Annotated in this window: 45 protein-coding genes (2 of these 45 only partly in view); 13 read left to right on the forward strand and 32 right to left on the reverse strand. The window is 60.6% G+C overall.

What is annotated here, in order from left to right; genetic code table 11:
- A protein-coding gene (locus tag ACM6I5_RS27240; protein WP_414885037.1) for an esterase/lipase family protein crosses the window boundary here: on the forward strand, nt 1-403 show its 3' portion. Its footprint begins 488 nt before the window's first position; 403 of the gene's 891 nt are visible here — the last part of the coding sequence; the start codon falls outside the window, past its left edge; it ends in the stop codon at nt 401-403.
- A gap of 103 nt (nt 404-506) precedes the next feature.
- Here ACM6I5_RS27240 and ACM6I5_RS27245 read toward each other — a convergent pair whose 3' ends face one another.
- Nucleotides 507-1394 carry a DMT family transporter gene (locus ACM6I5_RS27245; protein WP_414885038.1) on the reverse strand — a complete coding sequence of 296 codons (888 nt, stop codon included), beginning with the start codon at nt 1392-1394 and terminating at the stop codon, nt 507-509.
- A gap of 96 nt (nt 1395-1490) precedes the next feature.
- Here ACM6I5_RS27245 and ACM6I5_RS27250 point away from each other — a divergent pair, with 96 nt between their 5' ends.
- From ACM6I5_RS27250 to ACM6I5_RS27260, 3 genes are all read left to right on the forward strand, one after another.
- Nucleotides 1491-2285, forward strand: coding sequence for an AraC family transcriptional regulator (locus tag ACM6I5_RS27250; protein WP_414885039.1), 795 nt, complete (start codon nt 1491-1493; stop codon nt 2283-2285).
- Between the two features lie 64 nt (nt 2286-2349).
- A complete protein-coding gene (locus ACM6I5_RS27255; RefSeq protein ID WP_414885040.1) occupies nt 2350-2655 on the forward strand; it encodes a PsiF family protein in 306 nt (101 codons plus the stop codon).
- Nucleotides 2656-2876: 221 nt separating this feature from the next.
- A complete protein-coding gene (locus ACM6I5_RS27260) occupies nt 2877-3890 on the forward strand; it encodes an AI-2E family transporter (RefSeq protein ID WP_017336301.1) in 1014 nt (337 codons plus the stop codon).
- Between the two features lie 126 nt (nt 3891-4016).
- Here the strand turns inward: ACM6I5_RS27260 and ACM6I5_RS27265 are convergent, their stop codons facing one another.
- On the reverse strand, nt 4017-5291 hold the full coding sequence (locus ACM6I5_RS27265) for an Hsp70 family protein (protein ID WP_150654544.1): 1275 nt from the start codon (nt 5289-5291) through the stop codon (nt 4017-4019).
- A gap of 297 nt (nt 5292-5588) precedes the next feature.
- On the opposite strand from ACM6I5_RS27265, the gene ACM6I5_RS27270 reads away from it, so the two are divergent.
- The gene (locus ACM6I5_RS27270; RefSeq protein WP_017336303.1) at nt 5589-6536 is read left to right on the forward strand and encodes a DnaJ C-terminal domain-containing protein; all 948 of its coding nucleotides are present in this window, start codon (nt 5589-5591) and stop codon (nt 6534-6536) included.
- A 23-nt stretch (nt 6537-6559) separates the two neighbouring features.
- A complete protein-coding gene (locus ACM6I5_RS27275) occupies nt 6560-6865 on the forward strand; it encodes a chaperone modulator CbpM (RefSeq protein ID WP_414878189.1) in 306 nt (101 codons plus the stop codon).
- A 109-nt stretch (nt 6866-6974) separates the two neighbouring features.
- Here the strand turns inward: ACM6I5_RS27275 and ACM6I5_RS27280 are convergent, their stop codons facing one another.
- Nucleotides 6975-8102: a sensor histidine kinase gene (locus tag ACM6I5_RS27280; RefSeq protein ID WP_414885041.1), complete on the reverse strand. Its 1128-nt coding sequence runs from the start codon at nt 8100-8102 to the stop codon at nt 6975-6977.
- A gap of 236 nt (nt 8103-8338) precedes the next feature.
- Between ACM6I5_RS27280 and ACM6I5_RS27285 the strand changes: the two genes are divergently transcribed.
- Entirely contained in the window at nt 8339-13621 is a 5283-nt protein-coding gene (locus tag ACM6I5_RS27285) for a dermonecrotic toxin domain-containing protein (RefSeq protein ID WP_414885042.1), read from the forward strand.
- A 54-nt stretch (nt 13622-13675) separates the two neighbouring features.
- Here the strand turns inward: ACM6I5_RS27285 and ureC are convergent, their stop codons facing one another.
- The 11 genes from ureC to urtA all read right to left on the reverse strand — a co-directional run bounded on the left by ureC (nt 13676) and on the right by urtA (nt 23978).
- Nucleotides 13676-15376: an urease subunit alpha gene (gene ureC, locus ACM6I5_RS27290; protein WP_414885043.1), complete on the reverse strand. Its 1701-nt coding sequence runs from the start codon at nt 15374-15376 to the stop codon at nt 13676-13678.
- Between the two features lie 180 nt (nt 15377-15556).
- Entirely contained in the window at nt 15557-15865 is a 309-nt protein-coding gene (locus ACM6I5_RS27295; protein ID WP_017336308.1) for an urease subunit beta, read from the reverse strand.
- Entirely contained in the window at nt 15865-16398 is a 534-nt protein-coding gene (locus ACM6I5_RS27300) for a GNAT family N-acetyltransferase (protein ID WP_017336309.1), read from the reverse strand. The genes ACM6I5_RS27295 and ACM6I5_RS27300 overlap by 1 nt, the downstream gene beginning before the upstream one ends.
- Before the next feature lie 6 nt (nt 16399-16404).
- Nucleotides 16405-16938, reverse strand: coding sequence for a GNAT family N-acetyltransferase (locus ACM6I5_RS27305; RefSeq protein ID WP_017336310.1), 534 nt, complete (start codon nt 16936-16938; stop codon nt 16405-16407).
- 9 nt (nt 16939-16947) lie between these two features.
- A complete protein-coding gene (gene ureA, locus ACM6I5_RS27310) occupies nt 16948-17250 on the reverse strand; it encodes an urease subunit gamma (RefSeq protein WP_007907366.1) in 303 nt (100 codons plus the stop codon).
- A gap of 93 nt (nt 17251-17343) precedes the next feature.
- Nucleotides 17344-18183 carry an urease accessory protein UreD gene (locus tag ACM6I5_RS27315; protein ID WP_414885044.1) on the reverse strand — a complete coding sequence of 280 codons (840 nt, stop codon included), beginning with the start codon at nt 18181-18183 and terminating at the stop codon, nt 17344-17346.
- 30 nt (nt 18184-18213) lie between these two features.
- Entirely contained in the window at nt 18214-18912 is a 699-nt protein-coding gene (gene urtE, locus ACM6I5_RS27320; protein WP_008031204.1) for an urea ABC transporter ATP-binding subunit UrtE, read from the reverse strand.
- A 140-nt stretch (nt 18913-19052) separates the two neighbouring features.
- Nucleotides 19053-19922, reverse strand: a complete 870-nt coding sequence (gene urtD / locus ACM6I5_RS27325) for an urea ABC transporter ATP-binding protein UrtD (RefSeq protein WP_414878195.1) — start codon at nt 19920-19922, stop codon at nt 19053-19055.
- Nucleotides 19919-20998 carry an urea ABC transporter permease subunit UrtC gene (urtC, locus tag ACM6I5_RS27330; protein ID WP_414885045.1) on the reverse strand — a complete coding sequence of 360 codons (1080 nt, stop codon included), beginning with the start codon at nt 20996-20998 and terminating at the stop codon, nt 19919-19921. Before urtC ends, urtD begins: the two co-directional genes overlap by 4 nt.
- A complete protein-coding gene (gene urtB / locus ACM6I5_RS27335) occupies nt 20998-22500 on the reverse strand; it encodes an urea ABC transporter permease subunit UrtB (RefSeq protein ID WP_414885046.1) in 1503 nt (500 codons plus the stop codon). Before urtB ends, urtC begins: the two co-directional genes overlap by 1 nt.
- 212 nt (nt 22501-22712) lie before the next feature.
- Nucleotides 22713-23978, reverse strand: coding sequence for an urea ABC transporter substrate-binding protein (gene urtA, locus ACM6I5_RS27340; protein ID WP_017336315.1), 1266 nt, complete (start codon nt 23976-23978; stop codon nt 22713-22715).
- Nucleotides 23979-24269: 291 nt separating this feature from the next.
- Here urtA and ACM6I5_RS27345 point away from each other — a divergent pair, with 291 nt between their 5' ends.
- Together ACM6I5_RS27345 and ACM6I5_RS27350 are read left to right on the forward strand one after the other, a co-directional pair.
- Nucleotides 24270-28796, forward strand: a complete 4527-nt coding sequence (locus ACM6I5_RS27345; protein ID WP_414885047.1) for a hypothetical protein — start codon at nt 24270-24272, stop codon at nt 28794-28796.
- 133 nt (nt 28797-28929) lie between these two features.
- Nucleotides 28930-32268 carry a hypothetical protein gene (locus tag ACM6I5_RS27350; RefSeq protein WP_414885048.1) on the forward strand — a complete coding sequence of 1113 codons (3339 nt, stop codon included), beginning with the start codon at nt 28930-28932 and terminating at the stop codon, nt 32266-32268.
- Between the two features lie 32 nt (nt 32269-32300).
- Here ACM6I5_RS27350 and ACM6I5_RS27355 read toward each other — a convergent pair whose 3' ends face one another.
- From ACM6I5_RS27355 to cbiE, 11 genes are all read right to left on the reverse strand, one after another.
- Nucleotides 32301-33311: a FecCD family ABC transporter permease gene (locus tag ACM6I5_RS27355; RefSeq protein WP_414885049.1), complete on the reverse strand. Its 1011-nt coding sequence runs from the start codon at nt 33309-33311 to the stop codon at nt 32301-32303.
- On the reverse strand, nt 33308-34255 hold the full coding sequence (locus ACM6I5_RS27360; RefSeq protein ID WP_017336320.1) for an ABC transporter substrate-binding protein: 948 nt from the start codon (nt 34253-34255) through the stop codon (nt 33308-33310). The genes ACM6I5_RS27355 and ACM6I5_RS27360 overlap by 4 nt, the downstream gene beginning before the upstream one ends.
- Nucleotides 34252-35040, reverse strand: a complete 789-nt coding sequence (locus tag ACM6I5_RS27365; protein ID WP_017336321.1) for an ABC transporter ATP-binding protein — start codon at nt 35038-35040, stop codon at nt 34252-34254. The genes ACM6I5_RS27360 and ACM6I5_RS27365 overlap by 4 nt, the downstream gene beginning before the upstream one ends.
- A 284-nt stretch (nt 35041-35324) precedes the next feature.
- Nucleotides 35325-36704 carry a PepSY-associated TM helix domain-containing protein gene (locus ACM6I5_RS27370; protein WP_414878200.1) on the reverse strand — a complete coding sequence of 460 codons (1380 nt, stop codon included), beginning with the start codon at nt 36702-36704 and terminating at the stop codon, nt 35325-35327.
- A gap of 127 nt (nt 36705-36831) precedes the next feature.
- Nucleotides 36832-38949, reverse strand: a complete 2118-nt coding sequence (locus ACM6I5_RS27375) for a TonB-dependent copper receptor (protein WP_414885050.1) — start codon at nt 38947-38949, stop codon at nt 36832-36834.
- Between the two features lie 221 nt (nt 38950-39170).
- Nucleotides 39171-39629 carry a DUF2946 domain-containing protein gene (locus ACM6I5_RS27380; protein ID WP_031318334.1) on the reverse strand — a complete coding sequence of 153 codons (459 nt, stop codon included), beginning with the start codon at nt 39627-39629 and terminating at the stop codon, nt 39171-39173.
- Nucleotides 39630-39650: 21 nt separating this feature from the next.
- Complete coding sequence (locus tag ACM6I5_RS27385) at nt 39651-40130, reverse strand: copper chaperone PCu(A)C (protein ID WP_414878201.1); 480 nt, start codon at nt 40128-40130, stop codon at nt 39651-39653.
- Nucleotides 40131-40178: 48 nt separating this feature from the next.
- A complete protein-coding gene (locus tag ACM6I5_RS27390) occupies nt 40179-40577 on the reverse strand; it encodes a DUF2946 domain-containing protein (RefSeq protein ID WP_017336326.1) in 399 nt (132 codons plus the stop codon).
- Between the two features lie 161 nt (nt 40578-40738).
- Nucleotides 40739-41458 (reverse strand): cobalt-precorrin-6A reductase, encoded by a 720-nt coding sequence (locus tag ACM6I5_RS27395; RefSeq protein WP_414885051.1) that lies wholly within the window; start codon nt 41456-41458, stop codon nt 40739-40741.
- The gene (locus ACM6I5_RS27400) at nt 41455-42552 is read right to left on the reverse strand and encodes a cobalt-precorrin-5B (C(1))-methyltransferase (RefSeq protein ID WP_414885052.1); all 1098 of its coding nucleotides are present in this window, start codon (nt 42550-42552) and stop codon (nt 41455-41457) included. The genes ACM6I5_RS27395 and ACM6I5_RS27400 overlap by 4 nt, the downstream gene beginning before the upstream one ends.
- Nucleotides 42545-43756 carry a precorrin-6y C5,15-methyltransferase (decarboxylating) subunit CbiE gene (gene cbiE, locus ACM6I5_RS27405; protein ID WP_414885053.1) on the reverse strand — a complete coding sequence of 404 codons (1212 nt, stop codon included), beginning with the start codon at nt 43754-43756 and terminating at the stop codon, nt 42545-42547. Before cbiE ends, ACM6I5_RS27400 begins: the two co-directional genes overlap by 8 nt.
- A gap of 782 nt (nt 43757-44538) precedes the next feature.
- Here cbiE and cobG point away from each other — a divergent pair.
- The 4 genes from cobG to cobJ are packed head-to-tail and all read left to right on the forward strand — an operon-like array spanning nt 44539 to nt 48914.
- A complete protein-coding gene (gene cobG, locus ACM6I5_RS27410; RefSeq protein ID WP_414885054.1) occupies nt 44539-45861 on the forward strand; it encodes a precorrin-3B synthase in 1323 nt (440 codons plus the stop codon).
- Nucleotides 45854-46480: a precorrin-8X methylmutase gene (locus ACM6I5_RS27415; RefSeq protein ID WP_017336331.1), complete on the forward strand. Its 627-nt coding sequence runs from the start codon at nt 45854-45856 to the stop codon at nt 46478-46480. The genes cobG and ACM6I5_RS27415 overlap by 8 nt, the downstream gene beginning before the upstream one ends.
- The gene (locus ACM6I5_RS27420; RefSeq protein ID WP_017336332.1) at nt 46480-47211 is read left to right on the forward strand and encodes a precorrin-2 C(20)-methyltransferase; all 732 of its coding nucleotides are present in this window, start codon (nt 46480-46482) and stop codon (nt 47209-47211) included. Before ACM6I5_RS27415 ends, ACM6I5_RS27420 begins: the two co-directional genes overlap by 1 nt.
- Nucleotides 47211-48914 carry a precorrin-3B C(17)-methyltransferase gene (cobJ, locus tag ACM6I5_RS27425; protein ID WP_017336333.1) on the forward strand — a complete coding sequence of 568 codons (1704 nt, stop codon included), beginning with the start codon at nt 47211-47213 and terminating at the stop codon, nt 48912-48914. Before ACM6I5_RS27420 ends, cobJ begins: the two co-directional genes overlap by 1 nt.
- A gap of 163 nt (nt 48915-49077) precedes the next feature.
- On the opposite strand, the gene ACM6I5_RS27430 is transcribed toward cobJ, so the two are convergent.
- The 7 genes from ACM6I5_RS27430 to ACM6I5_RS27460 form a co-directional block, all read right to left on the reverse strand.
- Nucleotides 49078-49674: a MarC family protein gene (locus ACM6I5_RS27430; RefSeq protein ID WP_017336334.1), complete on the reverse strand. Its 597-nt coding sequence runs from the start codon at nt 49672-49674 to the stop codon at nt 49078-49080.
- A 64-nt stretch (nt 49675-49738) separates the two neighbouring features.
- Nucleotides 49739-52516: a response regulator gene (locus ACM6I5_RS27435; RefSeq protein WP_414885055.1), complete on the reverse strand. Its 2778-nt coding sequence runs from the start codon at nt 52514-52516 to the stop codon at nt 49739-49741.
- Between the two features lie 99 nt (nt 52517-52615).
- Nucleotides 52616-53911 (reverse strand): phosphoribosylamine--glycine ligase, encoded by a 1296-nt coding sequence (gene purD, locus ACM6I5_RS27440; protein ID WP_017336336.1) that lies wholly within the window; start codon nt 53909-53911, stop codon nt 52616-52618.
- A gap of 154 nt (nt 53912-54065) precedes the next feature.
- Complete coding sequence (gene purH, locus ACM6I5_RS27445) at nt 54066-55673, reverse strand: bifunctional phosphoribosylaminoimidazolecarboxamide formyltransferase/IMP cyclohydrolase (RefSeq protein ID WP_017336337.1); 1608 nt, start codon at nt 55671-55673, stop codon at nt 54066-54068.
- An 81-nt stretch (nt 55674-55754) separates the two neighbouring features.
- Nucleotides 55755-56075 (reverse strand): DNA-binding transcriptional regulator Fis, encoded by a 321-nt coding sequence (gene fis / locus ACM6I5_RS27450; protein WP_007907419.1) that lies wholly within the window; start codon nt 56073-56075, stop codon nt 55755-55757.
- Entirely contained in the window at nt 56072-57082 is a 1011-nt protein-coding gene (gene dusB / locus ACM6I5_RS27455) for a tRNA dihydrouridine synthase DusB (RefSeq protein WP_017336338.1), read from the reverse strand. Before dusB ends, fis begins: the two co-directional genes overlap by 4 nt.
- A gap of 185 nt (nt 57083-57267) precedes the next feature.
- A protein-coding gene (locus ACM6I5_RS27460) for a DUF3426 domain-containing protein (RefSeq protein WP_414885056.1) crosses the window boundary here: on the reverse strand, nt 57268-57671 show its 3' portion. 829 nt of this gene lie beyond the right edge of the window; 404 of the gene's 1233 nt are visible here — the last part of the coding sequence; its start codon lies off the right edge, out of view; its stop codon occupies nt 57268-57270.

The following is a 57671-nucleotide window of genomic DNA, read 5'->3' on the forward strand; positions in this document are numbered from 1 at the left end:
CCATGAGTCCCTGACGACGGCCGGGGTGACGCTGTTCAATCAACGTTATCCACAGGGCTTGCCTGACACGTGGGGCGGGCACGGGCCGGAAGAGGTCAACGGCGTGCGCTATTACTCGTGGTCCGGCACCTTGCAGCCGGGCAAGACCGATCGCGGGCGCAATCTGTTCGACGGGACCAACCGCAGTTGTCGGCTGTTTGCCAAAACCTTCGTGCGTGAAGTCGGGCATTGTGACGGGATGGTCGGGCGCTACAGCTCGCATCTGGGGACGGTGATTGGCGATGAGTATCCGCTGGATCACTTTGACATCGTCAACCAGTCGCTAGGGCTGGTGGGAAAGGGGGCCGAGCCGATCCGGTTGTTTGTCGAGCATGCGGCGCGGTTGAAAGCGGCGGGGGTTTAACCCGCGTTGTGGCGAGGGGATTTATCCCCGTTGGACTGCGTAGCAGTCCCTTTATTTTGGGGCCGCTTCGCAGCCCAACGGGGATAAATCCCCTCGCCACAGATCAGGCGATGCTAATCTTGCGGCCCAACACCGTGGTCCAGCGCTCCGAAAAAATCACCCCGCCCAACGTCAACACCCCGCCCACCAGGTGATACATCGCCAACTGCTCATGCAGCACCAGTGCGGCGATCAGCGCCGTCAACAACGGCAGCAGATTGAAAAACTGCGTAGTCCGGCTCGGCCCCAGGCGCACCACGGCCTGCATCCACGCCAGTGGCGCAACCATCGACGCCAGCAGGCAGGCATACAGCACCAGCGGAATGTTCTGCAGCGTCGGGCCGATTTTCGGCGACACCGCGAACAGCGGAAACAGCACCACCACCGCCACCCACACCTGCAGATACAACAACACCAGCGGTGGCAAACGCAGCTGCCACTTTTTCAACAGGGTGCTGTAGATCGCGTAGGCCAGCGTGGCGATCAGCATAATCGCATCGCCCAGATTTACCCCGTGCTCCAGCAAAGCACCGAGGCTGCCGGACGAGACCACCACCAACACCCCGGCAAACGACAGCACGGCACCGGCCAGCGCGCCCGCCGTCAGACGCTGACCGAGACTGATGATCGCCATGGCCAGCGACATCAACGGCATCAGCGACAGGATGATGCCCATGTTGGTGGCCGACGTCAGCGACGCCGCGAAATACGCCAGGCTCTGATAAACCGCCATGCCGAGCACGCCGAGGACGAAAATCTTCCCCAGGTTCGGGCGAATGGCCGACCAATGGGCAAAGACGGGTTTGAGCATGAATGGCGTGAACAACAAGCCGGCCAGCAGCCAGCGGTAAAAACCGATTTCGGCGGGGAAAATCGCGCCGGCCGACATTTTGGTAATCACGGTGTTGCCGGCCCAAATGAAAATGGCCAGCAGGGGATAAGCGTATTGCATCGGAAAAACCAGAAACGTTAATGAGGAGTGATTATCGCCTGTCTGGATGAAAGCCTATACTTCGATCCAGACAACCCGCCCCGGATGACGGACAGGATGACCAGTAAACACATCGACCTGCTGGACTTCAGCGAATTGCCTTCGCCGGTCTACTTCCGTTATGCCGACTTCGACACCCACGAGTATGCCTCGGCCCACCGTCACTCCTGGGGCACGCTGGAATATTCGGCCAACGGTGTCCTGCACATGGAAATCGGCAGCAGCCGGTTCATGTCACCACCGCAATATGCCGTGTGGGTGCCACCGCAGATCGAGCACAGTTTTTACAGCAATCAACCGATTAACTACCGCGCGGTCTGCCTCGCGCCGGCGCTCTGCCAGGAACTGCCACAGCAGGCTTGCACCCTGGCGATCAGCGACATTCTCAAAGCGATCCTCAAGGACTTCGCCGCCCGAGATGTGAAAATTCCCGAACAGGCTGCGGACCAGCGCCTGGCGCAGGTGCTGGTGGACCAGCTGCAGCAGGCGCCCGTTCACGAGTGCTACTTGCCCTACGCCAGCAACCCCGGGCTGCTCGGGATACTGGAAGCCTTGCAGGCGGAACCCGGGGATAACCGACCGTTGTCGGCGTGGGCTGCACAGATTCACGTCAGTGAGCGCACGCTGGCGCGGCAGTTTGTGCGCGAACTGGGCATGAGTTTCGGCGAGTGGCGACAGCGCGTGCGCTTTCTGGCAGCGATCGAGGCACTGGATAGTCACCGCAGCATTCAGGAAATCGCTTTCGACATGGGTTACAGCACCGGTTCGGCGTTTATCGCGATGTTTCAACGTCAGGCCGGGTGCACGCCGGAGCAGTATCGCCGTAGCCATCTTGAGAACAGGAAGGTGTAACAGGCTTTGTCTACACTCCAGAATGAGGCCGCACCCCTCGGTGCGGCAACAAGGAGAAAACTCCATGAAGATGTTGCGTGTCCCTTTGTTGATGATCGGTTTGCTGCTCTGTTCCCAAGGCTTCGCCGCCACAGCCCAACAGAACAAGATGACCACCTGCAATGCCGACGCTACCGCGAAAAGCCTCAAGGGCGACGAGCGCAAAGCTTTCATGAGCACTTGCCTTAAAGCGGCGCCAGCCGCCAGTGACGCGAAAGCCTTGACCCCTCAGCAAGAGAAGATGAAAACCTGTAATGCCGATGCGGCGACCAAAGCCCTCAAGGGGGATGAGCGCAAGGCGTTCATGAGTGATTGCCTGAAGAAAAAGTAAACACTGGACTGGGGGGCTGTGAGGATCTCATCGCCAGCAGGCTGGCTCCCACACTTGGAATGCATTCCCCTGTGGGAGCTAGCCTGCTAGCGATGGGGCCGGCAAGGTCACTACAAAAAACACCCGAGCCCCCGACCAAGGTCGCCCTACACAATCCCTAGTGCTGACACCCGAACGCTGGCAGACTGCCAATCCTTTTAGGCCGTTCGTTTTGAGGCTGTATGCCAACGTTTTCTCAACGCCAAGTCTTGCTGCTGATCAGTTGGGTCATCATCTTTGGTGGTTTGCTGCTGGTGATTCCGCTGCGCTTGCTGCCAAGCCTGCTCGCCGGTTTGCTGGTGTTCGAACTGGTCAACATGCTCACCCCGCAATTGCAGCGGCTGATCGAAGGACGGCGTGCACGCTGGCTGGCGGTGGCATTGCTGGGGACGCTGGTGGTCAGTGTGCTGGCGCTGATCTTTGCCGGGGCCATCAGTTTTCTGCTGCACGAGGCGGAAAACCCCGGGGCTTCCCTCGATAAATTCATGGGCGTGGTCGACCGTGCGCGCGGGCAATTGCCGCCGTTCATCGACGCCTACCTGCCCGCCAGCGCCGCCGAGTTCCGCGTGGCCATCGGCGAGTGGATGAGCAAACACCTTAGCGACTTGCAGCTGGTCGGCAAAGACGCGGCGCACATGTTCGTGACGCTGCTGATCGGTATGGTGCTGGGGGCGATCATTGCCTTGCAGCGTGTGCCGGACGTGACCAAGCGCAAGCCGCTGGCCGCCGCCCTGTTCGATCGTTTGCACCTGCTGGTGCAGGCCTTTCGCAACATCGTGTTCGCCCAGATCAAGATTTCCCTGCTCAACACCTTCTTCACCGGGATTTTCCTGGCGGTGGTCCTGCCGATGTTCGGCATCAAGCTGCCGCTGACCAAGACCCTGATCGTGCTGACTTTCCTGCTCGGCCTCCTGCCGGTGATCGGCAACCTGATGTCGAACACGCTGATCACCATCGTCGGTTTGTCGCTGTCGATCTGGGTGGCGGTGGCGGCGTTGGGTTACCTGATTGTTATCCACAAGCTCGAATACTTCCTCAACGCGCGCATTGTCGGCGGGCAGATCAGTGCCAAGTCGTGGGAGTTGCTGCTGGCAATGCTGGTGTTCGAGGCCGCGTTCGGCCTGCCGGGGGTGGTGGCGGGGCCGATTTATTACGCGTACCTGAAGAGTGAGTTGAAGCAGGTGGGGATGGTTTGATCCCGCGTCGATCTCTGTGGCGAGGGGATTTATCCCCGTAGGGCTGCGAAGCAGCCCCATAGCTAAATGCGGGGACTGCTGCGCAGTCCAGCGGGGATAAATCCCCTCACCACAGGGTTTTTCGGATCAGTCCATCGGGCCGTAACGCTTGGCCGCTTCAATCGCCAACCCGCTGCCGATGCTGCCAAAGATGTTCCCTTCCACATGCCGCGCATTCGGCAACATTGCCGACACACTGTTGCGCAACGCCGGAATCCCGCTCGAGCCGCCGGTGAAGAACACCGTATCCACCTGATCGACCCGCACATTGGCGTCGTTCAGCAGTTGGGTCACGCTGTTGCGCACACGCTCCAGCAGGTTGTCGATGGCCGATTCGAACAGCGCCCGGCTCAGCTCCACGCTCAGTCCCGGTTCGATGCGGTCCAGCGGCACATGGCGGCTGTCGGCGTGGGTCAGCTGGATCTTGGTTTCTTCCACTTCCATCGCCAGCCAGTGCCCGGCGCGTTGCTCGATCAGCTTGAACAGACGGTCGATGCCGCCGGTGTCTTCGATGTCGTAACGCATGCTGCCCAGGGCCAGGGTCGACTTCTGCGAGTACACCGAGTTGATGGTGTGCCAGGTCGCCAGGTTCATGTGGTGGCTGGTGGGCATGTAGGCGCCGCTCTTCATGCGGCTGCCATAGCCGAACAGCGGCATCAGGCCTTGCAGGCTCAGCTGCTTGTCGAAATCGGTCCCGCCGATGTGCACGCCGCCGGTGGCGAGGATGTCATCGTGACGGTTGTCGTGGTTGCGGCGCTCGGGCGACAGGCGCACCAGCGAGAAGTCGGACGTACCACCGCCGATGTCGACGATCAGGACCAGCTCTTCCTTTTCGATGGTCGACTCATAATCGAACGCCGCCGCAATCGGCTCGTACTGAAAGGACACGTCCTTGAAGCCGATGGCGCGGGCGACGTCCACCAGGGTGTTCTCCGCTTCCTGGTCGGCCATTTCATCGTCATCGACGAAAAACACCGGACGGCCCAGCACCACTTCTTCGAACTCCCGACCAGCGGCGGTTTCGGCGCGCTTCTTCAGCTGGCCGATGAACAGCCCGAGCAGGTCCTTGAACGGCATCGCCGTACCGAGGACGCTGGTGTCGTGCTTGATCAGCTTGGAGCCCAGCAGGCTCTTGAGCGAGCGCATCAACCGGCCTTCGTAGCCTTCCAGGTACTCGTGCAGCGCCAACCGGCCGTACACCGGGCGGCGTTCTTCCATGTTGAAGAACACCACCGACGGCAGGGTGATCTTGTCGTCCTCCAGCGCGATCAGCGTTTCCATGCCGGGGCGCAGCCAGCCGACGGTGGAGTTGGACGTGCCGAAGTCGATACCACAGGCACGGGCTGGAGATGCGTTTTTCATGTCTTTCAGGTTCCGGTTAAAAAACGGCCGCGCAGTGTATGCCAGTGCGGCGCAGATTCGAAGGCCGACTATCCGCTAAATCTCAGCCAATAGCGCCTTGATAAGCTGGCGGAATGCCCCAAACTTGTCTGCATTGAGCCTGGCAGCCATCGGACGGTCGCAAGAACCGCCCACTGCTGCCGATAAACTTCTGATGCGCCCTCCGGTCACAACCTTGAGATCGGTCAACCCGGCAGCTGCCAATGAGCGCATGCTGCGAGTGACGGCGCGATTTTGATAAGGGATGGTGATTCCACGATGGACTTCAAAGACTATTACAAGATTCTCGGTGTGGAACCGACCGCGGACGATAAGACGATCAAAGCGGCTTATCGCAAGCTGGCGCGCAAATACCACCCCGACGTCAGCAAGGAAAAGGACGCCGAGGCCAAGTTCAAGGACGCCTCGGAAGCCTATGAAGCGCTGAAAAGCGCCGACAAGCGCGCCGAATACGACGACTTGCGCAAGTATGGCCAGCATGGCCAACCGTTCCAGGGCCCGCCGGGCTGGCAGGGGCGTGGTGGCGGTGGTTTCGGTGGCGGCCAGGACACGGGCGATTTTTCGGACTTCTTCAGTTCGATCTTCGGCAACCGTGGTCCGGGTTTTGGTGGTGGACAGTCAGGCCGCAGCGCCGGACGTCGAGGGCAAGACGTGGAAATGGAACTTGGGATCTTTCTGGAAGAAACCCTCTCGAACGAATCGAAGAAGGTCACCTTCCAGGTGCCGCAGTACAACGCGGCCGGTCAGCACGTCAGCAACACCAGCAAGAGCCTGAACGTGAAAATCCCGGCCGGCGTGACCGACGGCGAACGCATCCGCCTCAAAGGGCAGGGTGCACCGGGCATCGGTGGTGGCGCCAACGGCGATTTGTTCCTGATCATTCGCTTCGCGCCGCATCCGAAGTTCGACGTCGAAGGCGAGAACCTGATCATTACGCTGCCGCTGGCTCCGTGGGAGTTGGCACTGGGCACCGAAGTGGCTGTGCCGACACTGACAGGCAAGATCAACCTCAAGGTGCCGGCCGGCAGTCAGAACGGCCAGCGCATGCGCGCCAAGGGACATGGCTTGCTGAACAAGGCTGGTCAACGAGGTTACCTGTTCGTGCAATTGAAAGCGGTCATGCCTAAAACCTCGAACGATGAGGTCAAGGCGTTGTGGCAGGAACTGGCGAAAAAAGCTGCATTCGACCCGCGAGAAAATTTCTGATCCAAGAGACGGAGTAGCCCATCATGAGCAGCCCCCTGATCGTTCAACTGGACATGGCAGAATTCTGTGAGGCGTCCGATTTGTCGGACGTCTACGTGATCGAAATCGTCGAGCACGGCATCCTCGAACCTCAGGGCAAGCAGCCCAAGGATTGGCGTTTCAACGATTATGAGCTGGCCCTGGCCAAGCGTGCCGCCAAGCTGCGGCACGACCTGGAGCTGGAGTGGGAAGGCGTCGCCCTGGCGCTCGACCTGCTTGAAGAGGTGCAGCAACTGCGGGCCGAGAACCGCATGCTCAAGCAGCGGTTGGGGCGGTTGGTGGCTGAATAGCGCTGAGCACTGAAGCTGTGGCAAGGGCTTGTCGGGACGCCGCACCGTACTGCTCGGCAGCCCAGCCGGAGCAAGCGTCCTCGCCACAAAGCCTTTTCCCGCAACACCCCTAGATGTTTCTCGGCAACACCACGGTGAACAGCGTTCCGTCCACTTCGTTCGAGCTGACTTCAATCGTCCCGGAATGCGCATCGACCACTTCCTTGACGATGAACAAGCCAAGGCCAAGGCTAGTGGACGGCTGGCCGAGTTCTTCATCGGCGCTGCGTACCAGCGGATCGAAGATCGTACCGATGGCCTCTTCGGGAATCGGCGCTCCGAAGTTATGCACCGTCAGGCGAACGGTATCCGGTTCGCCGGTGAGGGTCACCGTCACATCCCGCTTGTTCGACCCATGCTGCAACGCATTGCCGATCAGGTTTTGCAGCAGTTGAGCCAGGCGTCCGGCATCCCAGACGCCTGTGGTGTCCCCCTCTGCATGAACCATAGGGTCGCACTCCGGATTACCGGCACAGGCTTCGGCCACTGCTGCGTGGACGGCATCGGCCAGGTCCATCGGCTTCGGTTCAATCGGCAGGCTCTTGCCCAGGCGACTGCGCACCAGCTCCAGCAAATCGCTGACCATCACCGCCATGTGTCGCGCACCGCGCTTGATGTTGATCGCGCAAGCCAAGGCATCGCCCTCAAGCGTGGCTTTGCGCATCAGCATTTCAGTGGACATGCTCACGGCTTGCAAGGGGGCGCGCAGATCATGCCCGAGTATCGCCAGAAACAGGTCCCGCGAATGGTTGACCTGTTCGGCATAGGCCGCCGTGGATTCGGCAAGGGCTTCATCGATGGCTTCGTTGAAACGGATCATGTCCTGGAAGTGGGCAAGTTCCGGCGATTTCAGGCTGTCGACCCACAGACGAATCACACAGGCGCGCAAATGGCGGAACTCACTGGTCATCTGCACCAGGTCGAACCCCACGGTATGCCGCAGTTCACCATGACTGGCGCCAGCTTCGTCCAGACTCGGGGTTTTCTCCGGACCTTCGCCCTTCGCTTTGGCGAGTTGCTCGCGGGCGGTTTGCGCGGTGGTCATGTCCCGCGCTGCCGCCAACAGAATTGCCTTGGCATGATCGCGCAAGGCCAATCGATCCATGTGATCGGCTGCCGGGGTAATCGTTCTGGCGAACTGCTCCCATTCATCGACGATACGGTCTACGTGCTGCCTGATGAATTCGGATAAGCGCATGGTCGGTTTCCTGATGGCAATCCGGGGCATATTAGCCCCTTTGACGTCCCCTAAAAACTACCATTACGCCGGCGACCATTCTTTGACGGCTTCAGGGTACTAATTATTTATTTTTTAGATCTTGAAATTAATTGCATTGTTCGACTTTTGCGGTTTTCCAAGTGGTTTTTTAATCTTTTGTTTTTAACCGCATTCAATAGTCTGGTGGTTCTTTTCATCGCATAAGGATTTGCGAAATGACCCAACTATCGGACGTTCCGGCGTTGCAAGTTAATTCCGGACAGAGACAAGGCCAGGATAATGTCCATCATGATTATCTTCTGAGCAAACTGCCTTCGCCGCTAAAAGACGCACCGGTTTCGCGTCTGCTGTCGATGGCCGATTCGGCAGCGGGTTTTCCGGAGTGGTATTTGAATGCACGCGCCATCGATCGTCAGTACCTCAAGCAACTGACAGATGAGCGCTGGCGCACTCAGGCCCCGCTGGACGAAGCGCTGGAGCATTTGCAGCAGGACATCCTCGCCTTTGCCGAACCCTTGCTCGTCAAAGCATTAAAGGAACAACTGAATCTCGATCTGGACGTCAATGCGACGCTCATTCGCCTGTATATCCCGGCAAAGCTGGGTTTTGGCATCGATACCAATGCCAGTCGACTCAGGCAATCGACTTTGCTGGAAGCGGCGCTTCACAATTTCGAGGAGCCTGAAACGCAGGCCGACGCATTTCGCGATGGCTCTGGCATCTTCACCCTGGACGACGAAAACCAGTTACAGCGGCATGCGCTGACCGTCGAACGGTTTGCTGCCCTGTGCCGGACGCTTGATATCGGTACGCACTATCAGCAGCACATAAAGGGCCTGCTGAGTCCGCAAGAAGACACGGCCAAAGCGTTGGTTGAACGGCGATGCCTGGCCAGCGAAAAAGCCGCTTTCGACGAAGCCGCGCTGATCGCTTACTTGAAAAGCGACATCAGTTCCTATGGCTACGGGAAACTCAAGCAAGTTCGTGGCAATGAAAAGGGCATCCTATGGAACAATCGCCCTTGGCAATGTCATCGACTTTCGCTAATGGGGTTCAGGTTATCCGGCATCCTGTTATTCAGCGCGGTGGCAGACCCCATTGAAGTGAAAAGAATCTACGACAGTCTGGTTCCCGCGCACCAGCGCACACTGCTGGAATGGTCCAGGCGTTTGACGCTGCTGCCAGGCCAGGAATTTGCCCAGTTCAAACTGCTCGAGGCGTTTTTCGCCAATGGCCCCGGCGGTCTCGTCGACGCCATGCTGCAAAGGGAAGATGATTTTCAACAAAGCCGTCTCGACGGGACGTTGATCGCCTATGTCCCGGATGATCCTGAGCACCCGCTCAAAGAGTATGCGTCCTTCACTGACTTCATGAAGGAACTGACGAGCCAGTTGCGCTCGCCGGACTATCAACAGTTTTTCAGCCGATTCGTCGCACAAAAAGACCATGGCAAATTCTTTGCCCGGGTTCGCGAGCGTTTCACCACGTTCACCTGGACGCAGCGTGAACCGCTGGACATGGGGCCGTGGTGGCGAGAGACCGCGGTTGAAAACGCCAACGCAGAGCCCATCACCCACATCGTCTCAGGCGATCTCTGGTCGCAAATCGGTCGCTGGCGCAGGGACAAAGCCATTGCCGATGCGCGGCACATCGCTGTGCCGACCGGGGACGAAGACGCGACCACCCGCTGGAATCGGTTGACCAGCTATCTGACCATCGGCTGGAACGTGTTCAACTTTGGCGCCATGCTGGTGCCGGGGCTCGGCGAAGCGATGCTGGCGGTCATGGTCGGGCAGATGCTGTTCGAAACCATGGAGGGCATTGAAGAGTGGAGCAAGGGCGACAGGGAGGAAGCGGCGGCCCATCTCACCGGCGTCATGATCAATTTCGCCCAACTGGCGATCATGGCGGCGGGAAACGTCTTGCCCGCCGGTGCGGCGGCGTCGGTCAAACCGTCGGCCTTTATCGATCAGTTGAAAAAGGTTGAGTTGCCTGACGGCCAGACGCGCCTGTGGAAGCCGGACCTGTCGCCCTACGCCCATGACCTGACGCTGCCCGAAGGGGGGACGCCAAGTGAGCAGGGGCTGTACCGCCACAGCGAAAAAGACTTTCTGAAGCATGAAGGCAAGCACTTCGAAGTCAGAAACGATCCGCGCACCGGTCAGCCATACCTGCAACATCCGGATCGGGCGCAGGCGTATCAGCCAACACTCGAACATGACGGTGCGGGAGTATGGAGGACCGAGCTCGACCGACCTCTCGAGTGGGACAAAACCACACTCATGCGGCGCATGGGGCCGGCGGTCGAGGGGTTCTCCGATGCCACGCTGGAGCAGATTCGGGTCGTCAGTGGTCTCGAAGAAAACCAGTTGCGCAGGTTGCACGTGGTCAACGAACCCGCGCCAGCATTGCTGACCGACACGATCGAGCGGTTCAAGACCTGGGCCGAGGTGCAAAAACTGCCTGAACAGATACTGCGCGATGAGGTGCCTGAAGCGTTCATCGAACAGGTGCCCCGTTTGCTGGTTGACCTGCCGAGATGGCCCGAGCAAAAAAACATCGAGCTTTTTGACGGCGCAGGTATTGCCGGGCGTTCGACAAAGTACGGCAATGTCGACGCGTCGCCGGCCAACACGCTGAAGATAAGCCGTGCCGAGGTCAGCGCAGGAAAACTTCCAGAGCTTGCCGTGAAGTTCATGAGCGAGGCCGACGTCCACGCAATGCTCGGACAGGGCATTTCGACAGACGAGCACATCCGGATCGATGCGTTGAAAAACAAGTTGGCCGAACGGGCGGGCAATCAGCGTGATTCGCTGTTCAACGCGCGGGATCGTCGTCTGCAACAGACCGACAATCGGCAAGTGCTGGCGCTTCAGGACGCGTTCAGCGGCCTGCCCACGGTGATCGCCCGGGAGTTGCTGGCCGACCTCGAACCGCAAGAACGGCTCAAAATCACCGACTCTTCGCGCATCCCCTTACCGCTGCAAGAGCGTACGCGGGGGACTTTGCAGGCGTTACGAGCGGCACGCGCCTACGAAGGGCTGTTTCTCGATGCCGCGTACAGTGTCGATACCGAGCGACTGGCGTTGCACTCGTTGCAAGCGTTGCCCGACTGGCCCGACAACGTGCAGATCGAAATCCGCGAGGATTCATTTGATGGACCGTTGCACGACAGTGTCGGCCCGGCCAATGCCTCCGTTCGCCGTATGTTGGTCAGCGAGGACGGTCAGTACCAGGCCCGCGATGACGATGATCTGCACCTGCATGGGCCCGATGATCTCTACGCGTCCGTACTGCACGCCCTGCCTGATGCCGAACGAAACGCGCTGGGGTATCACATCAATCAAGGCGCAACGCTCAAGCAGGCCGTTCAAAAAACGCCCTTGCCACGGGACAGGTTCAACGCGCTTCTGGCGCAGAACCCTGTCCGTAAACCCGCTTACGACCCGGCCACGATGCGGCTGCGTGGCGGTATGCGCGGAGTTTCCCAAGGGCTGCGGCGGGTCACCGGGAACATTACGCCACAGGAACGTGTGCGGGTTGTCCGTCCAGGCTGGACGGAGGCCGAGGCGCAGGCTTATCTGCAGGCGGGTGGCAGCGAGGTCAGTTTTGAGCAGAGGGCGAGTGCCCTGGAAGCGGAATTCGATCGGTTGAACACCAATTTCCAACGCTGGCTGAAATCGCCGACTGAGTCATACCGCTTCACGTCCGCCGGCATCGCTGAATGGCGATCCAGAAACGCGCTGTACAAAGCGATCAGAGAGTGTTGGCAGCACTCCGGATTGCGCCATGTGGATTCGTTTGGCGAGCTGCAAGGCGTTGTGCTCGACCTCGAGAACATGCCGCTGGGCCGTCATCTGCGCACCATGCCCATGCTGGAGGGCACCTTCGATCACGTCACCCGCCTCAATCTGACCCTGACCGAATTGACCGACGCGCATATTTCCCTGCTCTATCATTTCCCCCGATTGCGTTCGCTCAACGTCAACGGTAATTCGCTCACCCGGATTCCTCGTGCCGTCGGTCGCATGCGCGCACTGACGGAATTGAACATGCGAGGAAACCGCATTGTCCTGGATGCGCAAGGCGTCGCGGACCTGCGCAACCTGACACGGCTTCAGGTCCTGGACCTGTACGGCAACCCTCTGGGCCGGGAACCGGATATTGGCAGCATGCGCATGTTGCATACGCTGATCCTGGCCGACACTGGCATTCGGACCTGGCCGGACGGTTTGTTCGCGCAGCCACGCTTCCGGCATTTTTACCTGGACATGCAGTACAACGAAATCACCTACGTGCCCATGGTCGCGCGTGGCTCCGTTGAGGCGGAATTGCTGGCGCGCACGGTGTTGAGCCGGGACACGGATTATCTGCCGGCCTTCAATCTGCAGACGCTCAGGGAGTACATCGCGTCCGTCGGCATGGACCCCGATCGACCGTATCCGCCTCGTGGCGTGCGTGACAGCCTCGATTGGGAGGCCGGCATGACCCGACGGGAATGGGTGGCCAAACAGGCAGTGTGGAACAGCGTCGAGGATGAGATCGGCTCGCTCGGGTTTTTCAACGAGATTCGCAAACTCACGGAATCGGGGCACTTCAAGCACGATCCCGGGTTTCGGATCGACATGACTGCCAAGGTCTGGCGAATGCTCGAAGCGATGTCGAAAAATACCGAGCTGCGGCAAAAACTCTTCACTATGACCACCGTGCCCACGGCGTGTGTCGATGCCGGCGCGCAGCTGTTCAACGCCATGGGAATGGAAGTGCTGATTCATGAGGCGTATGAACTGGCCAATCCTGCGCTGGTGGAGGCTGAACTGGTGTCGCTGGCGCGGGGCAAGTCACGTCTGGATGAACTGAGCAGGATTGCCCGCAAAACGGTCTCCGAACGCGAGGCGGTTGGCGAGCAATTCAGGCGCATCAATGCAGCGGGCGAGGTCACTGGCACGATTGATGAGGTTGAAGTTCACCTGGCATTCATGACGGATCTTGCCGAGCGGCTGGACCTGCCCTGGCAGACGCGAAAAATGCAGTTCAGAAAAATCGCCGCGGTTACGCCAGAGATGATCGAGGATGCTTTGCGACGTGTACTGGACCTTGAGGAAGGAGAGCTTCTGGCTGATTTACTCGTCGATCAACCGTTCTGGGCATCCTATGTCGAGGGCGTCAATCGAGGGGTTGTCAAAGGTTTCAGTCGCCGGATCGAAGCCACGATCGAGTTCTACTCAGCATTGGAAAAACGTGCAACCGAGACAACACTGTCTCTGGAGCAAAAGGCTCAGTTGAAGGAAGAACTCAGGGTACTCGGTGCTGAATTGAACAAGCCGGAAAGCGCGTTTGCACCGGGACACGTCATGACCGAAGCGGAATATGCCGCCGAGCTGGAAGTCATCGACGAAGACAGGAAAGCCTTTATCAAAACCTTCACACGTCAGGCGATCGAACGGGCAAGACTGCAACGGGTGGAAATTCCTTTCACCGTACAGCCGAACAGCTGATCGTTATTGCTTTACGCCGGGGCCCGGCAAGGCCCCGGTGATCCAGTCAACCGATCAAAACAGGAAGTAACGCTGAGCCATCGGCAGCACATCCGCTGGCTCGCACCACAGCAGGACACCGTCGGCCTTGACCTGATACGTCTGCGGATCGACATCGATACTCGGCAGGTAGTCATTGTGGATCAGGTCGGTTTTCTGCACCTCACGGCAGCCTTTGACCACAGCGATTTTCTTCTTCAAGCCCAAGGCTTCGGGAAGACCGGCCTCGTGCGCCGCCTGGCTGATAAACGTCAGGCTGGTGGCATGCAGCGAGCCGCCGTAACTGGCGAACATCGGACGGTAATGCACTGGTTGCGGTGTCGGAATCGAGGCGTTGGCATCGCCCATCAGACTGGCGGCAATGGCGCCACCCTTGAGGATCAGCGTCGGTTTGACCCCGAAGAACGCCGGGCGCCACAGGACCAGATCTGCCCATTTACCCACTTCTACCGAGCCCACTTCATGACTGATACCGTGGGTGATTGCCGGGTTGATGGTGTATTTGGCGATGTAGCGTTTTGCGCGGAAGTTGTCGTTGCCTTCACCATCATCGGGCAACGGGCCGCGCTGTTTTTTCATCTTGTCGGCGGTCTGCCAGGTGCGCGTAATGACTTCACCGACACGGCCCATGGCCTGGCTGTCGGAGCTGATCATCGAGAACGCGCCGAGGTCGTGGAGGATGTCCTCGGCGGCAATCGTCTCGCGACGGATACGGCTTTCGGCGAAGGCCACGTCTTCGGCAATGCTTGGGTCCAGGTGGTGGCAGACCATCAGCATGTCGAGGTGTTCGTCGATGGTGTTGCGGGTGAACGGCCGGGTCGGGTTGGTCGAACTCGGCAGCACGTTGGCAAAGCCGCAGGCCTTGATGATGTCCGGTGCATGCCCGCCGCCCGCGCCTTCGGTGTGATAGGTGTGGATGGTGCGGCCCTTGAAGGCGGCGAGGGTGGTTTCGACGAAACCCGACTCGTTGAGCGTGTCGGTGTGGATCGCCACCTGCACGTCGTACTGATCGGCGACGCTGAGACAGTTGTCGATACTCGCGGGTGTGGTGCCCCAGTCTTCGTGCAATTTGAGACCGATGGCGCCGGCCTTGACCTGTTCGATCAACGGCTCCGGCAGGCTGGCGTTGCCCTTGCCGGTAAGGCCGATGTTCATCGGGAAGGCATCCGCCGCTTGAAGCATCCGCGCCAGGTGCCATGGGCCGGACGTACAAGTGGTCGCGTTGGTGCCGGTGGCCGGCCCGGTGCCGCCGCCGATCATGGTAGTGACGCCGCTCATCAAGGCTTCTTCGATCTGTTGCGGGCAGATGAAGTGGATGTGGGTGTCGATGCCGCCGGCGGTGAGGATCATGCCTTCACCGGCGATCACTTCGGTGCTGGCGCCGATGGCGAGGGTGACGTTGGGCTGCACGTCCGGGTTGCCGGCCTTGCCGATGCCGGCGATGCGCCCGTCCTTGAGACCGACGTCGGCCTTGACGATGCCCCAGTGGTCGATGATCAGCGCGTTGGTGATCACGGTATCGACGACTTCGGCGGCCAGTAGCTGGCTTTGGCCCTGGCCGTCGCGGATGACTTTGCCGCCGCCGAATTTCACTTCTTCGCCGTAGGTGGTGAAGTCCTTTTCCACTTCGATCCACAGCTCGGTGTCGGCCAGGCGGACCTTGTCACCGACGGTGGGGCCGAACATGTCGGCGTAGGCTTGTCTCGAAATTTTCATATGTTTGCCTTGGAAAGTGCGGCAGTTCGCTGCCCATTGTGGCGAGGGAGCTTGCTCCCGCTCGGCTGCGCAGCAGTCGTAAAAATCTACCGTCTGGGTGTATTCAGATAAATCGCATTAGCTGTCTTGCGTGCGCTTCGCACTCGAGCGGGAGCAAGCTCCCTCGCCACAAAGACGGTGTTAATCGAGGTCACCCATGATCCTGCCGGCAAACCCGAACACCCGGCGATGCCCGGCCAGGTCGACCAGCTCGACTTCGCGGCTCTGCCCCGGCTCGAAGCGCACGGCGGTGCCGGCGGGGATGTTCAGGCGCATGCCGCGGCTGGCGGCGCGGTCGAAAGTCAGGGCGTCGTTGGTTTCGAAAAAGTGGTAGTGCGAGCCGACCTGGATCGGCCGGTCACCGCTGTTGGCGACTTTCAGGCTGACGGTGCGGCGGCCGGCGTTGAGTTCGATGTCGCCGGGCTGGATCTGGAATTCACCGGGAATCATCAATGGGCTCCCTGGAGAATTTTGTAGTAAAGGGCGGTCGGCTTGTAGCGGCCGCTCGGGTCGCAGGCGTAGTCGGGGATTTCGCCGGCCCGGCTGTAACCCAGTGCCTTGTAGAAGTCCTCGGCAGGGGAGCCGGCTTCGGTGTCGAGGTAGAGCATGCCGCGCTTGTGCTGGAGCGCGGCCTGTTCCAAAGCGCTCATCAACTGTTGGCCCAGGCCACGGCGGCGCGCGTGTTCACGCACCAGCAGTTTCTGCACTTCGGCGCGGTTCAGACCATTGGCTTTCTGACACAGGGTCAGTTGCACACTGGCCTGCACCTGTTCGTCCTTGACCACCACCCACAGCAGCACGTTGCCCTTGTTGAGGTTGTCCTGAACTTCATCGAAATAGGCGCGTGCCTGAGTGGCATCCAGATCGGCCATGAAGCCGACACTGGCGCCATAACCCACGGCGTCGAGCAGCAGATCAATCAAACCCTGGCGATAGTGCGCGAAGCTTTCAACATTGACGCGGCGCAGTTGGGCGGCGTTCATCGGGCGTTACTCCTTGCTGGCGGGCGACGGTTCGGCGCCAGGGTTGAGGGTCAGTTGCATGAAGGTCAGGTCCAGCCAGCGACCGAACTTGGTGCCCACCTGAGGCATTTGCCCGGTGGTCACGAAACCGACGCGTTCATGCAGGCGGATGGAGGCGGCATTGCCGCTTTCGATGGCAGCGACCATCACATGTTTGTCGCAGCCTTTGGCGCGTTCGATCAGCACGTCCATCAATTGCGGACCGAGACCATTGCCGCGCTGGTCGCTGCGCACATAGACCGAATGCTCGACGGTGTGGCGGAAACCATCGAACGGTCGCCAGTCACCAAATGAAGCGTAGCCGAGTACGCTGTTATCGCCGTCGACGATCACCAGGATCGGATAGCCCTGGGCTTGCCGGGCGCTGAACCAGGCCTGGCGGTTGCCCAGGTCGACAGCCTGGTCGTTCCAGATCGCCGTGGTGTTGAGTACGGCGTCGTTGTAGATGTCGCGGATCGCCGGCAGGTCGGCGTGCACCGCATCGCGGATGTGGTAAGTCATGGCACGGCCTCAGGCGATGGGTTGGTGGACGGTGACCAGTTTGGTGCCGTCGGGGAAGGTGGCCTCGACCTGGATCTCCGGGATCATCTCCGGGATGCCTTCCATCACTTGTTCGCGGCTGAGCAGGGTGGTGCCGAAGTGCATCAGCTCGGCCACGGTCTGGCCGTCACGGGCGCCTTCGAGCAGCGCTGCGGAAATATAGGCCATGGCTTCCGGGTAGTTGAGTTTCACGCCGCGCGCCAAACGCCGCTCGGCCACGAGGCCGGCGGTGAAGATCAGCAGCTTGTCTTTTTCGCGTGGGGTCAGGTCCATCGTTTGGAATCCATCCGGGCAGATAAAAAAGAGTTGGATCTGCTGGCGCAGATCCCTGTGGGAGCGGGCAAGCCCGCTCCCCGGGATTGCATTTCAGGTGCTCCATATTCGGGGTGAGACGGCTTCTCGGTCGAGGAGTGCCGGCCTGAGCATCCGCCACAAATCAATCAGCCAGCCCCGCGCCAGCAATGCCTCACGGGCCAGGCATCGTGCAACCAACAGCCCCGGCAACTGCGTCAAATCCCCGCGTACTTCATGGTTCAGCGAACGGCATTTCTCCAGCAGCTCGCTATCAATCTCCCCCGTTACCAACAACGTCGCAAACACCGGTTGCCCATCCATCCCGATCGGCGAATCGAGCAAACCATCACCGCCGACAATGCGCTGGCGTTCATGCCAGAGCAACTGGCCGTCGCGACGGATGTCCAGCTGCGCCTGGAAATGCCCGAGGTCAAAACGCTCGCCACTGGCCGGGCGGCCCAGCGCCACGACGTCCCAGTAGAACAACCGCCCGTCGCCTTCCAGATCGATGGACGTGCTGAGCTCAGCCTGGGCGGCGCTGAAGATAATCGTCTCTTGCGGCAGCCACTCCAGTGTCGCGCCGCTGGCTACTTTCAGATCAAGTGTCTGATAAGCCGGCCCGGCCGCGCGATACCACTTGGCAGCGCCGGGGCTGGTAATTTGCGCCCACGCCCCGTGGCCGACACTGGCGCTGATGTCGAGCCGGTCGCCGCCGGCAATCCCTCCGGGCGGATGCACGATGATGTGCTGGCACACTTCGGGCCCTTCGGCATACAGATGTTTCTGCACCCGCAACGGACCTTTGTGCCGGCGCTGAACCGGGCGCGTGCTGTCGCCGAATCGGGCATAGCCCAGTTCCAGCTCGGCGTGCCAGCTAGGCGTGAACAGCGTGGTGTGGGCAGGTAAATTCATGGTTTTCAGTTATCGTCAGGATGCTGCAGATTAAATCGTAACCAGACCGCGTACACCCTCGGCTTCCATATTTTCTCCGCGACCCTGCTGCACGATCTCGCCGCGTGACATCACCAGGTATTGATCGGCCAGTTCGGCGGCGAAATCGTAGAACTGCTCCACCAGCAGAATCGCCATGTCGCCCCGTGCCGCGAGCTTCTTGATCACTGCGCCGATCTCCTTGATCACCGAAGGCTGGATGCCTTCGGTCGGCTCGTCGAGAATCAGCAACCGCGGTCGGCTGGCCAATGCCCTCCCGATGGCAAGCTGCTGTTGCTGACCACCGGACAAGTCACCGCCGCGCCGTTGCTTCATTTGCAGCAGCACCGGGAACAGCTCGTAGATGAACGCCGGGACTTCCTTCGCTTCACTGCCAGGAAACCGCGACAGGCCCATCAGCAGGTTTTCTTCCACGGTCAACCGGCCAAAAATCTCCCGGCCCTGAGGCACGTAAGCGATTCCGGCGTGAACCCGTTGGTGCGGCTTGAACGTGGTGATCGGCTTGCCTTCCCAGTTCACCGCGCCTTCTTTGGCCGGCAGCAATCCCATGAGGCATTTGAGCAGGGTGGTCTTGCCCACGCCATTGCGCCCGAGCAGGCAGGTGACTTCACCGACCTTCACGTCAAACGTCAGGCCCCGCAGGATGTGGCTACCGCCGTAGTACTGGTGCAGCTTGTCGACTTGCAGCATGTCCAGATTCCTTGAATTTCAAACAGACCCCCTGTGGGAGCTGGCCTGCCAGCGATGGGGGCGGTACATCCAGCATCGATGTTGTCTGACCCACTGCTATCGCTGGCAGGCCAGCTCCCACAGTGACCGTGTTGGCAGGTTCAGCGACCGAGGTACACCTCGATCACCCGCTCGTTTTCCTGCACCTGTTCCAGCGACCCTTCGGCCAGCACGCTGCCCTGGTGCAATACGGTGACGTGGTCGGCAATCGAGCCGACAAACCCCATGTCGTGTTCCACCACCATCAGCGAATGCTTGCCCGCCAGGCTTTTGAACAGCTCGGCGGTGAACTCGGTTTCGGCGTCGGTCATGCCCGCCACCGGTTCGTCGAGCAGCAGCAATTGCGGGTCTTGAACCAGCAACATGCCGATCTCCAGAAACTGCTTCTGACCGTGGGACAACAAGCCTGCCGGGCGATTGACCGAGGTGGTCAGGCGAATGGTCTCCAGCACTTCGCTGATGCGATCCTTCTGTTCTCCACTCAAGCGAGCCCGCAGGCTGGCCCACACGGACTTATCGGTTTTCTGCGCCAGCTCCAGGTTTTCGAATACGCTCAGGGCTTCGAACACTGTCGGCTTCTGGAACTTGCGGCCGATGCCGGCCTGGGCAATCTGTACTTCGCTCATCTGCGTCAGGTCGAGGGTTTCACCGAACCAGGCTTTGCCATGACTGGGGCGAGTCTTGCCGGTGATCACGTCCATCAGCGTGGTCTTTCCCGCGCCGTTGGGGCCGATGATGCAGCGCAATTCGCCGACGCCGATGTACAGGTTCAAATCGTTCAGAGCCTTGAAACCATCGAAGCTGACGCTGATGTCTTCCAGGGTCAGGATGGTGCCGTGGCGGGTATCCAGGCCGGGGCCGACGCGTTGGCCGAGGCCGATGGCGTCGCGGCTGCTGCCGGCGTCCTTGTTCGGGTTCGGTGGATAAAACGCCGGTTCGAGCATGAATTCAGCCGTCGCAGTCACTCTCATTGGTCACCCCTTTTCTTCAGCAGGCCGATCACGCCTTTGGGCAGGTACAAGGTCACGACGATGAACAACGCGCCGAGGAAGAACAGCCAGTATTCCGGGAATGCCACGGTGAACCAGCTCTTCATGCCGTTGACCACGCCAGCGCCAAGCAGCGGCCCGATCAGTGTGCCGCGACCGCCCAGCGCCACCCACACCGCGGCTTCGATGGAGTTGGTCGGCGACATTTCGCTCGGGTTGATGATGCCGACCTGCGGCACATACAGCGCACCGGCCAGACCGCATAACACCGCGCTCAATACCCAGACAAACAGCTTGAATCCGCGAGGGTCGTAACCGCAGAACATTAGGCGGTTTTCTGCATCGCGCAACGCGGTCAGCACCCGGCCGAACTTGCTTTGCGCCAGGCGCCAACCGATGAACAGACTCGCCACCAGCAACAGCACCGTTGCGAAAAACAGCACGGCGCGCGTCCCCGGTTCGGTGATGCCAAAACCGAGAATGGTGCGGAAATTGGTGAAGCCGTTGTTGCCGCCGAACCCGGTTTCGTTGCGGAAGAACAACAGCATTCCAGCGAAGGTCAGGGCCTGGGTCATGATCGAGAAATACACGCCTTTGATCCGCGAACGGAAGGCGAAGAACCCGAACACCAGCGCCAGCAACCCCGGCGCCAGTACCACCAGGCACATCGACCAGAGGAAACTGCTGGTGCCGGTCCAGTACCACGGCAGTTCGGTCCACGACAGAAACGTCATGAATGCCGGCAAGCCATCGCCCGAAGCCTGGCGCATCAGGTACATGCCCATCGCATAACCGCCGAGGGCGAAGAACAGACCATGGCCGAGGGACAGCAGGCCGGCGTAGCCCCAGACCAGATCCAGCGCCAGGGCGACAATGGCGTAGCAAAGAATCTTGCCCACCAGGGTCAGCGTATAAGCCGAGACATGAAACGCGCTGTCGGGCGACAACAGGGACAGCAATGGCAGCGCCAGCAGCAGAATGAGGATCACCGCGCCGACGGCAATCGTGACTTTGGGGCCGGCCTTTTGGCTGGCCGTGAGCATCAGGGGCTGGTTCATCAGTCGATCACCCGTCCTTTCAGTGCGAAGAGGCCTTGCGGACGTTTCTGGATAAACAGAATGATCAGCGCGAGGATCAGGATCTTGCCGAGCACGGCGCCGATCTGCGGTTCGAGAATCTTGTTGGCGATGCCCAGGCCAAACGCGGCGAACACGCTACCGGCCAACTGACCGACACCGCCGAGCACCACCACCAGGAACGAGTCGATGATGTAGCTCTGGCCGAGGTCCGGGCCGACGTTGCCGATCTGGCTCAGCGCGACGCCGCCAAGGCCGGCAATGCCCGAGCCTAGGCCAAAGGCGAGCATGTCGACGCGCCCGGTGGGCACGCCGCAGCAGGCCGCCATGTTGCGATTCTGAGTGACGGCGCGCACGTTCAGGCCCAGGCGCGTCCTGTTCAGCAGCAGCCAGGTCAGCACCACCACAAACAGCGCGAAGGCGATGATCACGATGCGGTTGTACGGCAGCACCAGATTGGGCAGCACCTGAATCCCGCCGGACAACCAGGCGGGGTTGGCCACTTCCACGTTCTGCGCGCCGAACAACAATCGGACCAGCTGAATCAGCATCAGGCTGATGCCCCACGTCGCAAGCAGGGTTTCCAGCGGGCGACCGTAGAGGTGACGAATCACCGTGCGTTCCAGCGCCATACCGATCGCGGCGGTGACGAAAAATGCCACCGGCAACGCGATCAATGGATAGAACTCGATGGCTTGCGGAGCGAATCGCTGGAACATCAGTTGCACCACGTACGTCGAGTAGGCGCCGAGCATCAGCATCTCGCCGTGGGCCATGTTGATCACGCCGAGCAGGCCGAAAGTGATCGCCAGACCGAGCGCCGCGAGCAGCAGGATCGAGCCCAGCGACATACCGCTGAAGGCTTGCCCGAGCATTTCGCCGATCAGCAGTTTGCGTTTGACTTGGGCCAGGCTGGTTTCGGCAGCCGTGCGCACATTGGCGTCAGCTTCGATACCCGGTTCCAGCAGACTCTCGAGACGAGTGCGGGCCAATGGATCGCCGGTTTCGCCGAGCAGACGCACAGCGGCGAGGCGCACGGCCGGGTCGGTGTCGACCAGTTGCAGATTGGCCAGGGCCAGGCTGAGGGCGGCGTGGACGTTTTCATCTTTTTCGCCAGCCAGTTGCTGGTCGAGAAATTTCAGCTGCGCGGGTTTGGCGCTTTTCTGCAATTGCTGCGCGGCAACCAAACGGGTTTTGGGGTCCGCGGCGAGCAATTGGTGGCTGGCCAGCGCGGTGTCGATCAGACCCCGCAGGCGATTGTTCAGGCGCAGGGTTTTCGGTTGACCGTCGACCGTCAACTCGCCTTGTTGCAGGGCGTTGATCAGTTCGACACGGGCCGGATCGGGCTGCGCGGCCCAGGTTTCCAGGAGTTTGGCTTGCTGCGCGGGATTGGCGGCGACGAAGTCTTCGGCGTCGCTGGCGTGTACGGCCATCGGCAGTAACAACGCGATGGCGAGGATGAAGCGGTAAAGGGCGGTGGGCATATGCATGGCCTTGCGCGGACTAAATGTGGAGACAGACTTACTGTGGCGAGGGAGCTTGCTCCCGCTGGACTGCGCAGCAGTCCCCTTCTTTCCAGGTCAGTAAGGGGGCCGCTTCGCGGCCCAGCGGGAGCAAGCTCCCTCGCCACAAAAGCCCGCTCTCACAGGAGTTTTGTCGGGCCCGGGGCTGTGTGCCAAGCCCGACATCCAATGGCTTAGTTGCTCTTCACCGCATAATCCGGCTTCTTGTCGTTGCCGGGAATGAACGGGCTCCACGGCTGGGCGCGGATCGGCCCTTCGGTCTGCCACACCACGTTGAACTGACCGTCCGCCTGGATCTCGCCGATCATCACCGGCTTGTGCAGGTGGTGGTTGGTCTTGTCCATGGTCAGGGTGTAACCCGACGGCGCGGCAAAGGTCTGGCCGGCGAGGGCTTCGCGGACTTTGTCGACGTCGGTGGACTTGGCTTTCTCCGCCGCTTGCGCCCACATGTGAATGCCAACGTAGGTGGCTTCCATCGGGTCGTTGGTCACCGCTTTGTCGGCGCCCGGCAGGTTGTGTTTCTTCGCGTAGGCTTTCCAGTCGGCGACGAATTTCTTGTTCGTCGGGTTCTCTACCGACTCGAAGTAATTCCACGCCGCGAGGTTGCCCACCAGCGGTTTGGTGTCGATGCCACGCAGTTCTTCTTCACCGACCGAGAACGCCACGACCGGAACGTCGGTGGCTTTCAGGCCCTGGTTGGCCAGCTCTTTATAGAACGGCACGTTGGAGTCGCCGTTGACGGTGGAGATGACAGCGGTTTTGCCGCCCGCCGAGAATTTTTTGATATTGGCCACGATGGTTTGATAGTCGCTATGGCCAAACGGGGTGTAGACCTCTTCGATGTCCTTGTCGGCCACGCCTTTGGAGTGCAGGAACGAACGCAGGATCTTGTTGGTGGTGCGCGGGTAGACGTAGTCGGTGCCGAGCAGGAAGTAACGCTTGGCGCTGCCGCCTTCTTCGCTCATCAGGTATTCCACTGCCGGGATCGCCTGCTGGTTCGGCGCGGCGCCGGTGTAGAACACGTTCGGCGACATTTCTTCGCCTTCGTATTGCACCGGGTAGAACAGCAGGCCGTTGAGCTCTTCGAACACCGGCAACACCGATTTACGCGACACCGACGTCCAGCAACCGAACACCACAGCGACCTTGTCCTGGGTCAGCAGTTGACGACCCTTTTCCGCGAACAGCGGCCAGTTCGACGCCGGGTCGACGACCACCGGTTCCAGCATCTTGCCGTTCACGCCGCCCTTGGCGTTGATCTCGTCGATGGTCATCAACGCCATGTCTTTCAGGGACGTTTCGGAGATCGCCATGGTGCCGGACAACGAATGCAGAATACCGACCTTGATGGTCTCGGCGGCCTGGACAGTCCAGGTCATGCCCATCGCGGCAATGCTTGCCGTGAGTGTAAAAGCCTTGATCAAGCTGCGACGCTTCATTGTGCGATCTCCATGAATTTATGAATTTTCTTGGTTGGCAGATGCGGACTACTGAAGGGTCTTTAGCAAGGGCTGTGCCTGTTCGGCAAAGGCCGGGAAAACTCGGGATAGAGCCTTTGGTGGACTGGGGCGCGCACCAGACTGGGGCCTGAGTGCAAGGCAGGTGCACCTGCGTGCGCAGCATTGGTGCTGACGGTGTTTAACAGCAAATCCCGGCAAGCGATAAATATGTACCGCCCGTTGCGCTGCGCAATCTTGATGATGAGGGACTCTCAATCAGGCGAGCAGAGCATGGACAGCACTTCGATCAATACACCTTCAACCACCCGGGCGACGGCACGATTTCCCGCCCTGGGACCAACATTCATGAGCGCCGATGATGCGGCCTATTGGGCGCATCGGCAGATTGGCGCGCGCTATGACCAGCACTACGGCGGCGTAATCCTGCAACGGGCCGACGGTAAATATCAGCCCACGTTTCCTGTGCCAGGCAAGAAAGGGCGTTTCGATTTCGACACCCTGCTGTCTGCCGACAACCCTGGGGAGCTGTTCGTCTCCCCTGGCTACAGTGGCGCTGCGTATTACTTGTCCCATTCGGCCAATCACGCCGAAGTCCTGCGTGTTCACCCAGGCTGGACGAACGAGCAGATCAAGTTGAGCCTCGGTTTTTTTTCGAGACACTACATCCTCAGCGACATGCAGGATTCGGGTGCCTATGGACAGCGCCACTATTTATCGGGGCCGGATGGCTCTCTGATCAAATACGAGTCCACTCAACCGGCAGAGGAGAAAAAGCTCTTTGAGGTGGCGTTCAAGGCTTTCGGGCCGTTCTCCGACGTTGAGCGATTGATTCAAAAATTGGCCACGACCGGCACGCTGAGCGTACTGGTACCCAACGCTCAGTGGGGCGGAGTGCGAGGAAACGTGTCGGCGAGCTGGAGCCTCGGTACTGCCGCGCAGCGAAGTCCGACGCCGGTACAGCCGTTTTTTTGTGCGGTGTCCGATCAAGTGGACAAGGCGATTGAAGCCGTAGCAACGACGCTCCCCCCGACGTCCGACAGCCTTTATCTAGGGTTTGTGGTGACCTCTGCCGGCAGCTCGGAATGCATGGCGACTTATCCGGTTCTTTCCAGCAATCCGGCAGCCGAACTGTTCAAAACATTTCCGATGCGAGCGGATCGCAAGTTGGAGCCTTTGCTCGATTTCGACCTCAACGGCGTCTATTTCATATCGCACAGTGATGGGGCGCAGAGTGCCAGCGAGCCTTGGCTGTATGAGCGGTTTTTTTCACCGGACGAGCTGGCGGCTGGCATCAGGTTTTCGCTGTGGGATGTTTACCGGCAGGAGTACCCGGACTATCTGAAGGTGTACGCCCGGACCCGCGACGGTGCCGTTTTGCAGTACCAGCCTTCGGCGCACCAGCGTGAAGCTGCGCTGAAGGACAGCACAGACTTCAACGCGCGACTGAAGGAAGGTACGCTCAAGCCTGCGGTTTACGTCAAGCAGGTGGCAGCAGCCGGCGAGTTGACGGTGCTGAAGGACAGCGCGTTATGGGATGTTGTCGGGAACGTTGGCACCGACTGGCAACCCTATGCGAGGTCAAGGCGTTTGAGTCCCGCTTTCCTCCTCGCCGACGATGCTGCACGGTTTGCGCATGGGTACATCGGCAGCCGCCGTGAACAAGGCTTTGTCGGGATGATTTTGCAGGATCAAGACAAACGTTTTGTCGCCACTGAGCCGGTTATCGGCGCGCAGCCGCGGTTTGCCCTGGACCGGCTCTGTCCTCTCGACGCCTCAGGAGCACCGATCGTACTGCTCGAGGGACACTCGTTTTATGGGTTGTACGCTTCACGCTGGCAAACGGACTCAAGTGCTGTTGTCCGTGCCGACGCAGAAGAGCAATTGACGCAGGCGCAAATGTTCACCACCGAGGACATTCGCTCAGTGCTCGCCAAGAGCGCGCATGTTGCCGATTTTTACCTCTCAGGTTCGCCAGACAGCCTGCTGGCTTACAGCCCCGATTTATCGAAAGTGGCCGCTCGCAACAAGGTGAAAGAGCGAGTTACCTTGCTTGCCGATGATTCCACCTTGATAGACCGGGAGCTGGCAGTCGGCACACTGGCACCCGATGCCGTGGTCGAAGAATTGGCCGGGACTGGCCGATTGCGTGTGGTCGCGGGCAATGATGTGTGGGGGCCGCGGGGAACGGTGCTGGGTGATGAATCAGCGCCCGCAGGCGTTTCCGTTCCGGTGCTCGGCGCGATTTTTTCCAATGCCGAAGACGCGGTGCTGAACGCCCGTCATCGCGCCCGGCTCGACTACCGTGCGGCGGCTGCGGGTTGGGGTTTTATCCTTAAGCACAAGGACCGCGAAGAGTATGTGGCGACCGAAACGGTGCCTGCCAGCCACCTGGGAGCGCTGAACCAGGCTAGCGACTTTGGCGCGCCCGTATTGATCGACGAGTTTCGCACCCTCGCGCTTTATTACTCGGCAAGCTGGATTCCCGATGGGTTATCGACAACGGACGCCTGGTTTGCCCGTCATTTTGCTTCCATGACCGAACTGGCTGCGGCGATCCATGACGACGATGGCACCCAACGCCTTACGCATTTTCAGGACCTGAGCGTTTTTATCGCGACCCTGGATGGGGCCTTGTTGCGCTATCAATATTCGGCCACCTCAACACAATTCGACGCGAACGGTTTGCAGCAGCTCAAGTCGCTGTTGCTCAACGCCACGCCGCCCTTTGCCAACGTCATTCAATGGATCGCCAAGGCCGGAGAGCTGAAGGTGCTGCGTACCAGTGAGCTGTGGGACGAGACGGGCATTGTCGGCGCCGATTGGAAATCCTATGTACAGCTCCAGCGACGAGCGCTCAGCCCGGTCTTTGTGTCGCAGGATGATGCAGTGCGCCATGCGCTGGAGCAGTTGGGCTCGAGGCGAGAGCGGATCTACGGTGGCCTGGTGCTGCGTCGGCTCGATGGTTTGTTTGTCGCAACATTGCCGGTGGCCGTCGAGGTCGAGAATTTCCCTGCCAGCTGGATTCGCCTGGACGAGTTGATCGAGCAGGGACTGTTTCTGGCCGGGAGCACGGTTGTCGCCCGCTACCATTCGCGAATGCAGGTCGAACCGATTTTCGCGCTGTCGAACCGCGAGCGGGACGTGTACCTCACCATGTTCTCCACTGATTTTCTGGCGGCAATCCTGAGCGGCTCGTCGCTTTCGCCCGGCAAGGAATATCTGCTGGGGCTCGACGGCAGCCTCATCAGCTACACCCTCAGCGCCAGTGCTGCGGAAAAACAACTCGCGCGGTCATTGGCGTCCCCCAGTCAATTGCAGCGCCGGCACACCCCGATAGAGCTGCAAATGCGCAATGGCACGCTGACCCCCAGTGAATACGTCAATCAGGTTGCAAGAGCCGGTCGGTTGCAAGTGATCAAAGGCAGCCGACTGTGGGGCAAGGCCAGGCAGTTGTCGGTATGGAGCGCTTATTCCGAGGGAGGCCCTTCGCAAGTGCATCGGTCGGCTATTGCTGATCCGGCGTTCAGTCCGGTCTTCACGCAAATGGACGACGCCGTACGGCATGTCCACCGAGCGGTTGGCGTTCGAACCGGATTGATGTTCGGGTTCATACTCAAGGCGCTGAACGCCGAGCGGTATGTGACGACGATGCCGATCGACGGGCGGCGAGGAAGTCTCGCCGTCGAGAAGGTATTTCCCGACGGGCTATTGCCTCTGGGGTACCGCGTGGAGGGGATTTTTCTGTGTTCCTCGGCCGGAGCGGGGCGACTGCCGCACGACTTGAATCAGAGTTTCATCTCGCCTCGGGATCTGATGTACGGGTTGGACGCTGTCCGTGTGCGCACGGAGGCAGTCACTGCTTTCCTCTCCGTCTTTGTGTCCTGTGCCGATGGCGCCTTGTTGCGATACAAGCCCAAGTCCATCGCACCAGAGTGGACCCAGTTGCAGGTCGCGCTCGCCTACGAAAAGGTCCTGCAATCTGGAAGCGAAACGCTGTTCGAATATCTGCGTAAAGTGATCGCAAACGGTGAGTTGCAGGCAGTGGTGCGCAGCGCTTTCTGGTCGCCGTTCAGGGTGGACTCCCGAGGTGTCAAAACCGGCATCGGGTTGGTGAGATGGGCGCCGGATAACAGCTTTGCCCTCGGGCCTGTATTCGCACATGCGGATGATGCGGCCCGTTCGGCCCAAAGACAGATTGGCGATTACGTTGCTCAGGAGTTTCTGGGGGGGATCCTGATGCATGAGGCGAGCGCTTCATTCGTTGCTGTCGAGCCGCTTGAAGACGGCCCCGACAGTGGCGCTGCCAGTTCGCTGTTTTACTCGGGGGTGGGCGGGCCCATTGCCCCTGTTTCCATACCGGGGGCGCAACCATTGCCATTACCGATATTTCCTCCGGACTACAAATGGGTCGCCGTTCATCAGTTCTACAAACGCTTCAACCTGTTGGTCAAGGACCCCTCTGCGATGGATCGATTGCTGCTGGATAACCTGGCCCTGGCGGACCTGTGGTTCAGTCGGGACGTGGTGAAAAAGAGCGGGGTCTCCGGCGGTAGTTGCTACTTCTCCGGTCGCGGGGGCGCGCTGTTCAAATTCACCCCCAGTTTCTCGGCACAGGAAACCGCATTTTTCAATGAGGAAGCAAAGGACGGGGTCGCTGCTTACCTCGCTCGACTCGCAGGCGTCGGCCGGCTTGAAGTCGTGGACACCGATGGTTACTGGCGCCGCCTCGGACGTCTGGACTCGACCTGGACGCCGACGGTACAACCGGAGGTGAAGCCAGACCGTGACGAGCTGTAGAACGCCTGATGAGCCGTGCCCACACGTACGCAAGCAGTTCGGGGGGGGGGGAGGAATAACTATGTACCGCCATGGGCGTATTTCACAGTGCGACAGTGAGTGTTCAATGAAGACTCACTGGAGTACTCCCATCATGGATGAACAACCTCAACAGCCTGACTCGACAAATGCTGTATCAACACTAAGTGTATTGGGCCGGACCTTTCTTTCGGCGGACGACGCCGCCTGTTATGCCCACGAACGGGTAGGGCGGCGCCGTAATCGCGGTTACTACGGCTATATCCTCCAGCGAGATGATCAGCGGTACGTGATTACTGAGCCCGCCGAACAATTGGCCAGTTCGAGTACGCATCACGAGCGAGTCCCCGACAATCATGTCTTGCACAGTCGGTTTTACGCTCACCCCGCGCTTTCGACACTCGACGCACACGCAGCAGCGGATCTGGAATGGTCCGTCGAAGATGCGGCAACGAGCTTGCTGATGTTCAATGTCAAAGCGTTGCGCAATAGCCTCGCAACCGACCTGTCGGCCTATCTGTCGGGGGCCGAAGACAGCTTGATCCGGTTCACCCCGGACCGCTCTCGCTCATTGGCGCTACTCAAACAGTTGGGAACCAGCCAATCGCCCGGCAAGCTTGCCCTCGACCTGGAAAAGGGCGTGGTCAAACCGGAACAACTGGTGACAGAGGCGGCGGCCGCCGGCGATTTGCAGGTCATTATCAGCAACGGTCGCTGGCGACCTCGGGGGAAAGTCACGGAGCACTTCGTTCCCGGCCCCTGGGAACGGAATGTCCCGGAGAGAGTGTCGTTGGGGGCGGTGTTCCAGTCGGCCGACGCAGCGGCGCTCGATCGTTATGCCCGAAACACCGGACAACGTGATGAAGGACAGACCTGGTTCGGCTTCATTCTCAAGCACAGGGACAAAGAAGAATATGTCGCTTCAGAACTGGTTCCCGTCAGCTATCCAAGAGACAAGCTTTTCCTGGAGCGCAGTGTGTTCCGACGTTCCCCAACGTCCGGGGACTATGTTTATCCCGAGTCCTTCGCTCCTCACTCCTATTTCTATTCGCGCCAGCGGGTCAACCATGAGCGGGATGCGCCCCGACGCTGGCTGGCCGAGCATTTCATTGTTCCGAAAGATTTGTGGGTCGCTGTCTACAACGCCAAAAAACGCCCTGTCTTCGGGGAAAGAGTTCCGGCGCTACTCTACGTGTCGACGCCGGATGGCGCACTGCTGAAGTACGAGCCCCGACCGGACACCCCGCTGTTCGACAACGATGTTCCGAACATGGGCCTGGAGGCCATTCAAAACAATCTGGCCAAGGGCGTGTCGAGCGCAACCGATTTTGTCGCGACGGTCGCCCGCAACGATGCATTGCACGTGTTGCGCACCAGTGTGTGCTGGGACAGGAAAGGGCTGGTGGGCGCCCATTGGGCGCCGAGCCAGAACGTGCAGCGTCGTTCGCTCGGTCCGGTGTTCCTGACGGCCGATGACGCCGCCGTGCATGCTCGTTCACAAGTGCCTGCCGGCACGCCAAGGGCATTCGGTGGTCTGATTCTCCAGCGCTCTGATGGGCGTTTTGTGGCCACTGATCCTGCCGATATCCCCCGGGAAGACTTCGATATCAAGTGGATCTTTGCGGATGCAGCGATCGAGCTCGGTCAGTTTCCGACAGACTGCACGATCGTGGCGCGTTATCGCTCACGGGTGCTGCGCGCGTTACCCGTCCTGTTATCGGACGTCGACAAAGAGCTCTATCGCAACATGCTCTCTGTCGATACCGTTTACACCGCCTTCATGCGCAGAACACAGGCGCTCGATGAATACCTGTTTGCACCCGACGGATCGATCATCCGTTACCGGATCGGCGCATGGGAGCGCATCCGCGCGGACCTGGGCATAGCGATCAGCCTGTCGGGTAAACCGGCTCGTGATCTGGACGCCACCTGGATCAAGGATCAGATCCATGCCGGTACGTTGACGCCGACAGCGTGGGTTAAAAAACTGGTCAATTGCGGGTATCTGAAAGTGGTTGCAGGAAGCCGCCTATGGGGCCCGGCTCGAGAAGTCACGGAGTTTGAACCGTATCAGACGATACCCCAAACGACGGGTTACCCAAGGGCCTTGGTGGAGCCGGCTTACACTGCAGTCTGCATCCAGGAACAGGATGCCGCCCGCCTGGCACATGAACAGGCGGGCAGTCGTTCATTACCCGGCTTTGGATTTATCCTGCGCAACGCTCGCGATGGTTCATTCCTCGCGACGCTGCCCGTGAGTGTGCGCAACTCACGGTTGGCGTATGACCGTGTGTTTCCTGGCGTATTGCCTTACCGCTACGTGGACAGTGGGCTCATCCTGTGTGCGGTCGCTACGCCTCCGGGGCTGCCGGACGATGACTACCGGCACTTCTTTTCGCCCATGGAGGTGAGTCTGGCGCGTGACAGCGTCCGTACGTCTCACGGGTACAGGCCGATTTATTTTTCCTGTGGCGACGGCGCCTTGCTACGTCTTGAACTCGCGCCGTTCGATCCGGTGGTGTCGCGGGACAAATTTGGCCAGGTGCAGGTCAGGGACAACCCGTTTGCGACAACGGCGCAGGCTCAACGTGATCAGGACGATATCAACCGTGGCTCATTCAAACTGACCGATTACATTCGGCGTATGGCCGCGGCGGGGAAACTGGAGGTGCTGTTGACCAGCGCTTATTGGTCCCGTGCGGGCGAGGTGGGTCAGGACTGGTTTGCCGGTATGCCGTTTGTGTCCGTCGAAGCAAGGTGGGCAAACACCTCCAGTCTGCCGTTTGGGCCGATGTTTCATCATCCCGACGATGCTGCTCGTTATGCTCAGTTTCGAGCGGAACACTTTAATCGGGGATTGGCGTGTACAAGCGCAATCCTGGCCAAACCCGATACCTTTTCATACGTCGGCATGCAGCCCCTCGCTGGCACGAGTCATCCCGATGCAGCCATCAGGCTGATCTTCCGCACTGCCAACGACCTTTCAACTGCACCAGACACTCGATTGCCACGCTTGCCTGACGGCTACACATGGATGGCCAGTCATCAGATTGATCAGTCAGGCAAGGTGCAAGCGGGATCGGATGCCGACGTTGAGAACTATGCTTCTCCCGAGTCGATTCATTCGCACACCCAGGTCGTGAAAAACAAAGGCTTCGATATCACGGCTTTCTACTATTCCTCACGCGACGGCGCATTGCTGAAGTACGTACCGACCTATTCGATAGCGGAGCAAGCACTGCTTAACGTCATGCTGGTGCAGCCTCCCAATGATCGATGGACCACCGTGATGTCGTTCGAGGCGTTCATTTCCAGGCTGGCTGACACCAGCCATTTAGAAGTATTGAGGGCCGCCGGTTACTGGCGCCAGCCCGGGCGACTGGGCGCCGACTGGAAAGACGTGCGCCAGCAGTTTCCCGACGTATCCGTCCAATACCCCCGGGATGAGTTGTAACCGTGTCCGCAGCCTGACCACCTCGCACCCGGTCAACGCTTGCGCATGAGGCCGATGAAAAACAATCCGCCAATCGCCGCCGTGGCCACGCCTATGGGCAAGTCCTCGGGGGCGATCAGGGTGCGCGCGGCGACATCGACCCATACCAGAAACACACTGCCCAACAGCACGCACACCGGCAGCAATCGCCGATGTTCAGCCCCCACCAATCGGCGTGCGATGTGCGGCACCATCAACCCGACAAATCCGATGGACCCACTGATCGACACCAGCACCCCCGTCATCAGCGACGCAATCAAAAACACGCGCAGGCGTACGCTACGGGCGTTGAGCCCCAGCGTCACGGCCGTCTGTTCACCCGCCATCAACGCGTTCAACGGACGGGCCATGCCCAGCAACAAAACCAGCCCGAGCAACACGCTCGCCGCCGGCACCGCGAGCAATTCCCAGCGCGCCAGTCCGAGCCCGCCCAGCATCCAGAACATCACCGCCGAACTGGCACGGTGATCGCCGAGAAACAGCAACAGATTAGCGATCGCCATCATCACGAACGACACCGCCACGCCGCACAACAGCAGCCGGTCACTGTCCAGCCGACCGTTGCGGTTGGCGATCACCAGGACGATCAGCATGCTCAGCAGTGCACCGATAAAGGCGGCGATGGGCAAGGTCAGCAGGCCGACGATTTCACCGACATGCAGCACCACGATCACTGCGCCAAGTGTCGCGCCGGACGTCACCCCGAGCAAATGCGGATCGGCCAGCGGGTTGCGCGTCACCGCTTGCAGCACCGCGCCGATCAACGCCAGGCCGGCGCCCACCAGCGCGCCGAGCAACATGCGCGGCACGCGGATCAACCACACGATGTGTTCCTGACCGGCTGTCCAGCTCACCTCGCCAAAGCCAGACACCTTGTGCAGCAAAATGTGCCAGACCGCGTCCACCGGCACCCGCGCCGGGCCGAAGCCCAGTGACACCACGCACGACACCATCAACAGTGCGCCGAGGGCGATCAGCAACAAGGCGTAGCGACGACTGGTCATTCGCCGTGGAAACCCTTGGCCAAGGTTTCAACCGCCAGCACGTTGTCGATGCCAGGCGTGGCCTGCACATATGGAATGACGATGAAGCGCTGGTTCTTGATCGCGTCCACCGATTGCAGCGCCTTGTTGTTCAGCAGGAATTGCACCTTCTGCTCGGCGGTGACCTCGCCGTAGTCGACGATCACGATCACCTGCGGATTGCGCTCGACCACGTTTTCCCAATTCACGCGGGTCCAGCTCGCGTCGGTGTCATCCAGAATGTTGCGCCCGCCCGCTGCGTCGATCAGCGCTTGCGGCATGCCCAGGCGACCCGAGGTCATGGCGCGGTCTTCGCCACTGTCATAGAGGAACACGCGGGGTTTTTTGGCCGGCAGATCCTTGCGCACGTCCGCAACTTGCGCCTGCATTTGGGCAATCAAGGCGTTGGCACGATCCTGCACATCGAAGATTCTGCCGAGGTTGCGCAGGTCGTTGTAGGTATCTTCCAGCGTGGCGGCCGGTCGCTTCATCACGAACGCGCAGGATTCGGTCAGCTCGTAGACGTTGATGCCCAGCGGCTGCAACGTCTGCGGCGTGAGATCACCGCCGACGCGCATGCCGTAATCCCAACCGGCAAAGAAGAAATCGACGTTGGCGTTGAGCAGGGTTTCCACTGACGGGTATTTGGCCGCTAGCTCCGGCAGGCCGTCGAGGATGGTCTGCATCTGTGGTGTGACCGATTTCCAGCCGGTGACGCCGCTGTAGCCGGCCATGCTCGGCTTGAGGCCGAGGGCGAGCATCATTTGCGTCATGTTGATGTCATGGCTGACCGCGTGTTTCGGCGCTTGCGCGAAGGTCACTTCGCGGTTGCAACTCTGGACCGTCAGCGGATATTTCGTTGCTTCGGCAAGCGCTTGGGCACTGCCCAGCAACAGCGCGACGCACAGCAGGGAACGCAAAGTCATGGTTGGGTTATCCAGGTGATTCGTGGGTAGCCGTGCAGAGGGTGTTCATCGATCAGCGCTTCGACGCCGAACACATCACGCAGCAGCGGGGCGGTCAGGACTTCTTTGGGTGTGCCGCTGGCGACGATGCGGCCGTGATCGAGCACGTACAGCCGATCACAGAACGCGGCGGCGAGATTGAGGTCGTGGATGCTCGCCAGGGTGCCGATCTGCAGGCGCTTGACCAGTTGCAACAGCTCCAGCTGATAGCGCGGGTCGAGGTGATTGGTCGGCTCGTCGAGGATCAGCAGCTGTGGTTGCTGGGCGAGTGCGCGGGCGAGGATCACGCGTTGTTTTTCACCGCCGGAGAGCGTGGCGAAAGCGTGGTCTTCAAAACCGTTGAGGCCGACGGATTCCAGTGCTTGCGTCGCGAGGTTTCGGTCTTCGAGGGTGTCGCCGTCGAACAGGCCTTTGTGCGGTGTGCGGCCCATGGCGACCACTTCATCGACGGTCAGCCCGAAGGCGTCAGGGAATTCCTGCAACACCACGGCGATGCGTTGCGCGCACCAGCGCGAGGATTGTTTCCAGACGTTGTGATGATCGAGCCGGACCTCGCCGTTTTCCGGTTTGCTGAAGCGGTAGGCGCAGCGCAGCAGACTGGTCTTGCCGCTGCCGTTGGGACCGATCAACCCGACAAACTCACCGGCGGCCACGTGCAACGAGGCATCACGCAGCTGGAACTGGTGATGACAGTGGCCGTGGCCCATGGGTGTCCAGGCGAGGTTTGTGAGGTTCAGCGAGGTCATTGCATTCCTGATTGATCGTTTTAACTGTACACATCACCTGTGGCGAGGGAACAAACGCCCTCGCCAAAACAGCTTCGGCTGCACTTGGGCACTGTTCAGGGCAGCAGGCAGAGGCCGGTCAAGAGGTACTGTTCATCGGGATGGTGAATCACTTCTTCAAAAGAAAACCCGCAGCCATGGCTGCGGGTTGAATGATGCACTCGAGTTATACAGTAACACTTAATATGACCGGGCGATAAGTGCCGAAGTCTACACGTGCCTCTAAAACGAGCATCTCGCCTGTTTCATGATGAAGATGAGGCCGATTCAGTTTGTCGGTTGAAGCGCGAAAGCAGCACGCGATCCAGCAACCAGACCACCACCAACGAAGCCCCCACCAATGGAAACGCCACGGCCAGCACGAGCATGATCACCACCCCGGTTTTCCATTTCGGCAGATCGTGGCGTAGCGGCGGAACACCGAACTTGCCTTGCGGGCGGCGCTTCCACCAGATCACCACGCCGCTGACGGCGCTGAGCAGAATCATCAGGCAGATCAGCAACACGATGATCTGGTTGAGCACGCCGAACATCTTGCCTTCGTGGAGCATCACGCCGATTTCCGTGGCGCGGGCGACGGTGCCGTATTGCTCGAAGCGCACATCGGCGAGGACGTTGCCGGTGTATTGATCGACGTGCAGAGTGGCATCGTTGCGCGGGTCGTCGGCGAATACAGCGATGGTGAACACGCCGGTGGCGGTGGTCGGGAACGTGATGCTGTAGCCAGGCTCGACCTTGCGCTGTTCGGCGATGTTCTGCACGTCTTGCAGGCTGATGGTCGGCGCCGCAGGACCGGCTTGACCGCTGCCGTGGGCCATGTGTTCGGCGTGGTCACCGGACATCGGCATCGGCGTGTTTTCCATCGCCCAGGGCACGGTCTGGCGGGTGGCGGTGTTAAGGCTGCGGGCCTCGACATCGGACTTGGGCATGTCATTCCACATGGCGTCCGGGAACACGTTCCAGACCCCGGCGTATTGCTTGCCCCAGAACCCGGTCCAGGTCATGCCGCTCAGCAGCATCACCAACAGAAACGCGGCACCCCAGAACCCGGTGACGGCATGCAGGTCGCGCCACAGCACGCGACCGCGACTGCTCAGGCGCGGCCACAAGATGCCGGCGGCCTGACCTCGCGGCCACCACAGAAATACCCCGGAGACCACCAGCACGATGCCCCAGCCAGCGGCGAGTTCGATCAGTCGATCACCGACTGTGCCGATCATCAATTCACCGTGGATCGCTCGGGCAACGGCTTGCAGATTCTTCTTCGCGTCTTGCTCGCCGAGAATGTCGCCGTGATAGGGGTCGACGAAAACATTCAACTCATTGCCGGCGTTGAGCACGACAAACTGCGCGCTGCGTTCGGCGTTGATCGGCGGCAGGTACTGCTTGATCGTTGCTTGTGGATAAGCCTCTTTTACCCGCTTGAGCAGGGCATCGGCCGGGACACTGTGATGACCGGCCGGGACGTTCATCAGGCTGCCGTACATCAACGGATCGAGTTGCGGCTTGAACAGGTAAATGACGCCGGTCAGGGCCAGCATCACCATGAATGGCGCGACGAACAGACCGGCATAGAAATGCCAGCGCCAGGCCAGGTTGTAGAAATTCGGTTTGGGCTGTTTCATCGGTTGTGCTCCGCTTGGCTTGGTACTTTTGTTGTTGTCTGGTGACTGCTGTGCAGTCATTCGCGAGCAGGCTCGCTCCCACAGGTTCAACACTTTCCATGTGGAAGCGGGCTTGCCCGCGATGTTCTTAGAAACTCATGTCCACCTTGGTCCAGAGCGTGCGCCCCGGTTCTTTGATGGCCTGCGGGTCATTGGCCGGGTAGCCAAAACCGGCGTTGCCGGCCAGGTTCAAATGCTCGGCGTAAGCCTTGCCGAACAGGTTGTCGACGCCGCTGCTGACCTTCCAGTTCTTGTTGATCCGGTACGCACCGTTGAGCGAAAACACGCCGAACCCCGAGGTCTTGTCGAAGTCCTTGCCGACCACGTTGCCTTTGTTCTGGTCGATACGATTTTGCGCGGCGACCACTCTCCACAGTGCGCCGGCGCTCCAGTTGTCTTCGCTGTAGGTCAGGCCGAAACGTGCATCCAGTGGCGGCATTTGCGGCAACGCGTTGCCGTCGCTGCTGTTCTTGCCCCAGGCGTAGGCGAGGGTCGCATCGGCCTTCCAGTTCGAGGTCAGCTTGTAAGCCGCACCGAGTTCACCGCCCATGATCCGCGCGTCGATGTTCTCGGCTTGCGAGGTCATGCCCATCATTCCCGGCGTGTAGTTGAACAGGATGTAATCGCGCACCTGTCCGACATAACCCGAGGCCCAGGCTTCGAGGTCTTCGGTCTTGTATTGCAGGCCGAAGTCGAGCTGGGTGGTTTTTTCAGGCTTGATCGAATCGAAGGCATTCACCGAGCCGGCAGGGCCGGAGTTGGGCGAAAACAGCTCCCAATAATCCGGGAAACGCTGGGTGTGACCGAGACCGGCGTACAACGTGGTCGGGCTGTCGGCGAGGTCGTGTTCGTAGCGGACGAAGCCGCTGGGCAAGGTGTCGGCGCGGGTGTCGTCGGCGGTCGGGTTGCGCCGGGTCATCATCCCCGAGCCAGTGGTCTGCCGAAAATCCCTGGCCGAAGCGCGGTCCAGTCGCGCGCCGGAGATCAAGCGATCGCGGTCGGCGGCGTACCAGGTCAATTCGCTGAACACGCCGTAGTTGTGGAAGTCGGCGTCCTTGTCGCGTGGCAGATCCTTGTAGGTGTCGATGCCCATGGCGCTGCGCTTGCGGTGTTCGTTAGTCTGCGCGTCGATGCCGCTGATCAATTGCACATCGGCCCAGCGCCAGGTGCCCTTGATCCGCGCACCGAGGGTTCGCCGATCGACACTGGAGGCCATCGGCCCAGCCATCATCCCGGTGCCGGACGGTGTGCGCAGGGTGTAGTTGTCCATCACGTGGTCGGCGTAGTTGTAGTAGATCTGTGCTTCGACCTTGTCCAGTACGTCGCCGATGTTGGACTTCTCGAAGCGCAGGCCGAGGCTTTCGCGTTTGAACTGCGCACCGTCCATGCCGCGTCCGGCATAACGGGCTTCGCCATCGCCCTTGCCGGCGGTGAGTTCCAGCAGCGTGTCGGCGTCCGGGGTCCAGCCAACGGCGACGTCGCCGTTCCACTTGTCGTAGCGCGACGCCACGGTGTCGTTGTTGCCGTCGCGGTAGTCGTCGGAATGCGCGGTGTTGCCGATCACTCGCACGTAACCCGACTGGCCGCCGGCGGCAGCATCCACCACTTTGTCGAAGCGACCGTTGGAACCGGCCAATACGCTGGCATTCACGCGTGTACCGAGTTCGCCGAAGCTTTCCGGCTCACGGTCGAACAGGATGGTGCCGGCTGACGCGCCTGGCCCCCACAGCACGGTTTGCGGGCCTTTGATGACGGTAAGTTTGTCGTAGGTTTCCGGGGAGATGTAGGAGGTCGGCGCGTCCATCCGGCCGGGGCAGGCCCCGAGCATCTGGCCGCCGTTGGTGAGGATATTCAACCGTGAGCCGAACATGCCGCGCAGCACAGGGTCACCGTTGGTGCCGCCGTTGCGTACCAGGGCGAAACCGGGAATGGTCTTCAGATAGTCGCCGCCGTCGCTGGCCGGCACCGGTTGGCGCGGGTCCTTGGGGTTGGTGACGACGGTCAGCGGCGAACTCGGCGCGACGGCGGTGATCACCGTCGGGCTCAGTTCTTCATGCTGGCCGGCGTGCTCGTCGGCCAGCACCATAGGGGTCAGCAAAGCGCCGCAAAGAACGGCAGTGGCGTGCCTGAAACGAACGCGCGTTTCGTTCAGGGCAAAAGTGGCTTGGGCAGCGCTCAAGCGCGTGTCAGCAGAAAGCGTGGACATGACAATTTCCATCGAACAGTCGTAAACGACACGGCCGGCCGCCGACGCCATCCCCTGTGGGAGCGTGCCGTGTGGCGAGGGAGCTTGCTCCCGCTGGGCTGCGTAGCGGCCCTTTTGTGAGTGCTGCGCACTCAAGCGGGAGCAAGCTCCCTCGCCACACAGACTCGCGCCCACAGGGATGGCGCAGGCAATCTTCAGGACCGTGTGAGATTGGGGGGTGTTTACGTGACGATGGGCGGCGCGCGAGTGCGGGCGCCGGGGAAGAAGGTCTGCCGGGCGTGGCCCAGTCGAGTGGCGGGTTTGGTGAAGGTCGTGGCTGTTGGTGTATCGAATGCGATGAAGGACTGGCCACCCGTCAGTGCCGGGCAATTGAACAGCAGGCTGCAATAGCCGCACTTTTCCCAGATGGCGTGATGAGGTGTCTTGGGTGGGCAGTGCTCGGCGGCGGCTTGCGCGCCGTGGTCGCCGTGCTCCATTGCCGGCATCTCCATGGGCATGTCCATCGACATGTTCATGGAGACTTCCATCAGGGCGGAGGCGCGCGGATCCATCGGCATCGACTGAGAAATCAGCGGGCCGATAAAGATCATCAACATGGCGAACAGGCTGATCCAGCTACCGCGGGTCAGGCTCAATGGCTGACGACGGGGGGCAGATGACCTGGCGCTAAGCGGGCGCATGGGCGTATTCAGCGTTGGCGATTACGGGGTGTGCGCGTGCACTTGCACGCCGTTCGGCGCGGTTTTCTGCACTGCGACTTCGACCGTCACATCACCGGATTTCTCGAAATGCATCGTCAGCGGGAACCGTTTTCCGTCGCTCAGCAGGCTGCGGTCTTTGAGTTCCAGCAGCATCACGTGATACGCCATCGGCGCAAACGTAACGCTCCCGCCCGCCGGGATTTCGACGACCGGCACTTGCTGCATTTTCATCAGATCGTTCTGCATCACGTGCTCGTGCAGTTGAGCGATACCTGCAATCGGCGAGTCGACGCTGAGCAGTTTGTCTGCGGTTTTACCGTGGTTTTGAATCACGAAATAAGCCGCAACGGTCGGCGCGTTAGGCGGTAACTCTTGCGACCATGGATGAGCGATCTCCAGTTCGCCCGCCTTGTATTCATGGGCATTGGCAAAGCAGGCAGGCAGCAGCAACGCAGCCAGAACGATGAGTTTGTTCAACATGACAGTTCTCCAGAACGATTCAAGACGCAGGTCAATTGCGAGAAGGAATCACACCAGAGGGGATGCGCGGGGGTTGAGATTCGGCCATTGCTGGCGCGGAGTGGGCGTGTCGAGAGAAGCAGCGGGCAGGCTTCGATTGGCCTCGAAACGCGCGAAGTACAACTGCGGTACATGCCCGGGCAATGCCACCAGCGGCGCTGAGCCGGAGCAACACCAGCAATGCTGCATGCTGGAATGATCGTCGTTTTGCGGCGCTTTCTGTTCAAGCGTCCCCAGGGAAATCGCCACCATCTTCGTGCCGGTGGACGAGCAAAAACTGCCCCACAACAGCTGTTCGGCCGGCGATTTCGCCGTCTGCGCCATCGCTCCGGTCATCGGCATGGCGAGCATGTTGAACAGCACTGCGAAGCAGGCTATCCAGGCAATTGCGAGCCGTTGTCGGGACATGGGACAGATCCGGTTGAGTGGGAGATCAGGCGCGGCTATTTAGCCTGATCAATGCCGATAAGTAAAAAAGCGGCCTGCGGTTTGGTGTCGCAGCGTATTTCAGATGAGTGTAGCGGCTCCGATTTGAAATGCCGGGAGGAGTGGTGACTCGCCACAAATACTTAGGCGTCCGTCAGTGCGGCCAGGACTTCACTCACCGACCCGAACTCCCGATCCACCCCCGCCAACACCGGCCGCTTCAACACCAACACCGGCACCCCCCGTTCCCGCGCCACGTCCAGTTTCGGCTCGGTGGCAGTGCTGCCGCTGTTCTTGCTGATCAGCACATCAATCTGCCGGCGCTCGAACAGCTCACGTTCATCGTCAATCAGAAATGGCCCGCGGGCGCCAATCACTTCGCAGCGTTCGTTGCCGGGATAAACATCCAGTGCGCGCAACGTCCAGAATTGCTCCGGCGGGATTTCGTGCAGGTGTTGCAAGGGTTCACGGCCAAGGGTGAACAGCGGTCGGCGGAACGGTTTCAGCGAGTCGATCAACCCGGCCCAGTCGCTGACTTCGCGCCAGTCATCCCCGGCTTGCGGCTGCCAGGCCGGACGCCTGAGTGCCCAGCAGGGAATACCGGCCCGTTGCGCGGCAGTCGCAGCGTTCTGGCTGATTTGTGCGGCGTAGGGATGAGTCGCGTCCAGCAGCAGGTCAATCCCTTCATCGCGGATGAACTGCGCCAGACCCTCGGCACCGCCATAGCCGCCGACGCGCACCTGGCAATTCAGATCCGTCGGCACTCGACCGACGCCGGCAAGGCTGTAGATGTGTTCCGGGCCTAGCGTACGGGCGATTGCCAATGCTTCCGTCACACCGCCGAGCAGCAAAATGCGTTTCATTGAAAAGCTCCCGCATGGCCGACGATGCCGCCCTGGCGATCGATGGCAAACACTTCGACCTGAACCTGCGCCGGCACCACACTGCGCGCAAACGCCAGCGCGTGTCCGCACACCGCATCGCCAAGCGCGATGCCGGCCGCGCTGGCCATGGCCAACGCCTGTTGGCTGGTGTTGGCTTCGCGGATCGCTTGCTGCAACGCTTCATTCGCGCCGACCGCCGCGGCCCATTCGGCCAGTTGCGGCAGGTCGATACTCGAATGCCGGCTGTGCAGATCCATGTGCCCGGCCGCCAGTTTGCTGATCTTGCCGAAACCGCCACAAATGCTGAGTTTATCCACAGGCACTTTGCGCAGGTGCTTGAGCACGGCGCCGACGAAGTCGCCCATTTCGATCAGGGCGATTTCAGGCAAGTCGTAGACGCGGCGCATGGTGTCTTCGCTGGCGTTGCCGGTGCATGCGGCGATGTGCAGGTAACCGTTGGTTTTCGCCACGTCGATGCCTTGATGGATCGAGGCAATGTACGCCGCGCAGGAAAACGGCCGGACGATACCGCTGGTGCCCAGGATCGACAAGCCACCGAGAATGCCCAGTCGTGGATTCATGGTTTTCAATGCCAGCGCCTCGCCGCCCTCGACGTTCACCGTGACCTCGAAACCGCCGTGATAGCCCAGTTCCTCGGCAAGCAAGGTCAAGTGGTCGGTGATCATTTTGCGCGGGACCGGGTTGATCGCCGGTTCGCCGACAGCCAACACCAATCCTGGCCGGGTGACCGTGCCCACCCCTTGGCCAGCACTGAATCGAATGCCTGGTTCGGCGTTCAATCGCACTTGGGAAAACAGCAGCGCGCCGTGGGTCACGTCCGGATCGTCGCCGGCATCCTTGATCGTGCCGGCTTCGGCGCCGTCATCCAGGAGCCGACAGAACTCCAGACGCATCTGCACCTGCTTGCCTTTGGGCAGGACGATGTCCACTGCATCCGCGGGCTCGCCGCCGAGTAGCAGGCGAGCGGCCGCGAGGCTGGTCGCGGTGGCGCAACTGCCCGTCGTGAGGCCGCTGCGCAGCGGTGCGGGTTGTTCGGCAGTTTCATCACGCATCGAAAGGTTTGACCACGTCCAGCAAGGTAATCGGCAGCGCCTGGCGCCAGGTGTCGAAGTCGCCCAGGGGTTGCGCCTGGGCGATGTGGATGCGCGTCAGTTCGCCGCCATGCCGCTCGCGCCAAGCCATCAGGGTCATTTCACTTTGCAGTGTGACGGCGTTGGCGATCAGGCGACCACCGGGTTTCAACTGAGTCCAGCAGGTGTCCAGCACACCCTCGCGAGTGACGCCGCCACCAATGAAAATCGCATCCGGGCGCTCGAGCCCGGCGAGGGCTTGCGGCGCCTTGCCGCGGATCAGTTGCAGGCCGGGCACGCCAAGCGCGTCGCGATTTTGCTCGATCAACAGTTGTCGTCCTTCATCGGCTTCGATGGCCAGCGCCCGGCAACTCGGGTGGGCACGCATCCATTCGATGCCGATCGAGCCGCTGCCGGCGCCGACGTCCCACAGCAGTTCACCGGGCACCGGGGCCAGGCGAGCGAGGGTGATTGCGCGCACGTCGCGTTTGGTCAGTTGGCCGTCGTGCTTAAAGGCTGAATCCGGCAAGCCGGCCAGTCGCGACAGGCGCGGCGCATCGGGTTCAGCGATGCATTCGATGGCGATCAGATTCAGATCGGCGATCACCGGGTCGGCCCAATCGCGGGCGACGCCGTCGATGCGTCGCTCGACTTCGCTGCCCAAATGTTCCAGTACGGTCAGGCGACTTGGCCCGAATCCGCGCTCGCGCAGCAGCGCAGCAATCGCCGCAGGGCTTTGACCGTCGTTACTGAGTACCAGCAGGCGAACACCGCTGAACAACTGCGCGTTGAGCGCCGCGATCGGGCGGGCGACGACGGACAGCGTGACCACCTCCTGCAACGGCCAGCCCATTCGCGCCGCGGCCAGCGAGCAGGAGGAGGGCGCCGGCAGGATCAGCATTTCATCGCCGGGCAGTTGTCGAGCGAGGGTGGCGCCGACACCGAAGAACATTGGATCTCCGCTGGCGAGCACGCAGACCGGATCGCCCCGCAGGGCCAGCAACCCATCGAGGGAGAATGGACTCGGCCACACTCGGCGTTCGCCGCGGATACACGCCGGGAGCAGATCCAATTGTCGTTGGCTGCCAAAGATCTTCGACGCGGCCAACAGCGCATGCCGGGCATTTTTGCCCAGACCTTTGAAGCCCTCCTCACCAATGCCTGTCACGGTCAGCCAGCGTGCCATGTGTGTGCTCTGTTCAACTGTATAAAGCGGCACATGATACGCGTCGGCAGTGAAGGCGAGTAATGGAATGTTTTAAGTGGCCTGCCCCAGTTGCTGGATGACGGTTTTCAAGTTGTAAAGCCTGAACTTTCTTGTATCGCTGATTAATGGTTTAAAAAGAATTAACGATGGATTTGAAGAGCGCGGAATACCTGGGCTTTACGGTATGTTCGGAAGCGTTCGAAACTGACAAGAGCGCGATCGTCAAACAGATCCCCCGGGTTTGTTCTCCCTGTTTGCCATCACGCTTTGGTCTATGGACTGGGAGTCCGAAGACGAAAGCGTCGTCGAGCCATATTACAGGCATGTCTCCGGTCAACTAAGTCAGGCTTGTTTGAATGAAGTTTCTGGTGTTGAAAATCAAATGGGAAAAGTTACAAGAGATATGTTGTCTGCACTATTGGCAAATACATCTGCCCTTTGCTCCTTGTCCCCGAGTCCAGCGGGAAGAATTTTGTTTCGGGACTGGAACGAGAGCAGCGTCACGCTCATGCATCGCGCCGTGCCATTCACTCTGAACAGCGCAAGGTTTGATGAGGTCCGTCCAGTGTTGAAGGATCGGCTCGGCATTATCGCTGACGCGATATTCGAGTTTTATTCGCAACGTCTATGTGGGGCGCCGGATGATTGATTGAGGGAGCAAGCGTTTGCGACACGCGGTCTTAGGATGCCGTACGGCAAAGCAGGCATAATACCGCTCGCTTCCATCCGGAGGCGCTTCCACTTTTGATCCGGTCGTCCCTTTGAACAAACACTCTGCGCCCATCGCTTTACGCCCCTCGGCTTGTCCGGGGCTGCTGCGTATCGTCCAGGCCAGGGATGGGGGCATCTGCCGAATAAAGCTCGCCGGTGGTGTGGTGAGTACTGCGCAGGCCTGCGCCATTGCCGATGGCGCACAGCGTTACGGCAGCTCAGTGATCGAGGCGACTAACCGGGCCAACCTGCAGATTCGTGGCATCGCACATGAGCAGGCCGCGCTGATTGAAGGTCTGCTCGCCGCGGGCCTCGGCCCTTCGAATGCGGCCGGCGACGATGTACGCAATCTGATGCTGAGCCCGAGCGCAGGCATCGACCGGCAGATGCTGTTCGACACCCGCGACCTGGCCCGGCAGATCCTCGCTACCCTGCAAGAGCACGAACCTTTCCACGACCTCAGCGCCAAATTCGCCGTGCAGCTGGATGGGGGCGAAGGCCTGGCGATGCTCGAACACCCTCATGATCTGTGGTTGTCCGCTGTCGAGCGAGAGGGCGAGCGGCGCTTGGCTTTCGGTTTGGCCGGGTGTCCCTCCGACGGGCCGGTTGGTTCGGTGCCGCTGGAAGAGGGTCATGCGCTGGTGGTCGCCGTGCTTGAGTTGTTCCTGGAGCTGGCGCAGCCCGATCAAACGCGAATGCGCCATTTGCTGAGCGAAATGACGACCTGCGGGTTTCTCGCCCGGCTGGCCGAGCGTGTGCCATTCAAGCCCGTTACAGCCTGGCAGCGTTCATTGACTTCAAACGTTCTGCACATTGGCGCCCATCCGCAGGCGCAAGCCGGTCATGTCTATGTCGGCGCCGTACCGCCGCTGGGGCGGCTCGATTGCGCGATGCTTCGGGGGGCTGCTCAGCTGGCGCAGGAATACGGCGACGCAACGCTGCGGTTCACCCCGTGGCAAAGCCTGCTGTTGCCGAACATCCGCGACGAACACGCCGATGAAGTCATCCGGCGTCTGCATCGGTTGGGCCTGCTGTGCGACGCCGATCAGTCCTTGTCGCGGTTGATCGCCTGTACCGGTTCCAGTGGCTGCGGCAAAGGCCTGGCCGACACCAAGGGCGACGCTCTGCAACTGGCCGCGCTGTTGCAGCGTCATGGCCAGGTATTGAACGTGCATCTGTCCGGCTGCTCACGTTCCTGCGCCGCCGCGCATGTTGCACCCATCACTTTACTGGCGATCAGCCCCGGTCATTACGACCTCTATTTTCGCGAAGGGGGGCAGCCAGGTTTCGGCGCCCTGCACGCACGCAACCTTACTATTGAAGCGGTCGCAGCCCTGCTCGACGCCCGCTCACGGAGCCCCTTTGATGCTTGATTACATCCGCGACGGTCAGGAGATCTATCGCAACTCCTTCGCGATCATTCGCGCCGAGGCCAACCTCGAACGAATCCCGGCCGATCTGGAAAAACTCGCGGTACGGGTGATTCACGCCTGCGGCATGGTCGATGCGATTGACGGTCTGCAATTCTCCGACGGCGCGGGCAAGGCCGGGCGCGATGCGCTGGCCGCCGGCGCGCCGATTCTGTGTGATGCGCGGATGGTGTCCGAAGGCGTGACCCGCACACGCTTGCCGGCGAACAACGAAGTGATCTGCACCCTGCGCGATGAAAGCGTTCCGGAGCTGGCGCGCGAGCTGGGAAACACCCGTTCCGCCGCCGCGCTGGAACTGTGGCGCCCGCACCTGGAGGGCAGTGTGGTAGTGATCGGCAATGCGCCAACCGCCTTGTTTTATCTGCTGGAAATGCTCGATGCCGGCGCGCCGAAACCGGCGCTGATTCTCGGCTTCCCGGTGGGCTTCGTCGGCGCCGCCGAATCCAAGGCAGCGCTCGCGGCGGACAGCCGTGGCGTGCCGTTTGTCATCATGCAAGGCCGGCTGGGCGGTAGCGCCATGGCCGCCGCCGCCGTCAATGCCCTCGCCACGGAGATCGAATAATGCAGCAACCTGGACGTTTGATCGGCCTTGGCGTCGGCCCCGGTGATCCAGAACTGATTACCGTCAAGGCTCTGCGCCTGCTGCGCGAATCGCCGGTGGTGGCGTACTTCGTTGCCAAGGGGAAGAAGGGCAATGCCTTTGGTATCATCGAAGCGCATTTGCAGGACGCACAAACCTTGCTGCCGCTGGTGTATCCCGTGACGACCGAAGCATTGCCGGCACCGCTGTCCTATGAGCAGGTGATCAGTGATTTCTACGATGCGGCCGGCGAAGAACTCGCCGCTCATCTCGATGCCGGACGTGACGTTGCAGTGATCTGCGAAGGTGATCCGTTCTTCTACGGTTCCTACATGTACCTGCACGATCGTCTGGCGGAACGTTATGAGGCTGAAGTCGTGCCAGGTGTCTGTTCGATGCTCGGCGGCGCTTCGGTCCTTGGTGCGCCACTGGTGTACCGCAATCAGAGCTTGTCGGTCCTGTCCGGCGTATTGCCTCATGACGATCTCAAGCGCCGGCTGGCTGATGCCGACGCGGCGGTGATCATGAAGCTGGGGCGTAACTTCCCCAAGGTCCGTCAGGTGCTCGAAGAGCTTGGTCTGGCAGAGCGCGCGCTTTACGTCGAACGCGCGACCATGGCCAATCAGAAGATTGTGCCGCTGGATCAGGTCGAGCCCATGTCCTCGCCGTACTTCTCGCTGATCATCGTTCCGGGTGAAAGGTGGCAAGGCTGATGACTCGTCCAGCTCCGGCGATTGTCATCCTCGGCAATGGCAGCCTTGCGACCGCGCGCAATATTCAAAAACTGTACCCCGACGCCGTGATCCATGGCCTGGCCGATCGGGTTGAAGGCGCGGACCGTGCCTATCACGAATTCGGCGCAACCCTGCGCGAACTTTATCAGCAGGACACGCCGATCATTGCCCTGTGCGCGGCCGGTATCGTGATCCGCACACTGGCGCCGTTGCTGCTGGAAAAAGGCGCCGAGCCGCCGGTGCTGGCCGTTGCCGAAGATGGCAGCGCGGTGGTGCCGCTGCTGGGCGGTCTGGGCGGCGTGAACGTGCTGGCGCGGGAAATCGCGGCCGCGCTGAACGTGGCGGCGGCGATCACCACCAGTGGCGAGTTGCGATTCGGCACGTGCCTGCTCAATCCACCCAACGGATATGCCCTCGGCGACCTGGAACTGGGCAAGCGCTTTGTGTCCGATTTGCTGGCCGGTGAAACCGTGCGCATCGAGGGTGAAGCGCCGTGGTTGGCGCAGGCGCAGTTACCTGAAAACCCGCAAGCGCGACTGGCAGTTCACGTGGGGCATGCCGAGCGTACGCCGGCGGCGAACGAACTTTTGATTTATCCGCGCAACGTGTTGGTGGCCATCAGTGCCGGCGTGGCCAATGTGCCCAATGCCGTTCGCGATGCTTTGCACCAGACAAAAATCGCCGTGCAGTCGGTGGCGTGTCTGTTGGCTGCAGACAGTGAAATGTCGAGCGCTGCATTGCATGAAGCGGCGCTTGAACTGGGTGTGCCATTGCGCTTTGCCTCGGCGACGGGTGCGGTCAGTGAGCTGGCACGCAACGCCATCACCCCGCCTGTTTTGATCTTCGGCAATGACGCCATTGCCATCGCGGTGGCCGAGCAGCCTCTGGACCCGTTATCGATCGGCCGTCCCCGGGGGCGTCTGGCGGTGATCGGTCTTGGCCCCGGCGCTGCCGAGTTGATGGTGCCCGCGGTCAAGGCTGAACTGGCGCGCGCCAACGATGTGCTGGGCTACGAAACCTATGTGCGCATGGCTGGCCCGTTCCGCGCCGATCAAGTGCTGCATTGCACTGACAACCGCGAAGAGATGCAGCGTGCGCGTCACGCGTTCGAGCTGGCGGCGCAAGGGCGTTCCGTGGTCGTGGTTTCGTCGGGTGATCCGGGTGTGTTCGCCATGGCGGCGGCGGTGCTCGAAGCCCTGCACGAATCCAGTGATGCGAACTGGCACAACGTCGATCTGGAAATCCTTCCCGGTGTTTCCGCATCACTGGCCACCGCTGCTCAGGCGGGTGCGCCGTTGGGGCATGACTTCTGTGTGTTGTCGCTGTCGGATAACCTCAAGCCTTGGGACATTATCGAGAAACGTCTCGATCTGGCGTCGCAGGCTGATCTGGCGCTGGCGTTCTACAACCCGATCTCACGCTCCCGTCCCTGGCAGCTTGGCCGGGCGCTGGAAATCGTCGCTCGACACCGTACGCCTCAGACGCCAGTCGTTTTGGGGCGCGACATCGGCCGCCCGGGTCAGACGTTGCGAGTAACAACCCTTGGCCAGTTGACCCCGGACCAGGTGGATATGCGCACCATGGTGCTGGTGGGATCGTCCACGACCTGCGTATTTTCGCGGGCAGGTGGCGGTGATTGGGTATACACCCCTCGCTGGTACGGAGAAAAACCCTCTTCCTGAAGATGTACTCTTCAATGAAAAGCCATGGCAGCCGAGTGTCCTCTCGCGTTGCCATGGCTTTTTTTTTTGGTTCTTCACGGAATCCCGGGAAACACAGAAACAAGAACGCCGGTTTGAATCATTGCGCTTGCCAGAGGCTTCACGCCTCTGGTCATCGCTGCCGTCAGGGCACCAGGTAACCCTTCACCCCTGTGAAAATGATCTGTGCAGCCAGTGCGCACACAAACAACCCCATCAACCGACTGACAATCTGCAAACCCTGGTCACCCAGTATTCGCTCGATGCGGTTCGACAGATAAAGCACCACACCTACCGTGAAACTGGCCAGGGCGATGCTGAGGATGGCGGTGAGTTTGTCGTCCCAGTGCGGCTGGCTCACCCCCATCACCAGCAACGCACCGATGGTGCCGGGGCCGACGGTCAGGGGGATGGTCAGCGGCACGATGGTGACGTCCTGCTGCACATTGTCGGTCTGGACCGCTGACTTGCCTTGGGCCATGCCCAACGCCGAGATAAACAGCACGCTGCCGGCGCCGATGCGGAACGCGTCCACGGTGATGCCAAACACATTGAAAATGACCCGCCCGAACAGGTACAGCAAGACGCTGGACACCAGCGTGGCCGTTGCCACTTTCCACGCCAGCCGACGTTGCTCCTTGCGTGAATAACCGCGGGTCAGGCTGATGAAGCAGGACAACACGAAGAACGGGCTATAGAGCACCAGCATCTTCAGGTAAACGCTGAACAACACATGGAGCATGGGACAAGCTCACTGGCGAGGGAAGTCGTGGGGGAGTCTATCAGGCGTGATCGGGTCTGTCGGCTCAGGACGTTTGAGCCGTTGCCCGGTTCTGCTGATCGCGCTGGGCTACCCAATGCTCGATCAGTTCGCGCAACTGCGACAGCTCGACCGGCTTGGCCATGTGCCCGTCCATGCCGGCCTGACGCGCACGCTCTTTGTGTTCGGCGAGGATATGCGCGGTCAACGCCACGACAGGGGTGCGAACCCGCTGGTTGCCGACTTCCCAGGCGCGCAATTGCTGGGTGGCCGAGAAACCATCGAGGATCGGCATTTCGCAATCCATCAGTACCAGGTCGTAACGCTGGGCCTTCATGGCCTGCAAGGCTTCTTCGCCATTGCTGGCGGTGTCCGGTTGCAGGTTGAGTTTACCCAGCATGCCGCGAATGACCTTGGTCGAAATGCTGTTGTCTTCGGCAACCAGAATGCGGAAGTCGCTAGGCACCTTGACCGGCAGGGTCGGGCCCGTGGGCAGGTGCGGCGAAACGGCGAGGCCCTTGTTGCGCTGGTTCAGTTCATCCGCCAGCGTGGTCTTGAGGGTGTAGCCGGCCACCGGTTTGGCGAGGATGCGCTTGATCCCGGAGTTGCGCGCGATGATCTTGCTCGGCGCATTGCTGATGCCGGTGAGCATGATCAGCAGGATGTCGTGGTTGAGGCTCGGGTCTTCCTTGATCTTGGCCGCCAGTTGCATGCCGGTCATGCCGGGCATGTTCTGGTCGAGCAGGACCACGTCGAAGTAATCGCGCAGGTGCGCCTTGGTCCGCAGCAGCGCCAGCGCCTCCTTGCCGGACGGGACAGCGCTGACATTCAATCCCCAGGCGCTGCACTGTTGCACCAATACTTTGCGGCAGGTGTCGTTGTCGTCCACCACCAGCACCCGAGCACCCTGCAGCGGGCCATCGAGGTCGGAGGTCGGGTGTTCGAGGCGGTCAGGGTCCAGGGGCAAGGTCAGCCACAAGGTGCTGCCCTGGTTGGCGCCGCTCTTGATGCCGAATTCGCCTTGCATCAAACGGATCAGCTGGCGGGCAATCACCAGCCCGAGGTTGCCGCCCAGTCGGGTGGCGGAGAGGAAGTTCTTGCTGTGCAGTTCGGCGTGCATCAGCGCGTCGCGTTCTTCGGCGTCCATCGGCTCGCCGCTGTCCTGCACGGCAATGCGCAGGCGCGGCCTGGCGCTGCGCTCGTCGAGGGCGACGACGATCAGGATCTCGCCTTCGTCGGTTTTTTTCAGGGCGTTTTCCAGCAGGCTCAGCAAGGTCTGGCGCAGGCGCGTCGGGTCACCGCTGATGACCCGCGGCACTTGCGGCTGGATAAAGCTGATCAGTTCGACGTTCTGCTGTTCAGCCTTGGCGCGGAAGATGCTCAGGCAATCTTCGATCAGCGCATTGAGATCGAACTGCACATCGTCCAGCTCGATCTGTCCGGATTCGAGTTTGGAGATGTCGAGAATCTCGTTGATCAGGGTCAGCAGTTCGTTGCCGGCGCTGTGGATGGTTTGCACGTAGTCGCGCTGCTTGACCGACAGCGGTGTGCCCAGCAACAGTTCGGTCATGCCCAGCACGCCATTCATCGGGGTGCGGATTTCGTGGCTGATCTTCGCCAGGAATTCGGCCTTGGCATTGATTTCGGCGTTGCTGGCGGCGAGGTCGCGGCTGATGCTGAAACGGTCCTCGGTGATGCTGCGCTGGCGTTCACTCAGGGCAATACTCATCAACAGACCGCTGATGCAGATGAACACCAGGAGGGCGATGATCAGGCCCTGCGGTTCAATCAGCGTCAACCCCAGCAGGGCCGGCAGGATGATCAGCGTTCCCGCGTTGAACACCACCATGGCTGCCACGAACAGCCGCGCCGGGCGATAGCCTTTTTGCCAGTGCCAGGCGCTGACGAACAACATCGTCAGGCCCGCCAGGGCGACCAGCGTATAGGTGATGATGTTCAGCGGCAGCGTATTGACGAACAGCAACAGCAGGCCGCAGACGGTGATGAGCAGGATTTCGCCGAGCAGCAGTTTGTTCAGCGGATGCGGGCCGAGCGGAGCAAAGAAGCGGTAGGCAAGCATCAGCCCGCACGGTGCGGTGAGCAGCAAGGCGAGGTAGGCACCCGGTGTCTGCACCGCGTGCCAGTCCGGTAACCACGGTCCCGCGAGGTTCAGCAGCAGCCCGAGGCTGAGCATCAACAATGCTTCACAACCTGCCAGCCACAGGCTACTGCGCGATCGGGTGTAGGCATACCGAATCAGGTTGCGCAGGACCAGCATGCCGATGCAGCCGAACAGCAGGCCGTAGATCAACGTCTGACTCTGATTGGCCGCGGTCATGATGGCTGATTGCAGGGTGATGTAGGGCCGCATCTGGTGTTCGGAAACCAGGCGCAGGTAAACATCGAGGGGTTTGTCGCTTTGCGGCAACGGCAACATGAAGTCGCTGTTGGGTAATGGCCGTTCAACCTGGGGCTGTTCGGTGCCGGTGTTGAGCTGATCAATCAGCTTGTCGCCGTCCAGCACATACAGATTGAGGTGCGACAGGTCGGGCGCAAACACCCGCAGTAATTGCTCGTGCTTGCCCGGTGAGAGCCTGAAACGCAGCCAGAGCGCACCGCCGGGCTCCGCCGCGGTGAGGCGTTCGAGTTCGGTGGGGCTGAATTGGTTGGTGTAGCGAGCGGAACGGATGTCGCTCAGCTGCAGGTCGCCCTGTTCGTCGAGCAATACCGCCCAACCACTGCCTTGCGCGGCCTGGGCCGGGAGCATGCAGAGCAAAGTCAGCACGGTGACAGTGAAACCTATGGCAATCCTGAGCCAGCGCACGGCGAAATCCCTTCGTAGGTTGATGCCAGAATATAACTATGCGCGGCGCCGGAATAGTCCGGCAAGGGGTTGAAACCCTTGCCCGACCGAATGGATCGATTATTCCTGATTTTCGCCACGCTCGCGGGCAATGGCGCGGTAGCCAATGTCCTTGCGATAGAAACAGCCTTCCCAGTCAATCTTCGCCGCCAGCCTGTAAGCCTGCTGCTGAGCAGCATCAACGCTGGCGCCCATGGCGGTAGCGCAAAGCACACGACCACCGGCCGTCACCACTTGACCGTCTTTCAGTGCCGTACCGGCGTGGAAGACTTTGCCTTCCAGCGCGGCGGCTGCATCCAGGCCGTTGATGGCCACGCCTTTAGCGTAGTCGCCAGGATAGCCGCCTGCCGCCAGCACGATGCCGACGCTCGGACGTGGATCCCACTGGGCTTCCACCTTGTCCAGAGCTTGTGCCAGGGCGGCCTCGACCAGCAACACCAGGCTCGACTGCAAACGCAGCATAACCGGTTGGGTCTCAGGGTCGCCGAAGCGGCAGTTGAATTCGATGACTTTTGGGTTACCAGCCTTGTCGATCATCAAGCCAGCATAGAGGAAACCGGTGTAAACGTTGCCTTCTTCGGCCATGCCGCGCACGGTTGGCCAGATCACCAGGTCCATGACGCGCTTGTGCACTTCGCTGGTCACAACCGGTGCCGGGGAGTAAGCGCCCATGCCGCCGGTGTTCGGACCGGTATCGCCGTCGCCAACACGTTTGTGGTCCTGGCTGGTGGCCATCGGCAATACGTTCTTGCCGTCGACCATGACGATGAAACTGGCTTCTTCGCCGTCCAGGAACTCTTCGATGACCACGCGCGAGCCGGCGTCGCCGAACGCGTTGCCGGCGAGCATGTCGCGCACGGCGTCTTCGGCTTCGGCCAGCGTCATGGCAACGATCACGCCTTTACCGGCGGCCAGGCCGTCGGCCTTGATCACGATCGGTGCGCCTTTTTCACGCAGATAAGCCAGGGCTGGCTCGATCTCGGTGAAATTCTGGTAGTCGGCGGTCGGGATCTTGTGACGCGCGAGGAAATCCTTGGTGAACGCTTTCGAGCCTTCCAGCTGGGCAGCGCCCGCCGTCGGACCGAAGCAGTCCAGACCGCGGGAGCGGAACAGATCAACGACGCCAGCCACCAGTGGCACTTCCGGACCGACGATGGTCAGGGAAACGTTCTTCTCGGCGAAGTCGGCCAACTGTTCGAGGGCCAGCACGTCGATAGCGACGTTTTCGCACTTGGCTTCAATGGCGGTGCCAGCATTGCCGGGCGCTACGAAAACCTTCTGCACGCGCGGATCCTGAGCCACTTTCCAGGCCAGGGCGTGTTCACGGCCACCGCTGCCAATGATCAAAACATTCATTTCAAAAAACCTCGGATGACGCTAATTCTGTTGAGCGCCGCAGGGGCGCTTTTCTGTGGGAGCCGGCCTGCCGGCGATGCAGACAACTCGGTTTATCGGCTAAACCGAGGGGATGCTATCGCTGGCAGGCCAGCTCCCACAGTGGATCGTGTACTTAGTGACGGAAGTGGCGCATGCCGGTGAATACCATGGCGATGCCAGCTTCATCAGCCGCTGCAATCACTTCTGCATCACGCATCGAGCCGCCCGGCTGGATTACTGCGGTAACGCCGGCCTTCGCCGCATTGTCCAGACCGTCGCGGAACGGGAAGAATGCATCGGAGGCCATGACCGAGCCGGCGACCTGCAAACCGGCATGTTCAGCCTTGATCGCAGCGATACGCGCAGAGTTGACGCGGCTCATCTGGCCAGCGCCGACACCGATGGTCTGACGATTCTTGGCGTAGACGATGGCGTTGGACTTGACGTACTTGGCGACTTTCCAGGCGAAGATCAGGTCGTGGATTTCCTGTTCGGTCGGTGCGCGCTTGGTCACGACTTTCAGGTCATCGGCGCCGATCATGCCGATGTCGCGGCTCTGCACCAGCAGGCCACCGTTGACGCGTTTGTAGTCCCACGCAGCGGCGCGGTCAGCCGACCACTCGCCGCAGGCCAGCAGGCGCACGTTGGCTTTTGCCGCGACGATGGCGCGGGCTTCTTCGCTGACGCTTGGGGCAATGATCACCTCGACGAACTGACGCTCGACGATGGCCTTGGCGGTCTCGGCATCCAGTTCGCGGTTGAAGGCAATGATGCCGCCGAAGGCGGATTCGGTGTCGGTGGCGTAGGCCAGTTCGTAAGCCTGGCGAATGCCGCCTTCCGCGTCCGGGCTCACGGCAACGCCGCACGGGTTGGCGTGCTTGACGATCACGCAGGCCGGCTTGACGAAGCTCTTCACGCATTCCAGCGCGGCGTCGGTGTCGGCCACGTTGTTGTACGACAGCTCCTTGCCTTGCAGTTGGGTCGCGGTGGCGATGCCGACTTCGGCAGGCTTGGCTTCCACATAGAACGCCGCGCTCTGGTGCGGGTTCTCGCCGTAGCGCATTTCCTGAGCCTTGATGAACTGGCTGTTGAAGGTGCGCGGGAACTCGCTGCGACCGGAGGTCGAGAGGGTTTCAGCGGCCTGGTTCACGGTGCCCATGTAGTTGGCGATCATGCCGTCATAGGCGGCGGTGTGTTCGAAGGCCTTGAGCATCAGGTCGAAACGCTGAGCGTAGGTCAGGCCGCCGGCCTTGAGGCCTTCGAGGACGCTGGCGTAGTCGCTGGCATTCACCACGATGGCCACGTCTTTATGGTTTTTCGCAGCGGAGCGGACCATGGTCGGGCCGCCGATGTCGATGTTTTCGATGGCGGTCGGCAGGTCGCAGCCTGGCTTGTTGATGGTGGCTTCGAACGGGTACAGGTTGACTGCAACCAGATCGATCGGCTTGATGCCGTGCTCGTTCATGATCGCGTCGTCGATACCGCGACGACCGAGGATCCCGCCGTGGATTTTCGGGTGCAGGGTTTTCACCCGACCGTCCATCATTTCTGCGAAACCGGTGTAGTCCGCGACTTCCACTGCGGCAACACCGTTGTCGCGCAGCAGCTTGAACGTTCCGCCGGTGGAAAGGATCTCGACGCCCAGGGCTTCAAGCTCTTTGGCGAATTCGAGGATCCCGGTCTTGTCGGAAACGCTGATCAAGGCGCGGCGGATCGGCAGGCGGGTAGTCTGGTCGGTCATTTCAATTTCCATCAAAAGCAAAGGAGTCAGCAAAAAAGGCGACCGTTTTTACGCGGGCGCCTTTCTGGTTTGATTGAATGCTTACAGCAAATCGTACTGCTTGAGTTTCTTGCGCAGGGTGCCTCGGTTCAGTCCGAGCAGCTCGCTGGCCTTGGTCTGGTTGCCCTTGACGTAGTTCATCACGCACTCGAGCAGGGGCGCCTCGACTTCGGAGAGCACCAGGTTGTACACATCCGTGACGGCAGCGCCCTCAAGGTGGGCGAAATAATTGTGCAGCGCCTTCTCGACACTCCCGCGAAGGGTCTGACCTTCTTCGCTCGGCGTGTTGAGGTGCTGTTTCAAATTCACGTTGTCGCTCACGGGTGTTGTTCCACTCACTAAAGTCTCGGTCATCATCGTCATGCGGCCACCTCTTCTCCGTCCCCTGTCAGGCTCTTGTAACGTTCGGCGAAGAAGCCCTGAACGTTGGCGCATTGTGCTTCCGTATCTTCCAAACGATTGAAGTGGGCGCGGAACTCCCTGGCGCCCGGCAGGGTTGCGAGATACCAGCCCACATGCTTTCGAGCAATGCGTACGCCCATGACATCTCCATAGAAGACGTGCAGCGCAGCCAGATGCTCTAGCAGAATGCGTTCCACCTCGATCAGTTCCAGCGCCGGGAGTTTCTCGCCGGTACGCAGGAAATGGTCGATCTCGCGAAAAATCCATGGCCGCCCCTGGGCAGCCCGTCCAACCAGCAATCCATCGGCACCGGTCGCGTCGAGCACGTATCGGGCCTTCTCCGGCGAATCGATGTCGCCATTGGCGAAGACCGGAATCGACACCGCCTGCTTGATCGCGGCAATGGTGTCGTACTCGGCTTCTCCGGTGTACAGATCGGCACGGGTGCGGCCATGAACCGCCAGCGCCGTGATACCTGCCTGCTCGGCGATCTTCGCCACCGTCAGACCGTTCTTGTTGTCCCGGTCCCAGCCGGTGCGGATCTTCAGGGTAACCGGCACATCAACTGCAGCCACCACGGCCTGCAGGATCTCGGTTACCAGTGCCTCATCCTTCAACAGCGCAGAACCGGCGGCCTTGTTGCAGACCTTCTTCGCCGGACACCCCATGTTGATATCAATAATCTGTGCGCCCAGTTCGACATTGGCCCGGGCCGCATCCGCCAGCATCTGCGCATCGCCACCGGCGATCTGTACCGAGCGTGGCTCGGGATCGCCTTCGTGGATCATGCGCATGCGCGATTTGCGGGTGTTCCACAAACTCATGTCGCTGGTGACCATTTCCGAGACTACAAGTCCTGCGCCCAGTCGCTTGCACAGCTGACGAAAGGGTTGGTCGGTGACACCCGCCATGGGGGCGAGAATCAAGCCGTTGTGCAATGTGTATGGACCGATGCGTACCGCCGACATAGGACTTTCCAGTTGTGGGGCCGGATCATGAGAGTTCGAAAAAGGGTTGGCATGATACCCGCTCTCGATGACTGGATAAAGGCTGAATTGAACAAAATCTGAACAGTTATTCTGTTATCGCCAGCAGTTTGGTTTGAGCGGTCGCTGTCAGAAATGTGCCGTCAAACCCGTAGCACTGAACCGTTTCACTCGGGCGAGTGGAAGCTCAGGCTGTAGTTCACGGCTTTGGCGCCTGGGTCGAGGATATCCAGGGCAATGTGGATCGGCGTTTGCGGCGGCATTTCCGCCATGCCTTCGAGATCGCCGTTGAGGTACTCGCCGGGCTTGAAGCGACGGCTGGCGATCAGGTGGCCGTTGAGGTCGGCAAAACGCAATTCCAGCAGCGGGAACGGCTGGGAGAACGGCGCGCGGTTGTAGATGATCGCGTCGACCACCAGTGCGCCATTGAATTCCGGATGGCTGCGCACCACCAGGTTGCTGCTCTTGATTTTCGCGATGTCGACTTTCGACGGCACGGTGCAGCCGATTTGCGGGCACAACTGCTGGAACCACGGACGGTACTGATCCTGGCGCGCCAGTTCATCGAAGT

Origin of the sequence: Pseudomonas sp. IT-P171 (genome assembly GCF_949767765.1) — a bacterium.
Lineage (GTDB): Bacteria > Pseudomonadota > Gammaproteobacteria > Pseudomonadales > Pseudomonadaceae > Aquipseudomonas > Aquipseudomonas fluorescens_B.

Excerpts from the sequence above, each read along its gene's own strand:
- ACM6I5_RS27245 (WP_414885038.1), bottom strand. The coding sequence starts at position 1,394 with ATGCAATACGCTTATCCCCTGCTGGCCATTTTCATTTGGGCCGGCAAC.
- ACM6I5_RS27250 (WP_414885039.1), top strand. The coding sequence starts at position 1,491 with ATGACCAGTAAACACATCGACCTGCTGGACTTCAGCGAATTGCCTTCG.
- ACM6I5_RS27255 (WP_414885040.1), top strand. The coding sequence starts at position 2,350 with ATGAAGATGTTGCGTGTCCCTTTGTTGATGATCGGTTTGCTGCTCTGT.
- ACM6I5_RS27260 (WP_017336301.1), top strand. The coding sequence starts at position 2,877 with ATGCCAACGTTTTCTCAACGCCAAGTCTTGCTGCTGATCAGTTGGGTC.
- ACM6I5_RS27265 (WP_150654544.1), bottom strand. The coding sequence starts at position 5,291 with ATGAAAAACGCATCTCCAGCCCGTGCCTGTGGTATCGACTTCGGCACG.
- ACM6I5_RS27270 (WP_017336303.1), top strand. The coding sequence starts at position 5,589 with ATGGACTTCAAAGACTATTACAAGATTCTCGGTGTGGAACCGACCGCG.
- ACM6I5_RS27275 (WP_414878189.1), top strand. The coding sequence starts at position 6,560 with ATGAGCAGCCCCCTGATCGTTCAACTGGACATGGCAGAATTCTGTGAG.
- ACM6I5_RS27280 (WP_414885041.1), bottom strand. The coding sequence starts at position 8,102 with ATGCGCTTATCCGAATTCATCAGGCAGCACGTAGACCGTATCGTCGAT.
- ACM6I5_RS27285 (WP_414885042.1), top strand. The coding sequence starts at position 8,339 with ATGACCCAACTATCGGACGTTCCGGCGTTGCAAGTTAATTCCGGACAG.
- ureC (WP_414885043.1), bottom strand. The coding sequence starts at position 15,376 with ATGAAAATTTCGAGACAAGCCTACGCCGACATGTTCGGCCCCACCGTC.
- ACM6I5_RS27295 (WP_017336308.1), bottom strand. The coding sequence starts at position 15,865 with ATGATTCCCGGTGAATTCCAGATCCAGCCCGGCGACATCGAACTCAAC.
- ACM6I5_RS27300 (WP_017336309.1), bottom strand. The coding sequence starts at position 16,398 with ATGAACGCCGCCCAACTGCGCCGCGTCAATGTTGAAAGCTTCGCGCAC.
- ACM6I5_RS27305 (WP_017336310.1), bottom strand. The coding sequence starts at position 16,938 with ATGACTTACCACATCCGCGATGCGGTGCACGCCGACCTGCCGGCGATC.
- ureA (WP_007907366.1), bottom strand. The coding sequence starts at position 17,250 with ATGGACCTGACCCCACGCGAAAAAGACAAGCTGCTGATCTTCACCGCC.
- ACM6I5_RS27315 (WP_414885044.1), bottom strand. The coding sequence starts at position 18,183 with ATGAATTTACCTGCCCACACCACGCTGTTCACGCCTAGCTGGCACGCC.
- urtE (WP_008031204.1), bottom strand. The coding sequence starts at position 18,912 with ATGCTGCAAGTCGACAAGCTGCACCAGTACTACGGCGGTAGCCACATC.
- urtD (WP_414878195.1), bottom strand. The coding sequence starts at position 19,922 with ATGAGAGTGACTGCGACGGCTGAATTCATGCTCGAACCGGCGTTTTAT.
- urtC (WP_414885045.1), bottom strand. The coding sequence starts at position 20,998 with ATGAACCAGCCCCTGATGCTCACGGCCAGCCAAAAGGCCGGCCCCAAA.
- urtB (WP_414885046.1), bottom strand. The coding sequence starts at position 22,500 with ATGCCCACCGCCCTTTACCGCTTCATCCTCGCCATCGCGTTGTTACTG.
- urtA (WP_017336315.1), bottom strand. The coding sequence starts at position 23,978 with ATGAAGCGTCGCAGCTTGATCAAGGCTTTTACACTCACGGCAAGCATT.
- ACM6I5_RS27345 (WP_414885047.1), top strand. The coding sequence starts at position 24,270 with ATGGACAGCACTTCGATCAATACACCTTCAACCACCCGGGCGACGGCA.
- ACM6I5_RS27350 (WP_414885048.1), top strand. The coding sequence starts at position 28,930 with ATGGATGAACAACCTCAACAGCCTGACTCGACAAATGCTGTATCAACA.
- ACM6I5_RS27355 (WP_414885049.1), bottom strand. The coding sequence starts at position 33,311 with ATGACCAGTCGTCGCTACGCCTTGTTGCTGATCGCCCTCGGCGCACTG.
- ACM6I5_RS27360 (WP_017336320.1), bottom strand. The coding sequence starts at position 34,255 with ATGACTTTGCGTTCCCTGCTGTGCGTCGCGCTGTTGCTGGGCAGTGCC.
- ACM6I5_RS27365 (WP_017336321.1), bottom strand. The coding sequence starts at position 35,040 with ATGACCTCGCTGAACCTCACAAACCTCGCCTGGACACCCATGGGCCAC.
- ACM6I5_RS27370 (WP_414878200.1), bottom strand. The coding sequence starts at position 36,704 with ATGAAACAGCCCAAACCGAATTTCTACAACCTGGCCTGGCGCTGGCAT.
- ACM6I5_RS27375 (WP_414885050.1), bottom strand. The coding sequence starts at position 38,949 with ATGTCCACGCTTTCTGCTGACACGCGCTTGAGCGCTGCCCAAGCCACT.
- ACM6I5_RS27380 (WP_031318334.1), bottom strand. The coding sequence starts at position 39,629 with ATGCGCCCGCTTAGCGCCAGGTCATCTGCCCCCCGTCGTCAGCCATTG.
- ACM6I5_RS27385 (WP_414878201.1), bottom strand. The coding sequence starts at position 40,130 with ATGTTGAACAAACTCATCGTTCTGGCTGCGTTGCTGCTGCCTGCCTGC.
- ACM6I5_RS27390 (WP_017336326.1), bottom strand. The coding sequence starts at position 40,577 with ATGTCCCGACAACGGCTCGCAATTGCCTGGATAGCCTGCTTCGCAGTG.
- ACM6I5_RS27395 (WP_414885051.1), bottom strand. The coding sequence starts at position 41,458 with ATGAAACGCATTTTGCTGCTCGGCGGTGTGACGGAAGCATTGGCAATC.
- ACM6I5_RS27400 (WP_414885052.1), bottom strand. The coding sequence starts at position 42,552 with ATGCGTGATGAAACTGCCGAACAACCCGCACCGCTGCGCAGCGGCCTC.
- cbiE (WP_414885053.1), bottom strand. The coding sequence starts at position 43,756 with ATGGCACGCTGGCTGACCGTGACAGGCATTGGTGAGGAGGGCTTCAAA.
- ACM6I5_RS27415 (WP_017336331.1), top strand. The coding sequence starts at position 45,854 with ATGCTTGATTACATCCGCGACGGTCAGGAGATCTATCGCAACTCCTTC.
- ACM6I5_RS27420 (WP_017336332.1), top strand. The coding sequence starts at position 46,480 with ATGCAGCAACCTGGACGTTTGATCGGCCTTGGCGTCGGCCCCGGTGAT.
- cobJ (WP_017336333.1), top strand. The coding sequence starts at position 47,211 with ATGACTCGTCCAGCTCCGGCGATTGTCATCCTCGGCAATGGCAGCCTT.
- ACM6I5_RS27430 (WP_017336334.1), bottom strand. The coding sequence starts at position 49,674 with ATGCTCCATGTGTTGTTCAGCGTTTACCTGAAGATGCTGGTGCTCTAT.
- purD (WP_017336336.1), bottom strand. The coding sequence starts at position 53,911 with ATGAATGTTTTGATCATTGGCAGCGGTGGCCGTGAACACGCCCTGGCC.
- purH (WP_017336337.1), bottom strand. The coding sequence starts at position 55,673 with ATGACCGACCAGACTACCCGCCTGCCGATCCGCCGCGCCTTGATCAGC.
- fis (WP_007907419.1), bottom strand. The coding sequence starts at position 56,075 with ATGACGATGATGACCGAGACTTTAGTGAGTGGAACAACACCCGTGAGC.
- dusB (WP_017336338.1), bottom strand. The coding sequence starts at position 57,082 with ATGTCGGCGGTACGCATCGGTCCATACACATTGCACAACGGCTTGATT.